This window comes from Natrarchaeobius versutus (assembly GCF_041205745.1).
GTDB lineage: Archaea > Halobacteriota > Halobacteria > Halobacteriales > Natrialbaceae > Natrarchaeobius > Natrarchaeobius versutus.
The window spans coordinates 1015059-1072729 of sequence record NZ_JBGFCC010000001.1; the positions used below are offsets into that span (position 1 = coordinate 1015059).

Sequence of the window (57671 nt, forward strand, 5' to 3'; positions counted from 1 at the left end):
GGTGTTAGTTGGGTCGTCTAGGTACAATCAGTGAGAGTCTCCCACCATACCGTTACCACGGTCGTTGTCATACCATTCGGGACGACCCTACGGGGGAGCGACCGCTCGTCGCTCAACGAGGTACCACGAACGGAGGTATCGTCACCCGTCGTCAACCAGTCGCCCGATCGACCGCGATCGATCGGGTCCGTTCGTCGCTACAGTGGTCACGTGTCGACCGATCTCAGTGCGTGACGACTGCTCCCCTTGTACGACGAGACGATTTTTCGTGGCGATCTCCCGGTACGATCGCAGGCTTCTCAGTTGTTCCAGCGACGATAGACAGTAGGCACTACGAACGATTCGCGACGGCGAACGTCGGCTCGAAAAACGAAAGAACCGTCCGCCGATCTATACTTCGACGACGGTGTTCGAAAGCGTTCCAATCTCCTCGAGACCGATCTCGATGACGTCGCCTTCCTCGAGCGTGAACCCTTCGTCGGGAACCAGCGAGGTTCCGGTGAGCAGGACGGAGACGTCGGGGACGACGTTGTGGGCGACGTAGCAGTCGACGAGTTCCTCGACGGATCGAACCATCTTGCCGGTGTTGGTCGACTCGTCGTAGCGGACCTCGCCGTCGCGGCTGATCGTCATCCACATCTCGAGGTCGTGGGGATCGTCGATCGAGTCGGCAGATCGGATGCAGGGGCCGATCGAACAACACCGGTCGTACACCTTTGCCTGGGGAAGATAGAGCGGGTTTTTCCCCTCGATGGACCGGCTACTCATGTCGTTGCCGATGGTGTAGCCGACGATCTCCTCACCCGAGAGCACGACGCCGAGTTCGGGTTCGGGAACGTCCCACTCGGAATCGGCGCGGATACCGACGCCGTCGCCGGGTCCGACCGTTCGGTCCGGCGTCGCTTTGAAGAAGACCTCGGGACGGTCGCTCTCGTAGACGTCGAGGTACATCTCCGGCATCGTACTCTCCGCTTTCCGAGCTTCCTCGCTGATGCGGTAGGTCACTCCTGCGGCCCAGACCTCTCCAAGGACCGGCGTCGATACCGAGCCGTTCTCGAGGACGTCGCTCGGAAGCGTCGGCGCCTCCTCGAGAAGGTCGTTTGCAACCGCGTCGGTCGAACTGTCGGTGATGGTAGAGGCACACAGGAGGTCGTCGAACGTCCGTAATCGGGGCGTTGTCGCAGTGAGGTCGTATACGCCTCCCGCCACTTCGACTGCGAGACGAGAGGTTCCCTCCTCACGGAGCTGATAGTAACGCATGTCGGTACCTCCACCATTAGGCTCCTGCATTATAGCTCTACTGCTCGTTTGCCAACGCGACCCGATCGGTGTGGGCACACGAAATCACAAGAATCGTATACCTGCGCCCCGTTGATTCGACCGTGACCGAACGCTACCAAAACTACGTTGACGGCGAGTGGATCGACGCCCAGACGAACGAGACGTTCGAGACGACGGATCCGGCAGCACCGGCGGAGGTCGTCGCCGAGTACCAGCAGTCGGACGAAGCGGACGCCGAGGCCGCCGTCGAGGCCGCCGCGGCCGCCCAGGACGAGTGGGCCGAGACCCCTGCGCCCCAACGCGGCGCCATCCTGCGCGAGGCGGGTTCGATCCTGGCCGACCGCAAAGACGAACTCACCGACCTACTCACCCGCGAGGAAGGAAAGACCCACGCCGAAGCCGGCGGTGAAGTTCAGCGTGCGGTCGACATCTTCTACTACTACGCGGAGAAGACCCGCGACCTCGGCGGCACGGTCAAATCCGCCAGCGGGCCACGGACGAACCTCTATACGGTCGACGAACCGGTCGGTGTCGCCGGATTGATCACCCCGTGGAACTACCCGATCGCCATCCCCGCCTGGAAGCTCGCACCCGCGCTCGCGACCGGCAACGCCGTCGTCCTCAAGCCCGCGAAGGTCGCACCCGGCGTCGCCGTTGCGCTCTTCGAGGCGCTCGACGAGGCCGGTCTACCCGACGGCGTCGCAAACGTCGTCACGGGTCCCGGAAGCACCGTCGGGAACACGCTCGTCACCCACGAGGACGTCGATGCCGTCTCCTTTACCGGCTCCGGCGAGGTCGGCCACATGGTCTACGATCAGGCCACCGACGACGGCAAGCGCGTCCAGACCGAACTCGGCGGAAAGAACCCGACCGTCGTGACCGACAGCGCCGACGTCGAGGAGGCCGCAGAGATCGTCGCCAACGGTGCCTTCGGGGTCACCGGCCAGGCCTGTACCGCCTGCTCCCGGGCGATCGTCCACACCGACGTCTACGACGAGTTCGTCGAGCGCGTCGTCGACCAGGCCGAATCGATCGAAATCGGCCCCGGCGACGAGTACGACATGGGCCCACAGGTCACCGAGAGCGAACTCGAGGGAACCCTCGACTACATCGAAGTCGCCGAACGCGAGGGTGCGACCCTCGAGACCGGCGGCGGCCAACCCGATGGCGACCGGTTCGGCGACGGCTACTACGTCGAGCCGACGGTGTTCTCGGGCGTCGATAACGACTTCCGCATCGCCCAGGAGGAGGTGTTCGGTCCCGTCCTCGCCGTGATCGAAGTCGAGGACTTCGAGGCCGGCCTCGCGGCCGCAAACGACGTCCAGTACGGTCTCTCGGCCTCCGTCGTCACGGACGATCACACCGAAGCCGAGCGGTTCGTTCGAGAGGTCGAAGCCGGCGTCGCGAAGGTCAACGCGAAGACGACCGGACTCGAACTGCACGTCCCCTTCGGCGGGTTCAAACGCTCCTCGAGTGAGACCTGGCGCGAACAGGGCGACGCGGGGATCGACTTCTACACGATCGAGAAGACGGTCTACGACGGCTTCTAACCGGCCGTCCGGACCGCCACGGCGATTTTCTCTCTCGATCCGAACCTCCGTTTCGGCGCTGACCCCAAAGAATATTAGGTGCTGATTGCGAACTGTGTGACGATGAGTTCGATCGAGTTCGATAGCGTGACGAAGGTGTACGACGGCGACATCGTCGCGGTCGAGGATTTCAACCTGACGATCGAGGGGGGCGAGTTTCTCACGTTGGTCGGGCCGAGCGGATCCGGAAAGTCGACGCTGTTGCGGATGGTCGCCGGCCTCGAAGAGATCACTGACGGGACGATCTCCATCGGCGAAGAGCGCGTCAACAAACTGCCGCCGCGCCACCGCGATATCGCGATGGTGTTCCAGAGCTACGCGCTGTATCCGCACCTCACCGTCCGCGAAAACATGGCGTTCGGTCTCAAACGCTCGACGAGCCTTCCCGACGAGGCGATCTACGATCGCGTCGAGGACGCCGCCGAACTGATGGGGATTCCGGAACTGCTCGACGACCTGCCCAAACAGCTCTCGGGCGGGCAACAACAACGCGTCGCGACCGGGCGCGCGATCGTTCGCGAACCCGCCGTCTTCCTGTTCGACGAACCGCTATCGAATCTAGACGCGAAGCTTCGAAAGCACATGCGGACCGAACTCCAGCGGATTCAACAGGAACTCGAGACCACGGCGATCTACGTCACCCACGATCAGGAGGAGGCGATGACGATGTCCGATCGCATCGCGATCTTGAACCACGGGGAACTCCAGCAGGTCGGGACGCCCCGCGAGGTGTACAACGACCCGAAGAACCTGTTCGTCGCCCAGTTCATCGGAAGCCCCTCGATGAACCTCTTCGAAGTGGGGTACGAACCGGGCGACGACGGTGGACGGCTCGTCGGCGACGTCGACATCGAGATCGGTCCCGAGCGGGCCAGACGGATCGAAGCCGTCGACGCCGAGCGGTTGAAACTGGGCATCCGACCCGAGCACGTAAGCGTCAGCCAGCGTCGCGAGGACGGTCACGTCGCGGCATCCGTCGACATCATCGAGCCACTCGGCGCTCGCGACCTGCTGTACTTCGAACTGGGCGAGGGAACGGGCGACGGGAGCCTCGTCACCGGAGACGCCGCCGCACTCGAGGACGATCAGACGGCGCCCGAGGCCGAAGTCGACGAGCGAAAGGCGTTCATCGAACCCGAGTCGATCCCCGAAGACGCCGCCGACGTCTTCTTGAACCTCGATCTCGAGCAGGCACACGTCTTCGACGCGGAGACTGGAACCAACGTGGCGTATCTCACTCGAGAGGAGACGGCGCCGGCGGCGTGAGACGGGTTACTGTCAGTCAGTTCCGGCGCACCCGCGAACTGGCGGCGGTTGCAACGGTGGACTTGCTATAGTACACGTTGAAAGTCATTGCACACCCGGTCACGAACATCGGTGGCCAGCCTCGGCTTCTTGCCGAGGCTGGCCGCTCGGCTGTGACCGGGTGTAAATCGTTTCAACGAGTACTATACACTCCTCCACCGAGACTCGTCTCACACGGTTCGACTCACCGCCGGGACATCGAGACAGGAATCCGTATGAGACGGGCGAATCCATGAGAAGAGCGCCACCTTTTTTATCGGATGGAGACAGATCCGAGTATGAGTCGTAGCGTCGATCCGGACCACCGGTCGTCGGGCTGGACGGTGCTCCGGCCGTGGCGAAAGCTACTGGGGGCGAACGATATCGACGGCGCGATCGCGGTCGTCCGCCGATACGGCTGGCTTCCGGCGCTGTTCGGACTCGCCGTTCACTCCCTCACTCGAGGCGCGTTCGAGTACGTAAGCGAGCCGTTTATCGTCGCCGAGGGGTACGTCTTCCCCGGTTGGCCGGCGGCGCTTGTCGTCAATCTCCTGTTCGGAGCGTTCGTCGTCGTCTTCTCCTGGTTTTGCTACTTCGGCCTGATCGGCGTCATTGCCGGGACGCTCTCGGACGATCACGTCATGGAGACGGACGTGTTCAAGATCGGAGGCTACCTGTTGACGGCGTTCGCCCCCGTCTTTCTCCTCGGGACGATACTGATCGCGACGGTTAGCGCCCCCGACGGCCTGCACGCGGAGGCGGTCTCCGAAAACGGAGCGGAGGCGGCCGAGTTCGCGATGACGTCGTACTCGTTCGTCTACGACACGCCACAGATGCACGCGGTTCGCATCCTCAAGGCCATCGCCTGGATCGTGATCGGATTCCTGATGTTGCCGATCGTCGGACGACTGTACGAGATCGACGAAAAGCGAAGCGTTCTGAGCGTTCTACCGGTCACGCTCGCAGGCGTCGTCTCCGCGTTTCTCTTCTAGGGTCTTCGCCCCGTCTCGGGATCGAACGGGAGCGAGGTATCGAAGATGACGGCGTCGACGGTCAGAAGCGAGTTCGCGAACTCGACGCTTCGGGCGAGGCTACTGGTCCGAACGAGCTGTGCGTCGAGGGCGTCGCCCGACGAGACGACGTCGGCGACGACCGTCCCCGTCGCGTCGATTCCCGCACGCCGCTGGCCGGCGTCGTGTCGGGCTCGCAGATCGGTCACGGCGTCGATCGGATCCTGCCCCGCGTTCCGCGCCAGCGTCCGCGGGATCGACTCGAGTACGTCGGCGAACCGGTCGACGGCGAGCTGTTCGCGCCCGTCGAATCGCGGGGCGAGTTCTCTGACTTCCCGGGCGGCGGCGACGTCGGCCGCGCCGCCGCCGGGCACTGCGATCGGCCGTTTGACCGCGGCGCGAACGGCGTTGAGTCCGACCTTGATGCGTCGCCTCGCTTCGTCGGCCGCGCGTTCGGTCCCGCCGCGAACGACCAGTCCGACGCTCCGGGGATCGACGCCGTCGGGGGCGGCGACCTCGAGCCACGTCCTGTCCTCGCCGGCCTCGCGAAGCCGGATCTTCCCCCGGCCGAACTCGTCGGCGGATGCAGGGGCAGTCGGCGTGACGGGGCCGCGAATCGAGGCGCCAGTGATTCGTGAGAGGCGGTCGACGTCGGATCGCTTGACGTTTCGGAAACAGGCGACACCTCGGTGTGCGAGTGCCGTTCCGATCGCGTCGGTGACGTCGCCGGTGACGAACACCGCCGTCGCGTTCGAGCGCGCGATGGCGTCGGCGATTCGGTCGCGCTCGCGTTCGCGCTCGTCGACGGCCGCGACGTCGTCGGCGTCGATCGTCACGGAACCGGCACGAATCTCGCGGGGCCCGAGCGAGCCTTCGACGAGGAGGACACCGCCTTCGCCGGGAAGAACGCGGTCGGCGACCATCGGCTCGTAGGCAAGGTGAGTTCCCGGGAACAACTCGGAGGAGGCGACGTCCCCGCCGGGAATCGTCTCGACGGAGACGTAGCCGAGGTGAACGCTGGCGCGCCGGGGCTCCCAGGCGTGGAGGACGGCGTCGACGACATCGTCGGCGAGGTGCTCGAGCGACCAGGCACCCGCCCGCCCGTTGGTCATCCCGCAGACGGCGATGCGTTCGAGTCGTTCCTCGTCGAATGCGTCCCGATGCCGTGGACGATCGGTGTCGGCGACCGGAATCCCCATCTCGTTCCAGACCTCGAGCGTGCGCTGGGCGCCGATCGAGAACCCCTCGACGACGGACGTCGGCGGGACGCCAGCGTCGATCAGATCGACGCCGGCCGTCAGCAGTTCACTCGCCAAGAGCGTCGTCGTGGTCGTTCCGTCGCCGACGTCGTCTTGGTGTTCCTCGGCGAGCGTAATGAACTGGTTCGCGATCGGGTTCTCCGTTTCCCCTTCGAACTCCGCTAAGATCGCGACGCCGTCGTTGCTGACGAACGTTCGAACGCTGTCGTCTTGCATTCGGCGAACGATCATCTTGTCGACGCCCATCGGCCCGAGGGTACTGCGTACGAGATCGCCCATCTGGCGAGACGCGCTTTGGATTCCGCGTCGCGTCTCCGTCGACGAGAGTCGTTCCACACTACCGACTGTACTCGAGCGTGATTCTGGCATCTTCCTGTGAGATCTCCCGTCGTGGTAGTAAACTCTTTCGCGGTGATGGGTTCCGCGGTCATCGAACGAACAATCCGGTTTCGCGGTCACCGAACGAGCAATCGATCGGCGACGATCGCGAACGCGATTAACAGAACGATGACGTACGCGAGTTCGAAGACGAGCCCCCACGCCTGCGTATAAATGTAGTAGACGCCGAGAGATGCGAGCGTTACGAAAGCGATTCCGAGTGCACCGGAGATACCGATCGTTCGGGACGAGACGTTTCCTACGACCATGCTCGTTCGAGGAATACGTCCGATCCCTAATAAGTGATCCCCCGTCGTCTCACGTTCGCGTCCCCCGTCGCCACTGGCGCCACGCCAGCGGTGGGTGGAAACCGTCGAAACGAGTCTCAGTGCTCGCACTCGAGCGGTCATACGGTTTGCTGTAACGATGTACCGGTTCGACCGCAGGATGGGTCACGGCCGCACCGGAAATGACTGACAGCAGACCGGATCAGTACTGGTCGTGCTGACCGTTGATTCGCAAGCGGGAGTGGGGTAACGTTCGACGACGACCCGTCGTACGGTGGACAGACGCCACCACAGATCGTCAGATCGGATGCCGTGCGCTTAATTCACAAAGATATAAATGGGATTATGGTCATTTACTGACTGGAACTATGTCAGGGACGAATGCGTCCGGTGCCACCAGTGCAAACAGTTCAGGACCCGACTCGCCCGCCGCGAGTTCCGAGTTCGATGCCGACGAACGGGCAGACGACGACTACTCCCGTCGGGGGTTTCTCGAGACGGCGGGCGCGATGGGTGCCGCAGGGGCGGCCGTCGGGCTATCGGGCTGTCTCGGTGAGGACGAGACCGAGACCACCAGTGAGCAGGACTTCGTCTGGTGGACGATGCGGGGGTACATCCCCGAAGAAACCGAAGCGATCGAGGAGACTGCGGCGGCGTTCGAAGACTGGACCGACGAGGAGGTCAACCTGACGACGAACGTCGTCACCTGGGACCAGGTCTTCGAGCAGTGGCAAGCCGCAATCCAGGGACAGAACGCGCCGAACGTCAGCGAGATGGCGAACGAACACGCCGTCGACTACGGCTCCTCCGGCGTCGTCCGGCCGAACACGGAGCTGTTCGAACAGTACGACGACTGGTACGATACGCCGTCGTTCTGGGGGAACTACGAGGGCGACGTCTGGGGCTTCCCGTGGTTCGTCGAGGTTCGAAACTTCTACGCGAACATGGACCTCCTCGACGATGCCGGGCACAACGACGTTCCCGAGACGTGGGAAGAGATGGTCGAGATGGCGATGGACGTCGAATCGGAGACCGACGAGACCGGGTTCACCTCCTCGGGTGCACAGGCGACGGGAACCGGCCAGGTCGTCTACGGCGCGACCGCACAATCCGGTGGATCGTTCTACGATCACGACGGCGAGGAGTGGTCCGTCGAGATCGACTCCCCGACGTCGCTGTTCGCTCACCTCTGGATGGCGAGCTTCCAAGAAGAGTGGGACATCGCACCCGGCGGCTGGGCGGGTATGGACGGCACCGACGCCGAACAGCTCTACCGGGAGGGCAACGCCGCGTTCATGATCAACAGCGGCGACGCCGCAAACGAGATGATCGACGACGGCGACGACGTCGCCGACGTGACCGAACTCTCGACGATTCCGGAGGGCCCGATGGGGACCAACTCGGCGTTCATGGGTGGAAGCTGTCTCTCCGTGTTCGACTCCGAGTACACCGAACACGACGTCGACGACGACCTCTCGCTGTCGTTCGTCGAGTACATGACCCTTCCCGACACGATGGAAGGCTACTTCCCACAGGCGACGCCGAACTTCCTGCCCGTTCGCGAAGCACAGGAGGAGATCGCTCCGTTCACCGAGAACACGACCGACATCCCCGACGAGTGGATCCAGACCCGCCTGGACCAGGCCGAACAGAGCGTCCGCTACGGCATCTCCGGTCCCGAACGGAACGCACCGTTTCTCGGCGACATGGAGTCGACGACGGACGCGTACTCGACTGCGATTTCGGGAATTCTCGGCGCCGACGAGGATCCCAAAGAGGCGGTCGTCAGCCTGGCCAATCAGGTCAGAGAGAGCGTCGACGACGAAGTTGACTACGACGTCGAGGAGAATACCGACGAACCGGAACTCGAGGACGTCCCGGACGAACTACAGGACTGGATCAGCGGCGACAACGGGACGCCCCAGATCTGGAACCCGTACGAGTAGGTGGCCGACCGATAGCTACCCGTAACCGCTGTATTTAGCACGAATGTCAACACGAATACAATCAATACGTGACACCGGACTCCCTCGAGAGTACTATCACTGGCTCTCGAAGGAAGGTTTCTGGGGGTGGCTCTTTCTCCTCCCTTCGTTACTCGTACTCGGATTAGTGAGCGTCTACCCGCTCGTCAGAGGAGTCTACCTCAGCTTCTTCGAGTACGACGGTATCGCCGACCCGCAGTGGGTCGGACTCGACCACTACGCATACATTCTCGGCTGGACCGAGTTCTGGGTCATCCTGCGTAACACGTTGGTCTGGGCGTTTGCGGCGGTCGTGATCATGGCGTTGATCGGACTCGGATTCGCGACCTTACTCAACCGGGATTTCCGTGGCCGGTCGATCGCGACGACGCTCCTGTTGCTTCCGTGGGCGATCCCGTTCATCTCGATCGCGTTGAACTGGCGATTGATGTACAACTTCGAACTCGGGCCGCTCAACGGGTTTCTTCGGATCACCGGAATCACCGAGGGACTGCCCTGGATCGCGAGCTCCCGCTATGCACTGTTCTCGGTGATGCTGGCGTGGGTCTGGCGGAACTTTCCGTTTTTCATGCTCACGTTCCTGGCGGGCATGAAGGGCATTCCCGGCGACCTCTACGAAGCCGCACACGTCGACGGCTCCTCGAGACTGGATTCGTTTCGTCACATCACGCTACCGTTTCTCCAGCCGGTCGCGATCGTGATGACGTTACTGATGAGCCTCTGGTCGCTCAACCACTTTACGCTCATCTACGTGATGACGAGTGGCGGCCCCGGCAACTCGTCGATGGTGTTGCCAGTCTACATCTACCGACGAGCGTTTCACCTGGGTGAGATGGGGCTGGCCAGCGCCATCGCCGTCGTCATGCTGATAGTGATGCTGACGTACGGACTGATCTATCTTCGGCTGTATCGAGAGGAAGTCGGAGGAAAATAACGATGGCTACTGATACACCCCCCATCACGGACGACGAATCGGGCGGTCTCCTCGCGAGATTCAGTGACCGGCAGGTCGAACTCGGGAAGACACTCGGGTTTCACGCGCTCTTGTGGTCGCTGATCGGGATCGTCCTGTTCCCGGTGCTCTGGATGGTCATCGTCTCGGTCAACCAGACTGCCTTCGAACCGCTCGTCGCCGACCCGCTCGGGTGGGCGTCGAACGCGAACCTCTCCGGGTATCGCGACGTCTGGAACGAATCGGACTTCCCGTACTGGCTTCGAAACAGCCTGATCGTCAGCGTCGGCGCGACGATTCTGAGCGTCGCGGTCTGTACCCTGGGAGCGTACAGCATCGGCCGGCTTCGATACCGGGGCCGGACCGTCATGGCCACGTTCCTGTTGGTCACGCAGATGTTCCCGGCGATACTGATCGCGATTCCGCTGTTTCTGGTCTTCCGGGACTTCGGGTTGTTCAACACGCTCACCGGACTCGTGATCGCGTACGTCGCGTTTACGCTCCCCTTCGCGATCTGGATGCTACGGGGCTTCTACGAGAACCTCCCCGAGTCGCTCGAGGAGGCCGCGATGATCGACGGAAGCACCAGGTTCGGTGCCGTCGTGCGGGTGATTTTACCGCTGTCGGCGCCGGCCATCGCGACGACGGCGATCTTCAACTGGGTGCTCGCCTGGAACGAGTTCGTCTTCGCGCTCGTATTGATCAACGACTCCGAGAAACAAACGCTCCCCCCAGGAATGGGGGAGTGGATCGGCCAACAGACGCTCAACTGGGACATGATGATGGCCGGTGCAATCGGCGCGACGATCCCGCTTCTGGTGGTCTTTCTCTTCCTCCAGAAGTACATCGTCAAGGGGCTAGCTGAAGGCGCCGTCAAGTCGTAACTCCCCTACCCCTACTTTCGCCACAACGTTCGGTCGCGTTTTCGGTCGGCTCGACTCGAGTCAATTCGTGAGCTTCCGACTCGAGGACGGTCGCTTGCCGTCGTGCGAGACGGCGACATGCCAAACGTGATATACCTGGCCGCGCATACGTCCGTCGTATGCCGAACTACCGGACCTTACGCGATCCGAACGCAGAGTATACGATGCGGGACCTCTCGGCGGAGACGATGAACCTCGACGCCGACCGCGGCCCGCGAGACGTCGAAATCACCGACGTCCAGACGACGATGGTCGACGGAAACTATCCGTGGATCCTCGTGCGCGTCTACACCGACGCCGGACTGGTCGGAACGGGCGAGTCCTACTGGGGTGGCGGTGACGACGCGATCATCGAGCGAATGACACCATTCCTCGTCGGCGAGAATCCTCTCGACATCGACCGACTCTACGAACACCTCGTCCAGAAGATGTCCGGCGAGGGCTCGATCTCCGGGAAAGTCATCTCGGCGATCTCCGGGATCGAGATCGCACTCCACGACGTCGCCGGCAAGATCCTCGACGTTCCAGCCTACCAACTCGTCGGCGGCAAGTACCGCGACGAGGTTCGCGTCTACTGTGATCTACACACCGAGGACGAAGCTAACCCTGTCGCCTGTGCCGACGAGGGCGAACGCGTCGTCGAGGAACTCGGCTACGACGCCATCAAGTTCGACCTCGACGTCCCCTCGGGCCACGAGAAAGATCGGGCGAATCGCCACCTGCGCGGCCCCGAAATCGATCACAAAGTCGAAATCGTCCGCGAAGTAACCGAACGCGTCGGCGACCGCGCCGACGTCGCCTTCGACTGTCACTGGTCGTTTTCGGCCGGCTCCGCGAAACGTCTTGCTCGCGAACTCGAGCCCTACGACGTCTGGTGGCTCGAAGACCCGGTGCCGCCGGAAAACCACGACGTCCAGCGTGAGGTGACCCAGTCGACGACGACGCCGATCACCGTCGGCGAGAACGTCTATCGGACCCACGGACAGCGCCGCTTGCTCGAGGAGCAGGCCGTCGACATCATCGCACCAGACCTGCCCCGCGTCGGTGGCATGCGCGAGACGCGGAAGGTCGCCGACCTCGCCGATCTGTACTACGTCCCGGTGGCGATGCACAACGTTGCCTCGCCGATCGGAACGATGGCGAGCGCTCAGGTCGCCGCGTCGATCCCGAACTCGCTTGCCGTCGAGTACCACTCCTACCAGCTCGAGTGGTGGGAGGATCTGGTCGAAGAGGACGGACTCATCGAGGACGGCTACATGGAGGTTCCGGAGAAACCGGGCCTCGGTCTCACGCTCGATTTCGACGCCGTCGCCGAGTACATGGTCGAGGGCGAGGAACTGTTCGACGAGGAGTAACCCGGCCGATCGACGCCCCCCTCGAGTTCGAGCTCACCGATCTCGACCCTTCTTTCGACTCGTTTCGAATCCGATGAGTGACAACCGTCGAAGTCGAGCCACCTCGAGGACGACGACGGCGAGTCGATGCGAACGCTCGAGTGCTCGCCCTACCGATTGTCGGATTCCGTTCAATTGCATCTCGAGCGAAATGGGGACATCATAAGACCCGTTCTGTTCTCTAAAAATGGATTCTATTCTCCAGAAGAAAACAACCTGTGCTATCAATTAACATTCTCGGAGTACCGACGGAATACGAGAACCGTCCAAAACCGGCTACAGGCCAAATATATGGTGGCATTACATCCATACTCTTGTAAAACCTGGTGTGTTCGGATACTGAATGGAGCTGTCCTATAGAAGAACAGTCGTTCTTCTCATTAGAAAACAGTTTTCTGCAGACCAACCAACTACGAGAACTACACCGAGTCCAACCGATATCGATGCGGTCCCGAGCGAAACAGCAGAACTTTACTGCCCACCGACGACGTACACCCATGCAGACACTCGCGAAGACGGCTCGAGCGTACGGCGAGTTAACTCTCATCGATCGCGACCGGCCGACGCCGGCGAGCGACGAGGCGTTGATCGAGGTGGAGTACGCCGGCCTCTGTGGGAGCGATGCCGGGATCTACCGGTTCAAATCGGCGTTCGAACGGATGTCGCTTCCGACCGTCATCGGCCACGAGTACGCCGGACGGGTCGTCGAAACCGGAGAGAGCGTCCGATCGGTGTCACCGGGCGACCGCGTCGTCGAGCGGCCGATTCGGGGTTGTGGAGAGTGTTATCAGTGTAAAATCGGCGAGGAGAACGTCTGTCAGGACGCCACTATCACGGGTGTCGACCACGACGGCGCGTACGCCCCCTACATCGCAGTCCCCGAGCGCGCACTCCAGCGAGTCGACGACGACATCGATCCCCGCCACGCCGCGCTCGTCGAACCGACGAGCATCGGCGCTCGAGCCGTCGTCGAAAACTCACGGATCGGTGCCGGCGATCGCGTGTTGGTGGCCGGTCCCGGTCCGATCGGCCTCCTGACGGCACAGATCGCGGACGACCAGGGCGGCGAGGTCGTCGTCGCCGGCGTCGAAAACGACGCGAGCGATCGACTGCCGCTCGCGGCCGAACTCGGGTTTCGAACGTGCAACGTCGACCGAGGCGACCTCGAGACGGCCCGTGAGGAGCTAACGAACGGGGTCGGCTACGACGTCGTCTTCGATACGACCGGCCACCCATCGGGACTGACGATGTCAGTCGAGGAGGTCCGAAAGGGCGGGCAGATCGTGCTGGTGGGCCAGACCGGCGAGACGACGATGGCGTACTCGCCGCTGGTCCGCGCCGAGATCGACCTCCAGTGTTCGTACGCCTCGACCTGGGAGGACTTCGAGCGGTCGATTCGACTCATCAGTTCCGGGGCCGTCGACCTCGAGACGATACTCGACGATCGGTTCTCGTTGCTCGAGGCCGACGAGGCCTTCGAGACGTTTCTCGCGGGCGAGACCTGCAAACCGGTGTTCGACGTAAGCGTACTCCGGGAGTAACAACTCGAACGCACTCCGTCGCGTTCAGTCGGCTCCGGTCAGGCGGCCGGCTTTGCCGGCTAGCGAACATCCTTACACGGTGGCTCGAAACGACGGCGTGTCTTCGGTGTCACGGTTCCCGAACCCCCTCGCGGCAGTCGTCCTGGCGATCGGCCTCGGCCTCGCGCGCCTCGGTGTAATCGATCGTGAGCGTGCCGTCCGCACGACCGAACTCGCGTGGCCCCGTATCGTCACCGGCCTCGCCCGGATGTCGAAAAGCGTCGTCGACGTCGCGATGGTCGGCGTCGCGGTGGGAACGTCGGCGATCGCGGGCGTCGGCTTCGCCGGCCCGTTCTGGGGGCTCGCGTTCGCACTCGGCGGTGGCGTCGCGGGGGGAACACTCGCACTCGTCTCACAACGGTACGGCGCCAACGCGGACGACCAGCTGGGGATCGCCGTTCGTGCGAGCACCGTGTTGGTCGTCGCGATCAGCGTCCCGGTGACGGTCGCGTTCTGGCTGTTCCCCGTCGAACTCGTCTCGCTGTTGAGCGATAACCGACGCGCGGTCGAATACGGCGCTACCTACCTGCAGATCGTCGGGCTCGGCATTCCGCTGGCTGGGTTGAATCTCGTCGGAAGCCGAACGCTCGTCGGCGTCGACGACGCCTACACCGCGATGCAGGTTCGGGCCGGCGGCGCGGTCGCCAACATCGGTCTGAACGCCGTGTTCATCTTCGGCCTCGAGTGGGGTGTTGCCGGCGCGGCGGTCGGGACCGTCCTCGCGAACGTCGCCGTCACCGCCGTCTTCGTCGTCGGACTCGTCTCCGGATCCGTACCGGGCATCGGCCGGTTTCCGATCCGGATAACGCCGGTCGGAACGTACGTCGACGGCGAGACGATCCGCGACCTCTGTCGCATCGGCCTGCCGATCGGCGCACGAAACCTCGTCTGGACCGTCGCCGAATTTCCCATGTTCGCCGTCCTCGACGTTTTCGGCGAGAACACCGTCGCCGCGTTCGTCATCGCGCGCCGTATCTGGGCGCTCATGAACGCTCCCGGCTGGGGGTTCGGCCTCGCGTCCTCGAGTCTCGTCGGGCAAGCGCTCGGCCAAGACGACGAGCGGACCGCGACGCTTTACGGCCGGGACATTATTCGCTTCTCGGTCGCGACGTACGTCGTCTCGGCGATTCTCGTGGCGATCTTCGCCGAACAGATCGTCGTCCTGTTCGCCGACGATCCGACCAGTCCGGAGATACCGATCGCCGTCGATCTAGTCTACGCCGCCTGCGTCGCCGTCGTCTTTCAGGGTGTCGGTGGCGCGGCCGCGGGGCCACTCGACGCGAGCGGCGATACTCGCGTCCCGTTCGCGAGCCAGTTTCTCGGCGTCTTCTTCGGTGCGATCCCGCTTGCATACCTCGGAGCCACGACGGCACTCGGTTACTGGGGGCTGTACCTCGCCTTTCTCGCGGAAGCGAGCGTTCCGGCGGCGATCAACTACTGGCGGTTCCGACTCGGAAAGTGGAAGACGATCAGCGAAGCGTATCGCCCAGAGACACCGACTGCGGACGACTGAGACGAGAAATACGACGATCGTCGTAGAAACATTTTAGTGTTCGACGATAGTATCGGCTGTATGGAGTTTGACTGCCCGCACTGTCCCGCACAGATTTCTCTTTACAACCGGTCGTTCCGGTGTCATCGCTGTGGATACACGCCGAAACACGGAGCCGACTGATTCGGATACAGACACGGTCGACGCCGGTCACTCGAGAGTTACTCAAAGATAGTATTTTAGAGAGGTTTTATAAATAATAAAAAAGTTATCATTACCGCCATACACCTCCAAGTTGAGTTGTAATTATGATTTCCAATTGCACTCCAAATTACCAGTTATAGTCCCAAGATATTGTAGTAAAGTGTTTATTCCCTCAAAAATTCCCCGGTTGCAACCGGTATCGAACCCCTTCGAGGGCTACGGCTATCTTAGTACAGTTATTCCACATAGGCATAAATCATACATTTCTACCGGTCTAAGGGCTATTCTGGTTTCCGCCGATCCCCGTTAGCCGGTCTCGGGCGAGCGGATAAACACGTATGGTTCGCGAGTGTGTCACCCCACGTATGTTCGAGAAATCGAAGTGGATACGACTGCCGCGAAACGTCGTCGTCGGCCACGGCGTTCGGTCGGCGGTCGTCGACACGGTCGACGATCTCCACCTGCAAGGGCGGCCGTTGCTCGTGACGAGTCCGACGCCGCGGGAAGTCGTGACGAACTCGATCGCCACCGACTTCGAAGCGGCGGGAACGGACCCCATAACCGTGACGGTCGAATCGGCCACGTTCGACTCCGTCGAGTCGGTAATCGAGGCCGCAGAGGGAGAGGACGTCTCGTATCTCGTCGGTGTCGGCGGCGGGAAGGCGATCGACATCGCGAAGATGGCGAGCGAACACCTCGGAATCGGGTTTCTCTCGGTTCCGACCGCGGCGAGCCACGACGGTATCGTCAGTAATCGTGGTTCCGTTCCCGACGGCAACACCCGCCACAGCGTCGCCGCCGAACCGCCCCTAGGCGTCGTCGCGGACACCGAAATCTTGGCCAACGCGCCGTGGGAGCTGACGACCGCCGGCTGTGCCGACATCATCTCGAACTACACCGCGGTGATGGACTGGCGCCTCGCGAGGCGACTCAAAGACGTCGAGTACTCCGAGTACGCCGCCGCGCTCTCGGAGATGACCGCCGAAATCCTCGTCGACAACGCCGATCTCGTCCGTCCCGGCCTCGAGGAGTCGGCCTGGATCGTCACCAAGGCGCTGGTCTCCTCGGGCGTCGCGATGAGCATCGCGGGCTCCTCGCGGCCTGCTAGCGGGGCGGAACACCTCTTTTCCCACCAACTCGATCGGCTCGCACCCGACGCCGCCTTACACGGCCACCAGGTCGGGGTCGGCTCGATCATGACTGCCTACCTTCACGGCGGCGAGCGTGGCTTCTGGCGGGACATCCGCGATGCGCTCTCGAGCATCGACGCGCCGACGACCGCCGGCGAACTCGGCATCGACGACGACACGGTGATCGAGGCCCTGACCACTTGCCACGAGATCCGGGATCGCTACACGATCCTCGGCGACGGGATGAACGAACGCGCGGCCCGAGAGGTCGCGACGAAGACCGGCGTCATCGGCTGAGACGTGCCCTCTCCTCGTCTTCGAGCGAGTTCTCTGGAGACTACCGTCAGGTTCGAACGCGCTGGGTCCCCGCGACGGACGCCGCGGCGGCTCCACAGCCGGCGATCGCGAGGTGCGTCCAGTAGGTCGTCAGCCGATAGAGAATCGCCGCGGCGGTCGCGACGCCACCGGAGACGCCCGCGGTCGCGACGAGCAGGCTCGCGAGGACGACTTCGATCCCGCCGCTCCCGCCCGGCAGGGGAACCACCCCGCCGAAGGAAGCGAGCGGCGCACAGACGAGCACCAGCGCGAGCGGGACGTCGACGCCGAGTGCGAGTAAGCTGAAGTAAAGCGGCAACGCGTTGAACACCCATCCGACGGTCGTAATCCCGAACGCCACCGCCAGCGTCCGGCGAGACGCCTGAATCGTCTCGAGCGTGGCGAAAAAGCCCTCGATCCGACCGGTGAGCGTTCCTCGCACGTCCCCGAGCCTGGGGACGCGACCGACCGCCGCTTCGAGGGTCTGGGCGACGTGTAAGGAAACGGTTCGTGCGACACCCTGGTGGAAGACGACGACGATCACGCCCGCAACGACCAGCCCGCCGCCGCCGGCGACTGCGATGCTCCGAGTGACCGGGTTCGCCGTGGCGCCGGTCATCGCCGCGTACGCGACGAAGCCGAACACGGCGACGATCAAACTTCCGAGTACGTTGAATCCCTCCGTGGCCGCGACGGCCGCGAGGTTGTCTTCGAACTCCGAGTCGGAGTTCGCCGAAAGCAAGTACGCAGTGATCGGCGTTCCCGTCGACCGACCCCAGGGGAGGGCGCTCCTCGCGAAGTATCCCGAGAGGAACGCCGATCCAAAGGCGATGCCGCGGGCGCTCCCCGAAACCGGCTCGAGCAACCGCCTGAGCAACAACCCGCGAAGCGCGAGCATCACGAATCCGGCGACGACCGCGAGCGTGAGCGCGACCGGATGGGCCGTCCGAACGTTCGCGACGACCTCGCTCCAGCCGACGCTATACATCAAGAGGGCGACGACGACCACCGCGATCGTCAGTCCTCCGACGGCTCGCCGCCAGCGCATACTGACCGGTAAGACAGTCCTCGAGTTAAACGTGTTCGTCTGAACTACACGGTCGGGAACCGTCGCGAACAGATTGCGGGGAAGGACGTTCCTCGAGGGCGTCGAGCCGTCGCTCGAGAGACGGATATTCGTAGAAGAGTTCGGTCATTCCACCGTGTCGTTTCGGAACCAGATCTAGCTCGTAGAGTCGTTCTACCGTGTTCGCCGTCTCGGTCGGGGACGTCACCGCGGCCGCGAAGGCGTCGGCCTCGAACTCGTGGTCGATGGCACGATTGCTGTTGTAGACCACGACGAGAATCGTGGCGAGAAAGAAGAGCGGAGCCCACACGCTCACACGGAGGAGTGTCGCAGTAGCGAGCGCGTATCCACTCCAGCACACCGCCGACCCCAGCGCCTGCCGGCGCAGGTGGCCGTTGTTCAGATGACCGAGTTCGTGCGCGACGATCGACTCGAGTTCGCGTTCGGAGAGGGTTTCGATGGCGGCTTCGGTGACGTAAATCGCCCGCCTGCCCGGGAGAATTCCGCTCACCATCGCGTTCGAGTTCGACACCCTGCTCATGACGCGAAATCGGACCTCGCCGAACCCCGTCTCGGCCGAAAGCGCCCGTAATCGACGCTCGAGGTCCGACGGAAGTTCCGTCGTCTCGGTCGTCCACTCGGTGAGCAACGGACCTGCGGCGTGAAAGGTGACGACACCGAGGGCGACGAGACAGACGGCGGCAAGCGGCGCGGTCCCCAGTGCGACGAGAGCGAGTGCAGCGCCACCGAACCAGACAGATCCCTGGAGCAGTACGGACCGAACCGCATCCCGCGGCGACTCGAGACCCGCATACTCGAGCAGACCAAACGCCGAGAGGACGACCACGTGAGCGGAACCGAGAACGACGCCCGCAACTGCGAGCGATCCCACGAACGCCACCGCGTGTCTCGGCCCGCTCGGAAGGGTAAAAATGCCGTACCCGAGCAACGCGACACCGGCGCCGACCCAGAGCACCGAGTAGAGGCCCGCAATTCCCTGGATGCGCTCGACGATCGTCTCACCCTCCGCGTCGCGGACGACGAACGGGAGATACCCACTCGAGAGGACGGTGACGAGTAGGAGCCACCCGAATCCGCTCGCTACGACGATCCGAACCGGCGGGTACGAGAGGTCGATCATCGGGTCGGTCCTCCCGGAGGACGGGTGTCGAGTCGGTCGCGTTCACTTCTCGCGTTTCCAGCGATGTCCATTGCGACTAAATCGCCCCCGCCACGCCATATATTAAACGTGTTCGTCGAGGAAATCAGCGATTGCGGAGTAGGCTTCGATGCGATTTTCGAGTTTCGAGAAGCCGTGGCCTTCGTCGTCGAAGATCAGCTTCCGGACGGGGACACCCTGCTCTTTTGCCTGTTCGGCGATCTGTTCTGCCTCGCCGACCGGCACCCGTGGATCGTTCTCGCCGTGGAGGACGAAAAGCGGCGCCTCGATGTTCCCGACGTTGTTCGTCGGCGAAATCTCCTCGAGGAACTCGCGGTCGTCCTCGAGCGAACCGTACTCCGCTTCACGGAGTTCCCGACGCCAGTCGCCGGTGTTCTCGAGGAACGTGACGAAGTTCGCGATGCCAACGACGTCGATTCCCGCGGCCCAGAGGTCGGGGTACTCCGTCAGCGCCGCCAGTACCATGAATCCACCGTAGGAGCCGCCTTTCGCGGCGATTCGGTCGGGGTCGACCGCGGGATGGTCCTGGAGCCACTCGACGCAGGCCTCGATATCGGCGACGGAATCCATTCGCTTCTCGACGTCGTCCAAGGAGGCGTAGTCAGCGCCGTACCCCGCGGAACCACGGACGTTCGGCTCGAAGTACGCGTACCCGCGATCGACGAAGTACTGCTTGACGGAAGAGAAAGACGGTCGGCGCTGGCTCTCGGGGCCGCCGTGGATGTCGACGATGACCGGAGCGCCGTTCTCGTGTTCGGGTTCGCCCGTTTCGGCCGCGTCGCTCGGAAGCGTGAGGAAGCCGGGAACCGCCAGCGAGTCGAAGCTCTCGACGTGAACGAGTTCGGACTGGTCGAACGTCTCCCGTGGGATACCCGCCGTTGGTGCGGCGGTCCACCGTTCGGCTTCGCCGGTCTCGGCGTCGTGTGAGCCCGTCGCACTGCCGGCGGAACGTCGTTCCTCGATGTCGACGACGAAGACGTTCGTGTTCACCGAATCGCCGCTGGTCGACACCGCGAAGCGTTCGGCGTCGGCTCCGAAGCTCACCCCGCCGGCGACGCCACCCGGCAGATCGGGTTGGGGGAACGTCTCGAACGCGGTCGGCACCTCGTCGTCGAGCTCGCCGACGGTCAACTCGGTGTATCCCTCGACGTTCTGGGAGTAGACGAATCGACCGGTTTCGTCGTCCAGCGCGATGCCGTCGACGTTCCAGCCATCGCCATCGGTAACCGTCTCGAGATTGCCGGTTGCTACGTCGAGGTAGGCGAGATAGAGGGTATCCGCGTCCCCGTGATCTGTGACGAGGTAGATACCTTCGCCGTCAGGTGCCCAGCTCGCGCTCTGGTAGCGGACGTCGCCCTCGTGGGGAGTGAGGTGGTCAAGTTCCTCGGTCTCGAGGTCGAGAATGTACAGGTCCTGATCGAAGTTCGAGTACGCCTGCGACACGAGCAGACGCGAGTCGTCCGGGCTCCAACCGGCGAGCGAGAGCCAGCCTTCTCCCTCGTAGACCAGTCGAGCGTCGTCGCCGGTTTCGTCTCGACCCTGGACGTAGACGTCGAAAACGGACTCCTCACGGCGGTTCGAGGTGAACGCGAATCGTTCGCCGTCGTGGCTGAATCCGCCCCACCGATGTTTGGCGTCGGGCATCGCCGTCAGGTTCTCGATCGCTCCGGTTTCGGCGTCGAGGCTGAACAGTTGTGCCCGTTCGTTGCCGCCTTCGTCCATCCCGAAGATCAGTTCGGGACGCTCGGGCGACCACGTCGCAAACGTCACCCGTTCGTCGTAGAACGTTCGCTGTTCGGGCCACTCTTGTGAACCCTGGAGCGTCCAGACCTGGGACGTGCCGGTCGTATCCATCAGAAACGAGAGGCGGTCGCCGTCGGGACCGAACGACGCGCCGTAGGCGCTTCGAATGTTGAGATAGCGCTCGATGTCGTACGAGACCATACCGGGAACACACGGTCCGGCTCAGTAGTCGTTTGGATTTCGACGACCCGGTACGTGGCGGGTGGACGGACTGGTAGTAACGATCAATATCACACACCCAGGAATATCGTGTCGGCTTCGGCACCAGTGAATTGGCCGTTGAACCGAGCTTACTACCTGGTTTCGAGCCCGTTCGGCCTCTCGAAACGCCACCGGTAGCTTCGAGTTACTGTTACACGACCGCCAATACGAGCTTAGACACCCCTTCGTTTCTCCCGAATAGATATGAAAGCATGCCGCACGAATCGATTACTGGTCGACCGAAAGTCATCAGCTGTCTGACGTCCATAACAAAGAGTCGAAGACGCATGTGGTCTCGCGCTGTATACGATATGAGAGACAGCAAGACACCGAGTACGAACTGGGGAACAGTACGACCGACGTCGGCGAAATCGTGGATGACGATCGTCCTCATCATCGCAGTCGTCGTCGGAATGACCGTCGCCTCGAGTGGCGCTATGGCTGGTTCGACCGATACCGACCGGAACCAGTACGACGAACTCGTCGTCACCGATCACTGCGACGAGGAGGCGAACCACCTCTCGATCGAGAACCCGAACGGCGAACCGGTCGAACTGACGCTCCACTGGTCCGGCGACCAGTCGGCGATACAGATACAGAGTGACGGATCACTCGAGACACACGTCCAGGCCGAGTCCACGAGTGATTCTGCGTCAGAATCGACCTACAGCCTCACCACGTTGGTTCCCGCGGATGAGACCGTGACGTTCGTTGGCGTCGACGACGGCACCTACGAACTCTCTGCGAGCGCCAACGGTGAGGACGTTTCCCTAGACCACACCGAAGTCACCCTCGAGTGTGGTTCGAGTGGCGACGGGACGATCTCCGTGCTGACGAGTGCCCACCTCGAGAACAGCGGCGTCGATGAGAAGGCCGGTGATGCGGTTGCATCGACCGGTCCGACCAACGACAAAGATTACGACGAAACGGTTGAGAAACCCGACGAAGACGACGACAAAGACCAAAAAGCGCAGAAAGCTGAGAAAGACGGCGATGATGAGGAAGCGCTACTTCTGGTCGACGAGGTCGACGATGAGAAGGCTGAAAAGCCCGACAAAGATCACGACGAGAAGGCTGAGAAAGACGACGATGGTGAGAAAGCGGTACTTCTGGTCGACGAGGTCGACGATGAGAAGGCTGAAAAGCCCGACAAAGATCACGACGAGAAGGCTGAGAAAGACGACGATGTCGAGAAAGCGGCTCTTCTGATCGACGAGGCCGACGACGGGAATGATAAGGAACCCGACACGGTCGAGAAAGACGACAAAGACCAGAAGGCTGAGAAACCCGATGACGACGGTGACGAGAAAGCGGCTCTTCTGATCGAGGAGACGGATGAAAAGAAGCTCGATAAAGGAGACAAGAACGACAAAGACGATAAATACCAGAATGATAAGAAGGGGGACCATTACGATGACGAAGAGGCGACTCTGCTGATCGATGAGGTTGATGACGAGAAGGCTGATAACGATCATAAAGAGAAGAAACCCGACGCCTATAATGACGAGGAAGCGGCCCTTCTGATTGACGAGACGGATGAAAAGAAGTCCGATAAGGACGACAAAGACGACAAAGACGACAAGGATCAGAAGTCCGATAAGGACGACAAAGACGACAAGGACGATAAGGACGAGAAACCGTCGAATGGTGACGAGTAATCTGGTTGATCCAGCCCTCAACAGCATCGTCGGCTCGAGGGCACATCCACGATCCGTCCGTGGATGTAACAGAGTCGGCCGGTGACCACCGATAGAAGCCACTGAATGGCTTGTACACCCGCTCACGATAATCCGCCCGAAGACCAGTCCGTTCGGTCGGTCTTCAGGCGCTGACTGTGAGCGGTGTACAAATCGATTCAGTTGTGACTATCCTCGAGTCGGTCGTGACGTGGAACCGACCGAAAGAAGTGACTTTTTATCCCATCGTTGCGTCCCGCTTGCATATGCGCGTCGCGTTCGTCTCGTTCGAGACCGTACACCACCGGGATTCCGAGGCGAACCGACGACTCCACTCGGTCCTCGAGTTACTGGACGAACGGGATCACGACGTCCACGTATTCTGTGCACGGTTCTGGGAGGCCGACGTGCCAACGTTCGAGCGCGACGACGTGACGTATCACGGCCTCTCGTCGGGACTCGAGTCGAAATGGTCGTTTCTCGCACGTCTACCCGGCGCGATCACGTCGTTCGATCCCGACGTCGTTCACGCAGGTGCGAATCCACCGGAACAGGTGGTTTCGGCCAGCCTCGGCGGTAAGCTGGCGGGTGCACCCACGTTTCTCGAGTGGCACGGAGACGGCGGCATCGAGAACACCTGGTGGAACCGCCGAGCGGGCCGGTGGGCTGACCGGATCGTGACGCCCTCCGAGATGGTGGCGACCTGGGTCCGGGAACTGGGCATCGGGAGCAAAGTTATCTCGGTCGTCCCGGACCCGGTCGATCTCGATCGAATTCGAGAGACCGAGCCGGACGACTCCGTCGACGTGGCCTACGCCCGCCGACTCGACGAGGAAGCCAACCTCGAGAGCCTGTTTCTCGGGCTCGCCGAACTCCGGGGTCGAGACTGGCGAGTAACCGTTGTCGGCGACGGCCCCGAGCGTCCGGTGTACGAACGGCTCGCGAGCGATCTCCGGATCGACGAGCGGATCACCTTCGCCGGCGACCTGCCGCTCGAAGAACGGATCGCCACCTACCGTGGCGCACACGTCTTCGCCCAGACGGCCGAACACTGCGTGTTTCCGACGGAGATGCTGTGGGCACTGGCCTCGGGCTGTATCGGCCTCGTCGAGTACCACACCGCCTCGAGCGCCCACGAACTCGTCGAAGGCTGGGACCGGGGCTTTCGGACGACCAGCGAGGAGGAACTCGCCGACGCCATCCTCGCGGCGGGAGACCTCGAGCGTCGCGACTACGACGAGACGTTCGCGGAGTACGACAGGGACGCCGTCCGTGACCGGTATCTCTCCGCCTACCGTTCGCTCCAGGACTCGTCTGGATTCCTCTAATCCCTCGACGATCGAGTCCGCTCGGCCGAACCGACGGTCCTGCCACAACGCTCATATGTCGGTTCGAGGGAAGTGTTCGGTATGGACGACGACTGTCCGTTCTGTCGAATCGCCGCCGGCGACGGGCCGGATCACGTGCTCTACGAGGACGAGCGGACCGTGGCGTTCTTCGATCGGCGGCCGGCCGCGACCGGGCACACGCTGGTCGTTCCGCGCGATCACGTAGAGGAACTCCTGGCGAGCGACGCCGAAACCGCCGACGCGGTGTTCCGAACGGTCGATGCGGTCTCGGCGGCGCTCGAGAGGGCGTTCGAGCCAGACGGGTTCAGCCTCTTTCACACCAGCGGGCCGCTGATCGGCACCGTCGACCACGCACACGTTCACCTGATTCCGAGGTTCGACGAGGACGACGTCTCGCTGTCGCTGCCGCGGGGCCGTCTCGCGGCCGACGAGGGGAACGAACTCGCTGCTCGAGTTCGAGAGTGGTTGTAAGCCCGCCTATGCCGTCGTCCGCCAGGCTGGCTATTGGGCGCGTGACCGGGATCAGAGCTCGAACTTCGTCGCCGCGGTCTCCATATCTTTGTCCCCTCGCCCAGAGAGGTTCACGAGGATGGTGTCGTGGTCGCCGTTCTCGGCCAGCTGGATCGCTCGAGCGATCCCGTGACTGGACTCGAGTGCGGGGATGATCCCCTCGGTTTCGCTTAGTTCCCGGAAGGCGGCGAGGGCCTCCTCGTCGGTGACGCCGGTGTACTCACAGCGACCGACTGCGCGGTACATGGCGTGTTCGGGGCCGACACCTGGGTAGTCGAGACCGGCCGATACCGAGTGGACCTCGACGTCGTCGTCGATGACTCGCGTCTTCATGCCGTGGATGACGTCGTCCGTTCCGCTCGCAAGCGGCGCGGCGTGGCGCTTCGACTCGGCACCTTCGCCGCCGCCTTCCGCGCCGAAAAAGTCGACGTCGTCCTCGCGAAACGCGTGAAAGAGGCCAATCGCGTTCGAGCCGCCGCCGACGCAGGCGACGGCCGCGTCGGGAAGGTCGCCCGTCCGCTCGCGGAACTGCTCGCGGGCTTCCCGGCCGATGACCGACTGGAAGTTTCTGACCATCCGCGGGAACGGGTCGGGGCCGACGACGCTTCCCACCAGATAGTGCGTGTCGTCGACGTTCTGTGCGAAGTCCTCGAGTGCGGCGTCGACGGCGTCGGCGAGCCCCTGCCCGCCACTAGTCACCTCGTTGACTTCGGCCCCCATCAGGCGCATCCTGAAGACGTTCATCTCCTGGCGCTCGACGTCTTTCTTGCCCATGTAGATCTCCGTCTCGAGACCGAGCAGGGCACCGACCATCGCAGTCGCAGTCCCGTGTTGGCCCGCGCCCGTCTCGGCGATGAGTCGGTTCCGGCCCGCCCGTTTCGCCAGCAACGCCTGCCCGAGACAGTTGTTGATCTTGTGGGCGCCGCCGTGGAGCAGATCTTCGCGCTTCAAGTAGATGTCGGCGCCGTAGCGGTCGCTCAGGTTACTCGCGTAATACAGCGGGGTCGGCCGGCCGGCGAACTCCTCCAGGTGGGTCCGGAACTCGGTCTCGAACGCGTCGGTCGTCCCGACCTCGTCGTACGCTGTTGCGAGCTCGTCGAGTGGCCCCTCGAGCGGATCTGGTACGTGTCTACCGCCGTACTCCTCGAACTCTCCGTCGGACATACGCCAGTTTGGTTTCTGGCTCACGCTAAAGTATGTTGCGTGTGAACGCTTCAGATCAGGTAGTGTGAGATCCCGGCAAGGGCCCATTACCGATCGAAGCCGTCGGTTTCGCGAAGCTTGCGACGTGTCTGGCCGTTCGGCCACGAAAATCGAAGACGTTCTGACGGCCCGAGGCGCTGGCCTGCATTTTTTCGAGACCATGGTTCGTCGTGCGCGCTCACTCACGCTCTGGATTTAACTGCTGGTTCGCCATAGGCCGCCCCGAAGGGCAGTATCGAACCGACTCGACGAGACGATCGATCGACCGACCACTCCAGACCACCATGAACGACCGAAACGAAGAGCGACGACGCGGGCGGAGTACAGAACGTCGAAGACGGGGGCGAGAGGACGACGAATTCGACCGGGAGCCCGCGACGGACCAGTACGAACGGGACCCGGAACGAGAATCCGACACCAGCAACGGTCGCCAGGAGTCGCATCGAAGTGGGTTCGAAACGGACGCTCGAGAGGTGGCGAACCTCGAGTACGGCGGCCAAGCCCGTCGAGAGCCGTCGCGCCGGGAAGGCGACGCCGGATACGCAAACCGGCGCGAGCGCCAGGAGCCCCGAAGTGACGAGTCGCGTAGACGACACCAAGGCGGTCACGACCGCCCCGAAGGGGGCCGCAACCGGGAGAACCGCGGACGGGAGCGACACGCCGACGCCCCCCAATACCGGGATCGATCCGACTGGAACCAGCAGTTCGACGCCGGCAGACGCCCCGAAGAGATCGGGCGGAGGCGCGAGGAACCGAGTGGACACCGTCGGGAGTCCGGAGAGTATCGCGAGGAATCCGGGCAGTACCGCGACGACCGAGGTGAACGGTCACGGGATGAGCGACGAGAGCACCCTCGAGGACGACGAGAACAGGGCGATCGACAGGATCGGGATCGACGCGGACGCGAAGGGGCGCAGCCGCCTCGAGAGCGCGGGAGTCGCGGTGGCGGTCAGCCCCGAAGTCGCGACCGCGGCGGAGACGAACGACGGCGAGAGGGATGGGAACAGCGTGACGAAGGGCGCGGACAGCGGGGCCAAGCCCACGACCAACAGCGGGGCGAAAGCCACGACCAACAACGAGGGCGAGGCCGCGAGGATCAGCGCGGTCGACGAGAGGGACGACGGTTCCAGAACGAATCGGACCAGCGCGGTGACGGATCCGACCGCGGCGGCGACCGATACGAACAGGAACAACCGTCGTACGGTCGCCACCAGCGCGGAGAAGGCTACCAGGAACCGGAAGGCCGAGGTCGAGAAGAGATGGGCAGACGAGACTCGGACGAACACCGGCGACGAGGACAGGACGAACACCGGCAACGAGGACAGCAACGGGACGATCGACGCGAGTACGGTCGTGGCGACGACCGTGGCGCCCGGCGGGAAGAAACGGGGAGACGCGGACAGCGCCGGCGCGAGTCGGACCGGCGCGGAGACGAGTCACAGAGACGCCGTTCTGACCCCGATCGCTTCGATCGGGATCGACGGGAATACCGGGCCGACCGCGGCGAACAGCGCGGACACAGAGCCGACCACGACGAACAGCGCGGACACAGAGCCGACCACGACGAACGCGGATCGCCCAGGTCGACTGGTCGAAACGATCCCGGTCGCCGGGACGAGCGCCCCCGTCAGCGGCGCGACGAGGCGTACACTCGAGCAGGACGCATCGAATCCGAAGACGACTCCGGTGGCGGATTCCGCCACCAGCAACGGGGTCGTCGAGCCGAACACGGCGACTGGACCGAGGGGACCGACCAGGAAGAACGCCGAACGGGCGGGAAACGACGGAGTGACGAGGAGATGAGCAATCGACGTCACGTCCACGAGCAGACGCATCCGGACGATCGGGACCGGCGAGCGGACACGGAGGGGACTCGCCGCGACCGTCGCTGACGCCCCGTTCGGATCCCCAGTCGCTGGGTCGGGATGCTCGAGTCGTGCGCCCCTCGAGCCGCCGCGAGTCGAGTAGAAAGAAGCGGCCACCAGCATAATTATCAAAACTACATCTATGACTAATTTTTGATGTTACTGTCGTTTTGCGATTCCGAACCGAGACCTCCTCGAGCCATGGAAACGCCGACGAATCACCGTGTCTGACGTCGAATCGTATTAGTACGTCCGTTTCTCGGAGATAGCCCCGCGAACGCCGCCGGTCGGGCTGTCAACGTCTCCCTCGTAGCGCGGAATGATGTACCAGTAGAGGTGGGGAATCGTCTGTCCCGCTTCCGGGCCGTTGTTCACGCCGACGGTGGTCGAATCGGGTTCGTATCGATCGTTCACGGCCTCGAGAGTCGTCTTCAAGAACTCGAACATCCCTTCGTCGGACGCGTTCTCGAGGTACTGTACGTGGTCTTTCGGAACGACGAGTGCGTGTCCCTCGTTGACCGGGTAGGCGTCGACAAAACAGAGGTGCGCCTCGGACTCGAGGAGAACGTCGGCCTCACGCTCGCCAGCGATGATCTCATAGAATACGCATTCGTCCGATTTGGCCATTCAGCCACGTTTCCTGCGGGGATCGATAGCGACCGTGTAGAACAGTTCAAAATCAGACAGCTACCGGTGTTGGACAATGTACGGACACATCAATATGACGTTTAGTTCATCCGCAGAACACGGCGAGTCCGACGATCGTCAAACGCCGGATCGAAGGTAACCGTCGGCCTCAGACGGTCTGTTGTAAATCGTTGCAGTTCGTCTCAGTCGTCGCTCGCCGCGAAGTTCGTCGACTCGGCCTCGAGTTCCGCTTCTGCCGAGCCGGGGAGTTCGCCCCGAACGTCGTCGGATCCCTGTTCGGTGATCGCCTCGTAGTAGGCGTCGGGCATGACCTTCACGAAGGCCTCGAGCGCCCGTTCCCAGTTCTCGAGGAGACGCTGACCGCGGTCGGATCCGGTGTAGGCGACGTGGTTCTCGACGAGACGCCGAAGCATCTGCTCGTCTTTTTCCTCTAACTCGTCGTGGAGCGAGACCATCTCGGCGTTGGCACGCGCTTCGAACTCGTCTTCGGGGTCGTAGACGTACGCGACGCCGCCGCTCATTCCTGCGGCGAAGTTCTTGCCCGTTTCCCCGAGGACGGCGACGACGCCGCCGGTCATGTACTCACAGCCGTGATCGCCGACGCCTTCGACGACGGCTTTCGCGCCGGAGTTTCGGACCGCAAATCGCTCGCCAGCGACGCCGTTGACGTACAGTTGTCCGCCGGTCGCGCCGTAGAGGGCGACGTTTCCGATGGCAATGTTCTCGGTCGGATCGTACGTCGCGGCCTCGGGCGTCCGGATCGTGAGTTTGCCCCCTGAGAGTCCCTTACCGACGTAGTCGTTCGCGCTCCCGTCTAAGTGCATCGAGACGCCGCTTGCGAGGAACGCACCGAAGCTCTGTCCGGCGGTTCCCTCGAGGTCGACAGCGATCGTGTCTTCGGGCAGTCCCGGCTCGCCGTACCGGCTGGTGATCTGGTTCGAGAGCATCGCGCCGACGGTTCGGTCGACGTTCGTCACGTCGGCCGAGAGCGCGACCGGCTCCTGGCGCTCGATAGCGTCAGCCGCCGCCTCGATCAGGTCCCGATCGAGTTGGTCCTCGAGTTCGTGGTCCTGTTCGCGGATCTTCCGGCGGACCTCGCTTCCGGGGTCTGCAAGCACATCCGAGAGGTCGACGGTTCGCGCCTTCGGATGGTCGACGTCGTCTCGTTGTGCCAGGACGTCGACGCGACCGACCATCTCGTCGACCGTCTCGAAGCCGAGTTCGGCCATGATCTCGCGCAGTTCCTGTGCGATGAACGTCATGTAGTTGATGACGTGTTCGGGCTCGCCGGGGAATCGCTTCCGGAGATCCTCGCGCTGGGTGGCGACGCCGACCGGACAGGTATTCTTGTGACACTGACGGGCCATCACACAGCCTTCGGCGACGAGGCTCGCGGTTCCGAAGATGTACTCCTCGGCGCCGAGCAACGCGGCGACGGCGACGTCGCGACCGGTCTTCATCCCGCCGTCGGTCGAGACGCGGATGCGGTCGCGTAGACCGGTCTGACAGAGCATCTGGTTGGCCTCGGCGAGGCCGAGTTCCCAGGGAAGCCCCGCGCTCTTGATCGACGTCCGGGGCGAAGCGCCGGTGCCGCCGGAGTGACCCGAGATGTGGACGACGTCGGCGTTTGCCTTCGCGACGCCCGCCGCGATCGTGCCGATCCCCGCCTCGGAGACGAGTTTGACGTTGATGTCTGCTTCCTCGTTCGCGGCTTTGAGGTCGAAGATCAGCTGTTTTAAGTCCTCGATCGAGTAGATGTCGTGGAGCGGCGGTGGGGAGATGAGACCGACGCCGGGCGTCGACTTCCGGACGTGGGCGATCATCTCGTTGACCTTCGAGCCGGGGAGGTGGCCGCCCTCGCCGGGCTTCGAGCCCTGAGCCATCTTGATCTGGAGTTCGTCCGCACTCGAGAGATACGTCGAGGTGACGCCGAATCGGCCGGATGCGACCTGTTTGACGTTACACTCCCTCTCGGTGCCGAAGCGCTCGGGTGGCTCGCCACCTTCGCCCGAGTTCGACTTCCCCCCGATGCGGTTCATCGCGACCGAGTTGTTCTCGTGGGCTTCGGGCGAGAGCGAGCCAAGCGACATCGCCGCCGTCGAGAATCGCCGAACGATTTCCTCGATCGGCTCGACGTCCGCTACCGGGATCGACTCGCGCTCGGAGTCGAACTCGAGCAGGCCGCGAAGGGTCTGGAGGTTCTGTTGTTGTTCGTTGATCTGTTCGGCGAACTCGCCGTAGCGTTCGTAGTCGTTCGACCGGACCGCCTGCTGAAGCGCGCCGACCGTCGCCGGGTTCCACTGATGGTGGATGCCGTCGGAGCGGTGTTCGAACTCGCCGTATCGCTCGAGATCCGGTTCGTCGTCGCCGAAGGCGCTCTCGTGGCGCTCGCGGACGTCCGCCTCGATTTCGGCGAGGCCGATCCCCTCGGTTCGGTTCTCGGTTCCCTCGAAGTACTCCGCGACGAGATCGGAGTCGAGCCCGACCGCCTCGAAGATCTGGGCGCCCTGGTAGCTCTCGACCGTCGAGATACCCATCTTGGCCATGATCTTCAACAGACCGTCCTCGAGGGCGCCGACGTAGGCGTCGATGGCGACCTCGGTGTCGGCACCGTCGGGACCGGCCGTGATGTCCTCGATCGTCTGGTAGGCGAGATACGGGTTGACCGCACCGGCACCGTAGCCGACCAACGTCGCGAAGTGGTGGACGGTACGCGGGTCCGCGGATTCGACGACCAGGCCGACGTGGTTGCGCAGGCCGTTGCGCACGAGGTGGTGGTGGACGCCGCCGGTCGCGAGCAGGCTCGGGATCGCGACGCGGCTCTCGTCGACGTCGCGATCGGAGAGGACGATGACGTCGTGACCATCGTCTTCGATCGCGGAAACGACGTCCTCGCGGACGCGTTCGAGTGCGGTTTCGAGGTTCGGACCCGGCTCGTCGCTCGTCGGCTCGTAGGTGATGTCGATCGTCGCGGCCGTGATACCGTTTTCCGAGCAGTCCCGAACCGCCTCGAGTTGGGCGTCGGTCAGGATGGGCGACTCGAGGACGAGCTGGCGGGCGTGTTCGGGCGATTCGTCGAGGAGGTTGCGCTGGTGGCCGAGCCGGGACTCCATCGAGGTGACGAGCTCCTCGCGGATGTAGTCCAGCGGCGGGTTGGTAACCTGGGCGAACAGCTGTTTGAAGTACGAAAATAGCGGGCGGTTGAACTCGGTCAGGACCGAAAGCGGCGTGTCGTCGCCCATCGAGCCGACCGGGTCCTTGCCCTTCTGGGTCATCGGTTCGATCAGGTTCTCGAGTTCGTCGTGGGTGTAACCGAACGAGGTCTGCTGATCGCGAAGCCCGGAGACGGGCCGTCGAGGCGCGCTCTCATCGGTCGTCATCACGTCCTCGAGTCGAACCTGCTCCTCGGCGACCCACTCGCCGTAGCGGTCGTCGGTGAGGTCGTCGAAGACCTCGTCGTCCGGGATGACGCGACCCTCGTTCGGATCGGCGAGAAACAGCTGACCAGGCTGGAGGCGACCGCGCTCGTCGATCTCCTCGGGCGGCGTCTCGAGCGCGCCGGCCTCGCTGGCCATGACGAGTTGGTTGTCGGTGGTCACGTCGTACCGGCAGGGGCGCAGACCGTTGCGGTCGAGTACCGCGCCGACGCGCTCGCCGTCGGTCGCCGCGACGAGTGCGGGACCGTCCCACGGCTCGACGAGCGACGCGTGGAAGTCATACCAGTCCTTGCGGTCGGGATCCATCGCGTCGTCCCCGCGCCACGCCTCGGGAACGAGCATCCGCAGGGCGTGTTCTAAGTCGCGGCCGTCCTGCATCAGGAGCTCGAGGGCGTTGTCGACGCTCGCGGTGTCTGACTGTTCGGGATCGTTGATGACCGGCTTGACGGCGTTGACGTCTTCTAAAACGTCGCTCTCGAGGTCCGTCTCGCGGGCACGCATCCAGTTGATGTTACCCTGGATGGTGTTGAACTCGCCGTTGTGGATGATGTTCCGGTAGGGGTGTGCGAGGTGCCAGGCGCCCAGCGTGTTCGTCGAGAACCGCTCGTGGACCATCACGAAGTTCGAGTCGATCCGTTCGTCGGTCAGATCCGGGTAGTAAGAGGGCACCTGAACGCCCTTGAGCAGTCCCTTGTAGACGACGGTTTCCGAATCGAGCGAGACGACGTAGAAGCGCTCCGCGCCGTCGACGCTCTCCGTATCGGAGTCGCTTCGAGCGCGTTTCTCGACGGCGTTCTCGAGCGCTCGACGGGCAACGTAGAGTCGGCGGTCGAACGCGTCTCCTTCGACGTCGTCGACGGGCGCGACGAACGCCTGGTGAACGTCGGGTTCGGAGTCGACAGCCGTCTCGCCCAAATCGTCGTTGTTCGTCGGGACCGATCGCCACGCGAGCACCTCGAGATCGTAGCGCTCGAGCGTCTCTTCGACGACGGCGACGAGCTCCTCGCGAGCGTCGTCGTCCTGTGGGAAGAAGAGAGAACCGACCGCGTACGTCTCGGGGAGATCAGTCTCGAGAGTCTCTCGGAAGAACTCATCCGGAATCTGAAGCAAAATCCCTGCGCCGTCGCCGGTGTCTTTCTCCGCGCCGGTCGTTCCGCGATGCTCGAGATTTTCGAGTAACTCGAGACCGTCGGCGACGACGTCGTGGCTCGTCTCTCCGTCGAGGTCCATGACGACGCCGACACCGCAGTTCGATCGAGAGTCCGTCGGGTCCGCAAGTCCCTGCTGGCGCTCGGCGGATAGCGAGCAGTGTGGCTGTGACATACACACCGGTAGCGAGAACACCTATAAGAGACTACTCCATAATCACTAAATGTATTATAGACACATATAATCCGATTTAAGGTGTACTGTTTCCCTCGAATGTACCGGGACGAACGTGATGAATCGATCAGTTCGCGCCGCCGAATCGAGTGTGTACACCGTCGGAATCCGCTCGCCTCCACGCGATCGACGGAACTGTCTCATACGGATTACTGTAACGATTTGCCGGCGTAACCGCCGCCCCGGTCGCGGTTGCGCCGGAAATGACTGACAGTAAACCGTATCAGTCGTCGAAATGATCTACTTGCTGAAGTCCACCCTCGAGTAACGACGAGAGGGCCGAATCGACCGTTTTGGCGGTCCCCTCACTCGGGCCGGATTGGCCCAGCGAGGGTCAGAAGTGTCAGAGGCACGTAGTGTTCACGGCGAGGTGAACACCACAGATTATATTCTCGAAGGGGTGGCAAGGAATCTTTGGTTAAAGGGTTAGGTTTGGGTGTCGACCACACGCACGCTCTCGAGGCCGAAACGGACCGTCTCGAGTGGTCGACCAACCGAGCGAATCGAACGATCGTCGGGGGCGAAAACGAAGTTCGTGACGGTTCCGAGCGTGAACCGAGACCGAGCGAGCCGGCGTGAACCGAAACTAAAACCGAGTCCGAGTGGGCCCGAAACCGAGAGCGAGTGGGCCGGCGCGGGCTCCGTCAGTAGCTCTTGGCGAAGTACGCGAGTTGGTCGGCGGGCTCTCCACAGACCGCACACGTTGCGTCCTCGTCGTCGGGTGCTTTCGGGACTCCCGCGGTCGTTCCACCCTGGTCTTCGAGCGGTTGCATCACGATTTCGGCGGAGACTTTCTCCTTGATCGCCTCCTCACAGGCCGGGTCGCCACACCACGGCACCTTGACGTAGCCGCCGTGTTTGCCGATCGTTCCCATGATCTCCTCGGGGCTTTCGGCCTCGCGGATATTGGACGCTAAGTTCTCGGCCGCCGTCTCGTAGAGTTTGTCGTAGATCGTCTCGAGGTGGGTATCGACGGCGTCGACGATTTCCTCGCGTTTTTCGACCGACTCCTCGTTGTCAGGCCGGTGGACGAGCGTGACCTCCTCGTCTTCGACCTCGTAGGGGCCGATCTCGAGGCGAAGCGGCACGCCGTTGAGTTCGTGTTCGTTGAACTTGAAGCCGGGATTGCGCTCGTCGCGGTCGTCGAGTTCGACGCGAACGCCGGCCGTCTCGAGTTCGTCGGCGATAGACCGGGAGTACTCGAGGACCTCGTCTTTGGTGTCTTCTTGCCAGATGGGGACGATGACGACCTGCGTGGGAGCGATCGTCGGCGGGAGCACGAGCCCCTGATCGTCGGAGTGAGTCATGACGAGCGCGCCGAGTGCGCGCCAAGAGAGCCCCCAGGAGGTGGTGTACGCGGTCCGGTCTCGTTCGTCCTCGTCGACGAACGTGATGTCGAACGCCTCGGCGAAGCTCTGGCCGAGGTGGTGGCTCGTCCCGCCCTGGACGGACTTGCCGTCGGGCATCAACGCCTCGACTGTGGTCGTCGTGTCCGCGCCGGGGAACTTGTCGTGGTCGGGTTTCTTCCCGCGCAAGACGGGAATCGCGAGTACCTCCTCGTAGACGCGTTCGTACTGCGAGAGGCGCGTCCAGACCTCCTCCCAGGCGCTCTCGTCGGTCGCGTGGGCGGTGTGGCCTTCCTGCCACATGAACTCTTTCGTCCGGAAGAACGGCTTCGTCTCGGTGGCCTCCCAGCGTACCACGGAACACCACTGGTTGAGTCGCAAGGGGAGGTCCCGGTGGCTCCGCGTCCAGTCGGCCATGAAGGGTGCGATGATCGATTCGCTGGTCGGGCGCACGGCGAGGCGCTCTTCCAGTTCGTCGTGGCCGCCCTGGGTGACCCACGCGACCTCGGGGTCGAACCCTTCGACGATGTCCTTCTCGCGCTCCAAGAACGATTCCGGGATAAACATCGGGAAGTAGACGTTGTCGACGCCGGTCTGTTTGAACCAGCCGTCGAGTGACTCCTGGATGCGCTCCCAGAGGGCGTACCCTCGAGGCTTCGTGACGATGAAGCCGCCCATCGGCGCGTAGTCCGCGAGGCCGGCCTTCTGGACGACTTCGGCGTACCACTCGCCGGGCTTGTGCGATTTCGACTCGGTGATTCCGAGTTCCTGGCTCTCGTCGCTCATTGTCTCGACAGTCAGTCAGCGCAGTCTTAAACCATGCGAACGACGGACGACGGCGCGTTCCCGCAGTGACCGGCGAACCCGTCTTCGCGTACTCACTCACAGCACTTCTCCCCCCGCGACGACCGTCGTCCCCGGCCGATCGCCGACTTTTATGCCGATCGGTAACGCCCGTCGTCGTATGCGAGCCATCGAAGTTCAGGCCTACGGCGACAGCGATCGACTCGAGGCCGTCGACGCGCCGGTTCCGGAACCGGACGCTGACGAGGTTCGAATCGACGTCGAGGCGGCCGGCATCAACTTCGCGGACGTCATGCAACGGCGCGGGCAGTATCCAGGCGGTCCCGAACCGCCGTACGTTCCGGGGATGGAAATCGCAGGGACGGTCGACGTGATCGGGGAGAGCGCGAACGGCGCGAGCGGCGATGAGTCGCAAGCTGGCACCGACCTTGAGGAGGGCGACCGGGTCGTCGCGATGGTCGACCGCGGCGGCTACGCGGAGTACGCGACCGCGAACGTCCAATCACTGTTCCCGATCCCCGAAGGGGTGGCGTTTACGGAAGCCGCCGGTTTCCCCATCCAGTTTCTGACGGCACACTCCTGTCTGTTCGGGTGGGTCGACCTCGAGGCCGACGAAACGGTGTTGATCCAGGCCGCGGCGGGCGGCGTCGGGACGGCCGCCGTTCAACTCGCGTCGAACGCCGACGCGGAGGTGTTCGGAACCGCGAGCGCCGCGGAAAAACTCGACCTCGCCGCCGACCTCGGCTGTGATCACCCAATCAACTACGAGGAGGCGGACTTTCGCGAGATCGTCGAGGAAGAGACGGGCGGCGACGGCGTCGATCTCGTCTTGGAGAGCGTCGGCGGCGACGTCTTCGATCGAAGCCTCGACGCGATGGCCCACTTCGGCCGGATGGTCACCTACGGCATCGCGAGCGGCGACCCGGCCGCGGCCGAGAACCGCCGACTCCTCTTCGAGAACAAGACCGTCACGGGCTTTCACCTCGGCCAGGCGGTCGCTCGCGATCCCGGGCGGATCATGGAGGCAGTGCCCGAACTGACGGCGGGACTGACGAACGGAGACCTCGAGGTCATCGTGGGAGAGACGTTCGCGCTCGAGGACGCCACCGACGCCCACCAGTACGTCGAGTCCCGGGAGAGTTCGGGGAAAGTCGTCCTGCGGGCGTAGCCGTCGGCCCCGGGTCCGACCCGTCCGGAGATTCGTGTCGGTACACGTTTCGATCAGCAAGCGGTACGCTCGACCCGTTCGAACCTCGGTTTCCGTCGACCATCACCGATCGAGGACACAGTTACGAAAGCTCGTAAAAAGTGTGATGAATTATTACGTAGTATCTTTTCTAGTCAGTTGCCATGGGAGACAACCACAGGCTCGATAGGACGGACGTACTCGATCGACGAAGCTTCGTGAAAGCAAGCGCGGCCCTCGGCGCAGTTGTCGCCACCGGGGCAAGCATTTCGAGCCCCGTCGGCGCACTCGAGTGCGAGGCCGACGTCGACGGTGAACCGGTCATCTATCAGTACTTTCACACCGAGTGGACCGAGGTCGAGGCGAGCGTCGACCTGCTCGATGAAGCGGGCGTCACCGCGGTCTGGCTCCCCCAGCCCGCACTCGGCAAACTCGACTGGGACGATCTCGCGTCCGACGGTGAGTATGGATTCTACGACGACGAACGCTCGCCGTTCGGGTGGCGTGATCCCCACCCGCCGATCGGCTACCAGCCCGTCGACCTTCGCGAGTTCGACTCGGCGCTCGGTACCGAGGCTGAACTCGAGTCGCTGATCGAGACGCTTCACGACCGCGGGATCGACGTCGTCCTCGATACGGTCTTGAATCACGTGGCCAACCCCGATGCGCCCGAAGAGCCGTGGGGCGGCGAACTCGAGTGGCCCCAATTCGAGACGGAAGAACACTTCACCGTCGTCCCCTACCACGATTACCGCGGCGAGATCAGGGATCCCCAGTACGACGAACCCCTGCTTTCGTTGCCGAACCTCGATACGCTCCACCCCGAGGTCCAGGCGGCCCACGTCGATTACCTGACGAAGATCGCCGATCTCGGCGCGGACGGCGTCAGGTTCGACGCCGCCGCCCACGTCTGGCCCGAGTACTTCGAGGAGATCATCAATCCGCTCTGTGACGACCTTGGCCTCTGGCGGGTCGGCGAGGTCTGGGACGAGAGCGATCCGGGATCGCTCCTCGAGTACGTCGACACCGGCATGGACGTCTACGACTTCCCGCTGTACGCGACGCTTTCGGACGCGATCGAGAGCGGCGATCTCAGCGGACTTCACGCCGACAGCGGTGCCGGCGTCGTCCACGAGGATCCGGACGCCGCCGTCACGTTCGTCCAGAACCACGACACCGTCGGCCCCGGCGTCGAACCGGACCAACCCGAGGGCCACGAAGTCGATCTCGCGAACGCGTTCGTCCTCTCCTACCCCGGCACGCCACACCTCTATCGCTCCGGCGTTCGTGGCGACGGTCCGACCGACCTCGAGGACGCCGACCTGCAGACGCTCGTCTGGGTCAAGACGAACCTCGCCTCGGGTGCGTTGATCGACCGCTACGCCGGCACCGAGACGTACGTCTACGAACGCGAGGAGAATCTGCTCGCGGGCATCTCCGTCGCCGACTCGGATCGAACCCTCGAGGTCGAGACGTCCTGGAGCGACGTCGTCCTCACCGACCATACCGACCACGGCGACGACCTCGAGGTCGGCGAGGACAGAACGGTCGAACTGACGGTGCCGGCAGAGGGGTGGGTGATGTACGCGCCGGACGACGGCGCGACCCCGCCGGAGCCCGAACCGTCGATCGGATTCGCCGACCCCACCGTCTCCGTCGCGGAAGGTGAGACCGTCGACGCCGACGTTACGGCGAGTGCGGGCGAGGAGGCGCTCTCGAGTGACGTCGAACTCAGCCTCGAGGGCGAGCCAGAGGCGTCGGTACACGTCGATCTCGAACCAGAGGAGTCGACGACGGTTTCACTTCCGGTCGAGTCCGCCGACCTCGCCGTCGGCGAGTACGACCTCGCGGTGACGTTCGCCGGTCAAGAGGACGAGGCGACGCTCGTCGTCGAAGACGACTCCGCCCTCGAGGGGACGTACGTCATCGAAAACGCTCTGAGCGGCAAGGTCCTCGACGTCGAGGGGATCGAGAACGAAGACGACGGCGCGAACGTCCAACAGTGGACGGACGCAGGCGGCGACGACCAGCGGTGGGAAATCACCGAGGACGGCGACGCGTTCGTCGTCGAGAACGGGGCAACCGGAAAGGTCCTCGAGGTCGCCGACTTCGGAACCGAGGACGGCGAGAACGTACAGCAGTGGGAAGACGCCGGCGAGGACAGCCAACGCTGGCAGATCAGCGAGCATGGAGAGTCCTACGTCCTCACGAACGTCCTGAGCGGGAACGTCCTCGAGGTCGCCGACTTCGGGACCCACGACGGCGCGAACGTACGGCAGTGGGAAGACGTCGGCGAGGACAGCCAGCGCTGGTACCTAAACGACACCTGAGACGGACTGCTATCCCGTGAAAATCCACAATCGACCGTCATCCCCCATCCACGGCGTCCTCGAGCGGGACGTCCCACTCGAGGTCGTGGTCGACGAAGTCGGCTTCGTCGAGGGGTTCGCCGCCCTCGAACGCGAACTCGCCGACGACCGTCCGCCCCTCGAGGACGCCGGGGAGCCAGAGCCGGTCGTCCTCCCACATCCGGTCGTAGGGCACGTCCTCGAGCGGGACCCACTCGGGGCGGGCCTCCGGCGATGGCCTCGGCTCGCCGGCGAACGACTCGGTGCAGTAGACGTGACAGAACGTGTGGCCCTCGCCGTCGAGGGAGAACGTCAACTCGGCCGCCTTCTCGAGGGCTGTGGGATCGATCTCGAGGCCGACCTCCTCGCGGGTCTCCCGGACGGCACACTCACGCGGCGTCTCGCCGTCCTCGAGTTTGCCGCCGGGTCCGTTGTACCACCCCTCGCCGAGTCCGCGTCGTTTCTCGATCAGGAGCACCTCTCGCCGTCGGCCCCCCGTCGCCCCGTCCGCAACGACTTCGCCCGAACCGCTCCCGTTCGCGCCGTCGACCCACCGAAGCGGGAAACAGAGCGTCGCTTCGATCATAGCGATCGGTTAGTCTCGACCCGGATAAAGCCCTCCGGAGTCGCGAATCGACGACGGGCGTCGACGGCTCAGTCGTCGTCGGCGACCGCGGGCGCGTACTCCTCGGGTCCACACCCAAGCGAGCGGTGCGGACAGTACCGACAGTGCACACCGGGGGACGTCTCCGCGTAAGACGGGTCGTCGACCGACTCGAGGGAGCCCCGGACGGTGGACCACGACGGCAACTCCGCCGGCTCGTAGAGATCGACGGCGGGCCCCGAGTCGCCGACGTAGACGTAGCCGACCGCCGTGATCGACTCCTCGCTCCATCGCTCGCAGGCTCGAGCGTACAGCGTCAACTGTGTCGCGTCCGCGGGATCGATCCGGTCGGCGGTGGCCTTGTAGTCGAGAACGACGAGATCGCCGGGAGCGCCGTCGATCGGCACGTTGCCGGCGTCGGCCGGCGGGAGCCGCCGGATCGAGTCGACGTAGCCGACGACCTCGCCCTCGAGGCCGGGGACGTCCGCGAGCGAGAAGGGGCGCTCGGCGGCGAGTTGTTCCCAGTCGGCGACCGGTCGGTCGAACCCGGGCGCAGTCGCCCGGAAGTACCGGTCGATACAGTCAACCACCGGCTCGCGATAGGCGGTGAGACCGCGAGCGGTGAGCTGGCGGATCGCCGCCTCGTGCCACTCCTCGCGAGTATCCAACCCACGATAGAACGCCTCCTCCGCGACGTCGTGGAAGACCGTTCCAACGAGACGAGAACTCGAGGTCGGCAAGCCGGTCTGATTCGACGCCGTCACGGTCGTCCCCTCGAGCGGATCGTCGATCGCACGGACGACGTGATCGAGGTAGTGTTTCCGGGGACAGGTATCGTGGGTCTCCATCGCTGTGTAGCTGTGGCGCATGGCGACCGGCAACTCCGAGGTGTTCGAGAGCGAGTCGATCGGGAACCGCGTGGTCTCGGCGGTCAGTGCCGAGAGCTGTCGGCCACTCGGTACTCGAATGGGGGGATCGGAGGACGGACCGATCCGTCCGAGGACGTCCGCGGCGTCGGCCGCGGGTAACAGCGACCCGTCGCGAAGCAACCGCCCCAGTCGGTGGACCGTTTCGATCGCCTCGCCGGTCTCGAGGGGTTCGACGGCTCGATCGCCGTACCCGGCGTAGTAGGTGATCGTCCCCGGACTCGAGTCCGCCGAGCGCGCGATCGCATCGGTTCGATCCGCGACGGTATCGGGATAGCTCTCGCGAACCCGCTCGAAGCTCTCGATCAGCGACGACCACAGCGCCATGCGCTCGCCGGCGACCGACCACTCGATCTCCGCGTGGAGACAGGCTTCTGCGGTCGAGACGCCGAGATCGTCCGCTCCACCGTCGTAGTCGTACGGCGAGCCGAAGACGAACAGGTGATTCTCGGCGCGGGTGAGCGCGACGTGAAGCACCCGCCACTCCTCGGCGACGGTCTCGGCCGCGAGATCGGTGAACAACGGCGAACCGGCGCCGTCGTCGAGCGTCGCCGCGAGCAGTCGATACCGGGCGCGTTCGGCGTAATCGTTCTCGACACACCACTCTTCGTCGGAGAGGTAGGGGACGAGCACCGTATCGAACTCGAGGCCCTTGGCCTGGTGGACCGTCATGACGTCGATCCGGTCGTCCGATCGCGTGCCGCGAGTGCGCTCGCGCTCGCTCCCGCGGAGGGTCCGTTCGAGGCCGTCGACGAACCCCGTCGAGAGCGACCGGATCGCCGCGTCGGACTCGTAGGCCTCGACGAAGCGCTCGAGTCGGTCGAGATCGGTTCGTTCCTCGGCCGTCAGGAACCACTCGAGGCGGGTCAGTTCGCGAAACCGGCGGACGAACCCCGGCAACGGGTAGACGTCGCGCATCGTCTCCAGTTCGGCGAGGTGGTCACGCGCCCGCTCGAGGCGTTCCGGACGCTCGAGAGTCACGGCATCGACGTCGAAGACGGCGTCGTACAGCGATCCGTCCCGACGCTGGAGCCCCTCGAGGTCGTTCTCGGGGAGTCGATATCGGTACAGCAACACGCGCCGGAGGTGGGCGTCCGCGCCGGGATCGACGAGCACCCGGAAGTACGACAGCACCGTCTGCACGCCGGGTGCGATCTCCCCGCGCGGCGAGCGCGAAATCTCGTAGGGAATCCGACGTTCCTGGAGCGCGTCGGCGATAGCCTGTGCGTGGCGGTTCGTCCGGACGATGACGGCGATGTCGGCGAGCGACCGTCGGGGAACGTTCTCCGACTCGCCGTTCAACAGCCTCGAGACCGCCGTCGATACCTGTTCGGGCGTCGAGAGCCCGAGTTCGTCGCTCTCGACTTTGACGACGCGATCCGGACGGGGATTCGGATCACCGCCAGTCGCCGGGTCGGCGTCGCCGTCCGTCCGCTCGCTTTCCCCCATCGGCGGTTCGCCGTACGTCCCGGGCTCGCGGTCGACCTCTCGCAACGTCTTCGATGACTGTGTGCCGTACTCGCAGTAATTTGCGAGATCCAGGATCTCCTGGCGCGATCGGAAGTTGAGCCCGAGTTCGATCGATTCGTGGTCGTCGTAGGCGTCGGCGAGCCTGTCGAGTCCCTCGCGGTCGGTGCCACGCCAGCCGTAGATCGCCTGGTCCTTGTCGCCGATCGCGAGCAGGTCGGGCCGGTCAAGGCCGCTGGTGAGCGCCGTAATCAGCGCAAACTGCGTCTCGTCGGTGTCCTGGAACTCGTCGCAGTAGACGTGCTCCCACCGAGTCGCGATCTCGTCGGCGATCGATTCTTCCGTGGGAGACTCGTTCGCTCCGCCTCCAGCGATTCGTCCCACCTCACCATCACCGCGGACCAGCCCCGTCGCCGTCCGCACCAGTTCGTCGAAGTCAAGCGCACGTTCCTCGCCGAGGTGCTCGTGATAATCCGCGTAGACGTCCGCGTAGTGACGAGCCAGTCGGAGGAACTCGACGTAGTGTTTCAGCCGCCCGAACGGGCTCTGCTCGAGCCGGTCGGTTCGTCTCCCCCAAATTTCGTTGCCGAATAGCGCGCGCGGAAGCTGTTTGGTCGTCGGCTCGTCGAGCGAGAGCGCCTCGATCGTGTTCGTCACGCACTGCTGGAGTAGACGGAGGTAACGGTCGACGTCACGAACCACCTCGTCGTCGCGAAACTCCGCCGGTGCCTCGGCGATCTTCTCCCGACAGAACGAGATGAGCGTGCCGTACTCGACCAGTGATTCGCGGCCCGCCTCGAGGTGTTCCTCCCGATTAAAGAACCTGAACGCCTCGTTGTCGAACGATAGCTCCTCGCTCGCCTGGCGCTCGAGCCAGAGCACGAACTCGGTCAACAACTCGAGGGTCCGGACGTCGGGAAGGGTCGCCCGTAGCGTCTCCGGCGTGACGTCCTCGCGGCTCATCGTGCGGACGAATCGATCGACGGCGTCGACGAGGTCGACCGCCGAGCCGTCGCCGCCCGACGCGGCCGCGAACTCGTACTCGTTCTCGGCGAGTAAGCGACCGACGATCCGGCGACGCTTGCGTTCGGTGACCACCTCGAACTCCGGGGAGTAGCCCACCGCGTAGGCGTACTCCCGGACCAGTCGATAACAGAACGAGTGGTAGGTATGGACGTCGATCGCCGCCGCGGTCTCCGGGTCGAGGCGGTCGGCGACAGCGTCGCGGATGCTCGCCGCCGCCTCGTTGGCGAACGTCAACACCAGCACCTCGTCGGGGTCGATCTCGCCGCGTTCGATCGCACGCTCGAGGCGGGCAAGCATCGTCGTCGTCTTACCGGTGCCCGCGCCGGCGTCGACGGAGAGACACGCGACGCGGCTCTCGATGACGGCTCGCTGGTTGCCCCTCGGCTCGAGCCCGTCGTCTTCACCCATCGAACTGCACCTCCGAGGCGATACGGTCCTGACAGCAGACCGCGTAGCCACAGTCGGGACAGGCCGCCCGCTGGACCTGTTCCCACCGATCGGTGGGGTCGAACTTCCCGGCACGTATGCGGCCGACGATCGCGGCGAGGCGACCGTCGACCGTCTCGTTTCGGTGTTCGTGGGTCATGGCGTAGGCGTGCTGGTCGACGTAGACATCCGTGAGATCCGTGATCTTGACGCTCGTCTCGACGGATCCGCGGACCCAGTTGACCGACGTTCTCGAGCGGTCCGCAAGCGGGACCCGAACGTATCGACACGTCTTCCCACCGAGGCCGAGTCGATCCCGGAGGCTTCGGAGACCGCCGAGGACGACCGCCGTCTCGAACAGCGCGCCAACGGCCTCGGGGTCGTAGACGTCGCTCTCGCGGTCGAAGTGGTCGACGAAGTGGCCGGCGACGTCGCCCTTCCACCGGGATCGATACCGGAGGAGTCCGAGCGACGCGAGCGTCGGCACGAACCGGGCCGCGACGAGCGACGAGCCGTCGCGGAAGACGTAATCGACGTCGGCCTCGATCTCGATCGGGGACGGATCGTCACCAGGTTCCGAACCGGCGGATTCCGCGGTTTTCGACGGGGACACCGTTCGCGAAAGCGTGAGGCCAGGGCCGACGAGGTCGGCACACGTCACGTCGGCGCCGACACACTGCTCGAGCCCGGCGGCGTGGTCCGTTCCGACCGCCTCGACGTACGCCCGGAGCGTCGCCTCGAGCACCGTCCGCTCGTGTCGGCGTTGGGTCCGGGAGTGAAACCGTTCGTCGTGGTCTCCCCACAGCTCGGCCAGTCTCGTCAGACCGGCCTCGAGGAGCGCGCCGTGGGTGGTCTTCCCGGTCCGCAACGCCGCACAGATCGCTCGTCGGAGCAAATCGACGCGGTCGGAACCGTCGCTCTCGTCAGCGGATTCGAGGCCGTGGACGCGGGCGAACTCGTATTGGCGCGGACACCGGAGATAGGTCCCGATCCCGTCGATCGAGAGCGGTTCTTCGGGACGGTTCCAGGGGCGTTCGTCGCCGGGACCAGCGGGCCGCTCGTCGCTCGAACCGTCGTTGTGTGTTCCGTCCGAACCGCCACCATGTGTTCTACCCGCCCCGTCGTTGCGCGTTTCGCTCGAGCCGCTGTCACTCATCAGAAATCACCTCGCCCGCGGCGAACTCGAACTGTGAGCGAATCGCCGCCGCGAGGTCGGGATCGACGTCGTCCTCGAGGACGAGCGCGATTTCACAGAACAGCGCCTCCGTCGCGCCGAGATCCGCCTCACCCCCGGTACTCGCCTCGCGAAGCACCCGCTCGAGTTCGCCACGGGGTTGTGCTAAGATCGTCTCGACGGCGGTCGACGCGCCGCGGACCGCCGCAGTCGCGTCGTCGGTGACGTCCTCGAGTTCGATTCCGGACGTCGAGTCGATCAGTGTGAGATAGCGCGATTCGTCGTACGTTCGACGGAGGCCGCCGGAGCCTCGTTCGTACGAACAACAGTAGAGGACGCTTCGGGCCGCCCGCGATCCGAGTGCGAGCCGACGACGCGAGCGCTGGGCGTGGTATCGTTCGAATGGGGTCCCGACGCCGTCGTCACCCGACGCCGGCGCGAACGTCGATTCGACGTCGGCTGGTGAGAGGTCGGTGACGGCCGGGTAGGTCGACATCTCGTGAAGCCAGGCCGTCGGAAATAACTGGGTGAGAAACTGCTCTCCCGGGTAGGTCTCGTCGATCAGATCGAGGACGAAGACGGCCGCCCGAGAGTCGTACTTCAGGTCCTCGATCGGCCGAACCGCCACGCCGCCAGTCGGCGATCGGGCTTCGACCGTGTGGACGTACGGTGCATCGTATCGGATCGTTCGCCGGAGCATCCGCCGCAGTCCCTGCCAGTCCGGGCCCACGAGATCGGTCTCCTCGACGAAGCGAGCAATCTCGAGCACCCGTCGGACCCCCTCGTACTGTTCGCGAGCGTCGACCCACTCCTCGGTTGCGCCGATCCGTCCCTTCAGATCGGTCTCGAGTATCCACCGCGCGAGCGACCGCGAGACGCCGGCGCCCGAACACGCCTCGAGTAAGGCGGGCGAGAAATCGTCGACGCGCGCTCGGAGGCGCTCGAGTGCGGCGTCGTGGTCGTCGTCCCGGTGGCGCTCGCGTCGATCGGCTTCCGCGCCGCCACGGTCACGATCACACTGGACCGTCACGAACGCGAACAGCTCGTTGACCGCCGGGTCTTCGGCCAGCGACGGCGTCCCGATCGTCGCCGTCGGGACGCCCGCTTCGCGAAGCGATCGCCGCGTCTCGGGAACCCGCTCGATTCGCGGGACGGCGACCGCGAACTGGTCGTATCGCCAGCCGTGGCGCTCGCGCAACGACCGAATCTCGGTCGCCACGGCCCGGAACTGATCGCGTGCGGTCCGCGTCCGGATTCGTTTCGCCCGACCCGACCGTCCCGCGGGCGATTCGCCGGTCGCGAGAAATCGCGTTAGTGCGTCGTGTGGAGCCTGATCCTCGGATCGACTACCCTCGGCCGTCTCCTCGAGCGTCTGGATCTCGAGGCCGGCGCCGACGACGTCCCCGATCCGGCCCCTCTCGACGCGAGTCCGGTCGACGCTGGCGTGGCGTTCGCCGAGACAGACGAGGTCCGCGTCGGCGGAAAGCGCAGCGAGATACCGACGATCCAGCCGGCGGTACTCCTCGAACTCGACGGCGAGGACGGCGTCGATCGAATCGGTCACGCGCGCCCGGAGCCCGTCTGCATCGGCCTCGAGTAACTCGACCGCGCGGGGGATCACGTCCGCCCGCTCGACGTAGTCGCGGCTCGCGATCTCCTCGTGAAACCGGTCGTTGATCGCGTAGAGGAACGCGAGACAGTCGTGTGGCGTCTCGTCCGCACGCTCGAGGTCGTCGAGGCGGATCCCCTGTCGGGTCGCCTCGAGCAACAGCTGGCCGACGTCGCGGACGAAGCTCTCGTGGGCCGACGCCCGCTCTATGTACGCCGGGACGTCTCGACTCGTGCCGTCGATTACGAGCGAGATGAGTTCGATCCGCTCTTCGTACTCGAGGCGGTCGAGCGTCGGGTCGAACTCCTCGACGACCTTGGAGGCGTGTTCGGGCACCGATTCGATCCGGGGCGAACGCGGCGAACTCGTCGCCGCGACGTCGGCGAGTGCTTCCTCGATGCGCTCGAGCCCGGCGGGGTGGCGTTTCAACACGAGCACGTTTCGGGGCCCGTACTCGTCGGCCAGGGTGGCGTACTCGGCGGCGATCGAATCGACGGGATCGCCGCTCGGCCCCGATCGGAGTTTGCACGTCCCCTCGAGCGGAAAGTCGGCGGACATCTCTGGTACGTCACCGAGTATGTTCGAATTCCTATTTAAAGGTAGGCTGAGCGTCCGGTGGAGTGATCAGTGGCGCAATCCGCCGATTCGACAATCCTTATACTGTGTAAGCAGAATAATACAGTATGCAAGACATTTTCGTCGCGCGAGTCATGTCGACGTCGCTTCGGACGGTAACGCCCGATACGCTCGTCGAGGACGCGGGTCAGGTGATGCTCGAGAACGACATCGGGTCCGTAATCGTCGTCGACGACGACGGCCACCTCGAGGGAATCCTGACGACGACCGACTTCGTCGATATCGTCGCACAGAGCCACCCGAAGGCGGATACGACGGTCTCGCGGTACATGAGCACCGACGTCGTGACGGCCTCCGCCCAGGACAGCATCCGCGACGTCGCGGATCTGATGGTCGAACGCGGGTTCAAACACGTCCCCGTCGTCGACGAGGAAGCGGGTGCGATCGGAATCGTCACCACGACGGATCTCGCCTCGTACCTCTCGCGACTCCACTCGCCCAGCCCCGAGGAGTAGCCAGGGACGTCCGGTCGACGCTGCCGTTCGATCGGCGTGAATATCTGTTCAGACGGGCTCCCGTTCGTCGATACTGACCTGATCTCCGACGAAATCGTCCCGTCACCCGACGCCAGACGAAGCCATATCGTTACCCGACGCCAGACGAGATCGTACCGTCGTTCGTGACACCACCGCTCAGAGAGACTGTTGGAAATCGTTCTAGCGGTCCCGATCAGTCGCGGGTTAGAGCCGATCGTCAGCCGAGCTATCAGTTTCGGCCTCGGTTTCGCCCATCCATCGAATCGTCTCGTCGAGGAGATCCCGAAGCGCCCGGCCCTCCTCGAGCGTCAGTGTTACGTCCGCGTGGCCGGTTCCGTGATCGCCGGCCATCGCGTCGACGCTCAGCAAGATCAATCCGTCACCGTCCGTATCCGGCCGCACGGAGAGGTCGCCTCGGTCCGGATACTCTCGGGGAGGGCCGATCTCGAGGTCGTACTCCCCGCGCGTGACGCCAACCCTAACTCGGTCGGAGTACTCGAGGTCGAACGAATCCGTCGGAACGTCCCGACCATCGTGGCTGTCGTTCACCATACACGGAACGTGTCGCTCCGAGGACTTGGCTGTACGGACGACGCAGTACGTGTCGTCGGTTTCCGAACGCGCTCCTCAGAGTGGACAGGGGCGCCCGTATCAATCCTGTCGTGGTACACGCCAGTCGTAATGGAGGTTCCGCTACGAGCCTCTACCCGAGTATGTCCAACACGCCGCCGTCGCCTTCCATCACGTCCCCGTCGCCGAACGAACTCGATCGCGACGACCACGTCGTCGCGACCACCCCACAGCTCGTCGCGAGCATCGAATCGTCGACCGGCCACCGATTCGACGAGACGGCCCTCGAAGAACTGTTGCTCGAACTCGATCGAGCCGGCTATCTCGAGTGGGTGACGGTGACGCGAACCGGTGACTACGTCTGGGATCTCACCGACACGCCGGATCGGATCGCCACCGTCGTCGCCGAGGCCGTCGTCGAACGACTGTGTTCGTGGGTCGTGGCATCAGGACACGAAGCGTCAGAGCCGTAGGTCGATCGTTGACGATCCCGGATCGGACTGCCAATCCCAGATCGTACGGACCACCGGACGTTCGACACTACCGACAATCGGAAATCGAACGGTGAAGACTCCCAGTGAGTCCACGACTGAACGAGCGAAGCGACGTGAAAAAGTGGACTCGCCGGGATGCACGTTCGGTCACTATACTGGTGGTTTTGGTTGAATATCTCATATTTATGACAAGTTCTTCTTCCGCACTTCCATCTTTTCGCGCTCGGTGCGTGCATCGTAGTGCTCATACAGGACCTCGAGCGAGACGTCCATCCGCTCGCTCACGACCTCGGGAGTCGTGTCCTGATTCAAGTGATGCGTGATTGCTCCCCGCCGGACCGCGTGAGGCGATCGTGCTGACGGGCACTTCGAGAGACTCGCACTCTGTCCTCGAGCTTCGCAAGAACTGGGTGTCCGGTCGTGTGGACACTCGCCGTAGGTACACGGGTGCAACGCTCGAGTGACCCACTTGTAGATCGTGTCGCCTTGAGGCCGGGTCCCGAGCCGTGTCGTGAAAAGCGGCTCACGACCGTACTCGTCGACAACTTCCGTCCGATCCGGGTTGTCACGGTAGGCCTCGAGAACGGCGAACCACTTCGGCCCGAGGTAGACCCAGCGGTTCCCACTCTCGCCGTTCTTGAGTTTCGTCCCCTCGTCGATTCGGTGCTCAACCCGAACCGCGTGCTGGTCCGGCTCCAGGTCGTCGACGTCGATCGAGCGTGCCGCACTCCGGCGCATTCCGGTCCGCCAGAGAAGCGCCAACAGAGCGTGGTCTCGAGAGCCGTAGTGGTGCCGGTCGAAGTACTCGAGGGCCATCTTCGCCCGGTCAGGTGCGAGGAAGACGTCTTTCGACTCGGCACCGTCCGGTAGCTCCGGCGCGTGCAGTTTCTCGGCGAGCCCATCGGTGACGGCCTCGATGTCGGCCCACCACCGAAGCGCCTGCCGAACGCTACTGAGTTGTTTCTGAAGCGTGATCGGCGCGACGTCGACCCGTCGCCAGTCGACGAAATCGGACAGTTGGCGGCCGTCGAGGTCGTTCAAATTGTCAACGTCCCGTTCGTCGCACCACTCGAGAAACACCGAGAGACGGTGCTTCGCGTTGCGGTACGACGACTCCCGCACTCCCGGCCGGTGGTGGCGAAGGAATCGGCTCACACCTTCGTCGGGGGAGAGCGGTTGCAGATCGTCGCTCACTCCGACCCCTCCTCGAGCGCGTCGGCGACTCGCTCCAAATCGGCGGCGATAGCCTCGAGCCGTTCGGCCATCACGATCTCCGGCGGATCCTCCGGGGTGTGGAACTCGTATCGTCTCACGCTTGACCGCCACCAGCTTCGAGATCGCGCTCGCGAACCTGTTCGTACTCGGCGGTGATCTTCGCCGCGCAGGATTCGCAGACGTAGCCCTCGGGAGTGATCGTCTCGGCGTCGCCAGAACAGGTCGGTGTATCGCAACCGCCGACACGGGCGGACTCAGAACTCATCGACCCACCTCGCGGCTGTCAGCGGGTTGATTGTAAGCGGTACTCTTACTGTATCGAAGCGTGCATTCGTGCATGGTCTCAGTGATTTGGGACCGCGGACTCACCGCACGCGTCGGTTGGTGGAACATCAGACGCGTGCGGTCGCTGTCCGTCGGTGCTTTGGTACGTCTCTGTGCTACCCTCTTAGCTACTGCCGTGCGGTTTCCGATTTTCCGATAGAATAGCGACTGCCGAATTACAGGCTCACTAACCTGTTTTCGAGCGTGTCGGTGATTTCCGATACTGTTTCCGATTCTTCTCGAGTCGGCCGTGGGCTGTGGGCCGCGGTCGATACTGTGCGGTCGATCGGGGGCTTTTTCCCCCGTTGCATCGTGCGATTGCATGCTTCCGTAGCTTGGATACGGAGGCCAGCGGGCCGGTGGCCCTAACACCGGGTCCGCGTTCTCTCGAAGACCCGGCCGGGTAGTGGCGGGTCCGTCTGACTTCCGTTACCTCTACCAGGAACGTGTGGGTATTAAATCTAATCCTATATGGTATCAGTCTCGATCCCAAATAGTATTGATCACGGGTGTGTCACCTGCAGTTATGATGACGAAGTGTGACACCCAAGTGAATGCGCCCGCTGGTACCGTGGATGACTAAATCCGATCCCGCGATTCTCGAGTTCTTCGAGGAAGTGGGGATTGCAATGCCACCAGCAGTCGTCTCGTATAATCTTGATGGAGTATCCCACCCAACAGTGAAACGCCGACTTCCGATTCTGGTTGATCATGGTCTTCTCGAGAAAGTCGACACGAATCGAGGATATTACGAGATCACTGATAGGGGGCGATCCTACCTCGAGGGAGAACTCGAGGCGACGGACTTGGAGCGAGACGAGTAATCCGACGGCCTCAGCGAACTGTCCCGAGAGCGCGCGAAGCGTCGGCAGAAATAATGATGTCGTGCTTTTTCAACCTCACTCCCCCGCCAGCGACGTCGTTGATTAGGTCTGAGAGTGCAGATAGGTAGGTTCGGTTTCGGTCTTCTCTGATGGTGAGCGTCCGTTTTTCGTCGTGTTCTATCGCCCGATTCTCGAGATACGCGTAAACGAACGTCTCGCGGACGTGTTCAGGACCCTCATCGAGATACGCTGGCAACTCGAGGCGCTGTTTTGACTTTGGGCCGACAGGTGCGCCGAGGATTGCGAGCGTCCGGCCGAGAATAGTACCGTCTTCGACCGGACGAACCTCATCACCCCGATTCGCACGATCGTCGATGACCTCGTACTCGACGCCAGCTAACTCGAGAGCGTCGAAGACGTGTGAGTCTTCGCCACGGTGATTGAGCGCAAAACTCGGCCGGTAGTACTCCTCCGCAATCGAGCCGCCGGAGAAGACGTTCGCGACGAGTGCGTTCAATCCGGTGAAAACGGGATCGTCAAACGAACACTCGAGCCAGCCGTAATCGAGAGCGACGTCGATCGCTCGAGCGGCATCGGGCATTCCGTCGCCGTCGACCCACGTTCGAATCCGACTCCGAGAGAGATCCAGTGCACTTGCGGTTGCGCTCGAGCCGACGTCGTGTTTGCTCGCATACCGAGTTGCCTCGCGGTACTCTTGGACGGCCATCGAGGCATCCTCATAGGAGCCGCCATCGTACGTCGCGGCGAGGTCTCGGGGTGTCACCAATGGTTCTTGCCTGCTCATAGCACCACTTGACACCCCACTTCAATAAGGGATAACGGTTGTGCGCCACCGTACGGATAATCGCAAGACGGCGTTGGTTCAATGGGGTGCTGTAACCCCTCTGGAAGGTCTTGATTATCAGTTCTGAAACCGATGTCGGACGGTTATTTTCCGGCCGAAATATACTAACGACTAATTATATATACTCGGGATTCACTCGTTGCTATCAGCACCAAATCGACGGCAGGAAGGAAGCGCCGGGTGGATTATGCTTACCCCCAATCCCCGGGCGCAAGCCGATGGTTCCACGTCGGCGCGCATAGGCTTTCCGGCTGTCGTGGGGTGCAATGGAAACAAAATTACACGATAACCATGGACGCAACAAAAATCCGCGACAAGTTGGTTGGTAGCAAAGACGAACGGGCAGTCTCGCCTGTCATTGGAGTGATCCTCATGGTGGCCATTACCGTCATTCTGGCCGCCGTGATCGCCGCATTCGTGCTCGACCTCGGTGGGAGCGTCGGGCAGGAAGCGCAGGCCGGTGTGACGATCGAAGTGGATGAATCGGCAGAAGAGGTCCAAGTTGAGGTAACCTCGCTTGGAAACGCCGACCACGTCAATCTGAGCGGAGATGTTGACGATGATAATCTCTTTGACGGAGAGGGTCTGAACATGACCGTCGGGGATACAACAACACTCACAGAGGGAGAGGACAACCTCTCGGCCAGTTCCGGGACCGTGACAGCGGTTGCTGTCATTGAGGAATCTGAGACCGAAACGCAAGTAAACAGCGAAGACTACGACTTCAGTTAACTCTTCCTCCCTCCTGTTTTATTCACCCATGATTAGGCAACAGTATCGGCACTATGACCAAGGAGTTTCACCGGTGGTCGGGGTAATCCTCGTTGTCGCTGTCACTGTGATCCTCGCGGCCGTTGTAGCGGGGCTCGTGCTCGATATCGGCGGTGACATCGAAGAGGAAGTCCAAGCGGGCGTCTCGATTACCGTTCACCACGACCCGCAGTACATCGACGTCCAGGTGACAACGCTCGGGAACGCCGACCGCATTAACGTTACCGGCGATCCCGCCGAGCACCTCGCATCGAGCGGGCCGAACGACCTTGACGAGGATGACCTCACCGAACTTGGGACGGGCGACAGCCTCCGGATCGCGGAGGGAGACCTCGAGAACCCGGACGGTCAACGCGGCACGATCGTCGCGGTCGGCGTGGCTGGCGAGCAAGAGACCCTGATCACGAGCGAAGACTACGACTTTCGCTAATCCTCATCTTCGTTCTATCTTTTCGAAACTGTACTGAGAGTCGCGTTATCGCCACTTGCTAACGACTGAGGTCCGATACCGAAGCCCGACAACGGACGTGTTGAATCGCTGGATCGTTTCAGGGTCCATCTCGCCTCGAGCGTCGTCGAGATTTCGCTCGTGTTCGATCAGATTCTCTAACGCCGCGTCGATCACAACGGACATCGGTGGGTCGTCGTACTCGTCGGCGGCGACGATCTCGCTGGCGCGCTCGAGCTTCCGCTGTCGTTCGTCGGTCAACTTGAGGCTGGTTCGCTTGGTCATGCGTCGACCTCCGTTCGATACCGGTAGACGATCGCAACCGCAAGAATGAGAATCGGCGCAACGATTCCGGTCGTCGCGTAGACGGCCGTCGCGATCCACAGTACCGCCCACACAATTGACGGAATAGCGGATCGGATTCGCCGAATCGCCTGTTTCTCGAGTGCCGTACGCGTTTCAGTGTCGATTGCTGGTGTCTCAGTCGTGGTTTCGTAGCTCATGGTTTAAGCGAGTGTATGCACGGGGGGTTGATTCGCGCCGCTCGCGGGTGAGTGACCGGTCGATTCTTTAAGTAAGGGGGGTCGCGGTCCGTGGCGATCGGCGCGGAGGCCCGCCGGATCGGCTCCGATTTGATGCACCTCGAACCGCAACCCAAGCCTCGAAGGTGCATACATCGAGGATTGTGTATACATTCTCGAGCAACCCCACGGGGTCGGGCTCGAGGACCGGGTTCCACAGAGTTCGCTCACGCCTCGATCTCCTCGACGCGCTCGAGCGTCCATTCGCCGTCGTCGACGTGACGGATGTGCAGGTGATGTTCGTCTCTGAGTTCACCGTTTTCGTCGAGTAGCCCCTCAATGCGGAGGTCGTCTTTCGGGAGCGTGATACCGTACGAATTTCGGTCCAATCGGCGTATCTTGTTCAGCGCCATATCCGGCGGGCAACCCGCCTTGGTATAAAGGTTGCTGACAATCTGTTTTACCAAGGTTTCGCCACGGTTTTACTCAGCTTTTCGACGGGATGGGTTCGACGGCTGGGCGTAATGGCTCTCAGCCTACCAACGAGCTGGGTCCCGAACGGACTCAGACGAGAAGACGGTGTAGACCTCACAGACAGCTTTCTCGCTCCGGTGTTCGTCGCCGCGACGATCGCCATGTCCCAGTTGTTCGTCTTCGAGACGGGCACCCTTCCGTGGGACTGGTCGTTCAACGACGTTCTCTGGGCGGCACACGGCACCGAAATCACCTGGGCGTTCGTCGTCTCCATGGTCGTCATCTTCACGGCCTGGGTCACTAACGGCCAGACAACCAGAGAGGACCTGACCGACCTCGAGTTCGTGATCGTCCTGCTGATGGTGATCTTGAATATCCTCTCGGCGCTCGTCCCGGCGGTCCAGGAGACGATGATCTCGATGTGGTACGTCGGGGTATTCATGGTGTTGCTGAACGGGGCCGGTTTCTGGATTATCGCCTACAAGTAACATGAGAGAAACATCGATATTCGACGGGAAGACGGCCGAGTGGTACAGTTCTGTGATCTCCGGATACATCGTCACCGCGTCGGCCGTCTCGATCGGCCTGACTGCTGTGATGGCCGCGGGGGTGGTCTGAATGCTGGTTGACCGACTCTCGAGGGAAACGTACGACATACTCGCGGCGCTCGGCGCGGTGACGGCGATCGTCGGTGGCGGGTACGTCGCGCTGATCCTCGCGACGGCCTGGGGGGTGATCTGAGTGCGGCCCACGCCCATCGCCCACCGCCTCGGGACCATCCTGCTCGTCGTTCTGCTGGTCGGCTCGCTCGTCGCTCCGGCGGCGATGGCGACGCCAGCGGCGGCCGACGACGGGAGCGTTGCCGAAGACACCGCACGAGAGGTCTGCGACTCTCCGGCCCGATTCCTCTACGGCTACCCGTGTGGTGTCGCGAACTTCGAGGACATCGACGATTCGCAAGGTGAGGATCGGATTGAGGCAGACATCTACGTCAACGTCCAGAGCACCCAGGAATCGTGGGATTCGACGAACATCCTACTCGGGAACTATCTCGAGGACACACCGGCGATCGCCTCGCTCGAGGCACGCGACGCGATCGCGACCTCGTGGGAAGACGGCGATACGACAACTGAAGCGGACATTGCCGCCAAGCAGGCCATCAACGACTACTACAGCCGGTTGCAGATTCAGGTGCTCGAAGAAACCTCGGCTCGCCACGCTGAACTCGCGTATCAGAACACGCAATCCCGTGAAATCGAGGGTGTCGAAGACGAGATGTTGCACACGACGGCCTCTCCCGGCAGTGGCTGGAGTACCGACGACCATTATTTCACCGGCAACGAGACGGAAGTGAGCTACGAACTCCGCAACGGGACCGTCCACAACTACACGATGCAGGAGAAGCACCTCGAAATCGAGGAAGACATCAGTGGGTCGGTCTACGACCGCTACCACACGCCTGCACTCGGCGAGGATTTCGGAGAGCCCAACGTCGGTTACGATAACACCAATGTCAACTGGGACGGCCGGTACATGTTGCTCAACCAGCCCGAGTACAACCTCGATAGTCAGGAAGCGTACAACTTGAGTGAACCTGAGCAACGTCTCGAAGAGATCGACGTCCAGGCGCAAACAGCGGTCAACAACTACGACGAGAACTTTACGGATGACCTCTACACCGGGCTTGACGAGGGAGATATCGATCCCGAAGACGTGCGTGGCGCGGAAGGGATCGTCCGCTACATGTCCGGCGATTCGGAGGTAACTGAAGAACGGTTCCGCATCGCACTCTCGTCCGTTCTCGGCCTGGATCACGGCGACCTCGACAGCACGATGGTTGTCTCGTACGACGGCTACACGGAGATCGACTACGAGTGGAACGAATCCGCCGAAACGCGGGAACCGACCTACTCCGAAGACGTCTCCGAGACGTACGAGGGTCTGCTGTTCGCCGGTGACGTCCCTGAAGACGGCTTCGAGGTGGACGAAACCTACCACACCGACGACCTCAACGGCACCGTCATGATGGCGACCGACAACGAGTCGATCTACTTCGAACACGGAGAGTTCGTCATCGAGGAGATGTACGACGCCGACGGTGATTCGGTCACCAACGTCACGTGGGATCGCCCCGACTACGAGACCTACAACGCCAGCGAGTACGTCGAACTGCTCGAGGAGATCGAAGAGCTACACGAGGAACTCGACGAGCGTGATGACGGAAGCAGTGGCGGCGTCGCACTGCCAGGAATCGGCGACATCGAAGATGCCCTCGGCGACCACGGCGGGGCGATCGTCGGCCTTCTCATTCTCGTCGGGGCCGTCGTAGTCATCGTCATCGTCGTTATCAGGCCCTAACCACCATGAACCGGATTTTTCACGTTGCGATGGCCGTAGCCGTCGCGCTCGCGATGGGCATGGGCGGTATGGGCACGGCGGCGGCGATCGCCGACGACAGCACCGAGACGAACGAAACCGACGCCGGAGTCATCGATGAGATCCGCGGCCTGCTCGAGGACACCGACCAGGCGGACAGCGACGAACCCGACGGCGAAGACGCAACAGAGGCAGACGACTCGAGCAACCTGCATTCGATTCTCGAGCGGACCGACGCCGAGAATGCGTCGTACCAGCAGGTCGAGACGGTCGACAACTGGGCGACCGACGAGCAACGCGAGGAACTCTCCGACGATGAACGAGAAGAACTCGAGGCGTGGTTAGCGGCCGCGCCCGATCCCGACGACCGGATTCCCGACGACTACGTGCGTGAGATCGACTCCGAGACGTACATCACCGGTTGGGAATTCACCGACGGCCAGTTCGTCGTTCACATCTTCGCCTTGGAGTCGACGACGGTAACGATGGCCGAAAGCGCCGACTGGGAGGAAGGCAGTGGCGAGTATCGAACGATCGTCGAAGAGATCGACGACGGAGAGAACACGGTGTACGTCGACACGTTCGCCGGTGAGAACGATGGCGTAGCGCTGTCGTTCGCTACCCAACTCTCGATGGAAGAACAGCGCGGACCGTACATCAGCACCGGCACACAGGGCGAGCAAGACCCGTTCCGGCACTTCGGCGGAACGAGCGGACTGTTCTCCGGTGTCGTAATGACGACCGGGTTAGCCGCGCTGGGCGCGGTGATCGTCGTTCGGAGTGAAGAAAGCGGGGTGGTCAAGGCATGAACGACCGACTCAGCGGCACGTTCGGTTCGTGGTCTGACCGACTGACGTACATCGCCGCCGAAGGCCAGCTCGTCGTTCTCGGCGTGCTCGTCTCACTCGGCGCGGCGCTCATCTGGTTCCGTCCATCGGTGCCGGGGATTCCGCCGATCGTCTTCGGCTGGATGGCGGCGCTCTTGCTCCTGGGGCCGCCACTGCTCGCGCTGTTCGTCACCGGCGCTCGCTGGCTCCGCAACCGGGACATGGTGCCCGTACACCACATCAACGGCGTCACCGACGTTCGTGAGAAGTACTACGTCGAGCCGGAAGCGTGGGAAAACAAGACCGTCGAAGGACCGTCGCCGTACTGGTGTGACGAGAGCGAAGTCTGGGAAGTTCGCGAGTTCGAGTGGTACGAAGACACTGAAACGCTGGTCGTCACGGGTTGCTACTTCAGCCAACTCGCGGACTCGAAACTCGTCACGGTCAAGGCCATGCTCGAGGACATCCACGGCGACCTGATTCGGACGGCGATCGCCTACAACCGGCTTCGAGCGCGAATCTCGAAGATGGGCGTCGAGATCGAACGCGA

General features: G+C 63.2%; 48 protein-coding genes (1 of these 48 only partly in view). 26 read left to right on the forward strand and 22 right to left on the reverse strand.

The features are described from left to right. Window positions 1–390: 390 nt before the first annotated feature. The gene (locus AB7C87_RS04905; protein ID WP_369728278.1) at window positions 391–1260 is read right to left on the reverse strand and encodes a fumarylacetoacetate hydrolase family protein; all 870 of its coding nucleotides are present in this window, start codon (window positions 1258–1260) and stop codon (window positions 391–393) included. Between the two features lie 122 nt (window positions 1261–1382). On the opposite strand from AB7C87_RS04905, the gene xacF reads away from it, so the two are divergent. From xacF to AB7C87_RS04920, 3 genes are all read left to right on the forward strand, one after another. Beyond that, a complete protein-coding gene (xacF, locus tag AB7C87_RS04910; RefSeq protein ID WP_369728279.1) occupies window positions 1383–2831 on the forward strand; it encodes a 2,5-dioxovalerate dehydrogenase in 1449 nt (482 codons plus the stop codon). 102 nt (window positions 2832–2933) lie between these two features. Beyond that, window positions 2934–4136: an ABC transporter ATP-binding protein gene (locus AB7C87_RS04915; protein WP_369728280.1), complete on the forward strand. Its 1203-nt coding sequence runs from the start codon at window positions 2934–2936 to the stop codon at window positions 4134–4136. 317 nt (window positions 4137–4453) lie between these two features. Further along, window positions 4454–5146, forward strand: a complete 693-nt coding sequence (locus AB7C87_RS04920; RefSeq protein WP_369728281.1) for a hypothetical protein — start codon at window positions 4454–4456, stop codon at window positions 5144–5146. On the opposite strand, the gene AB7C87_RS04925 is transcribed toward AB7C87_RS04920, so the two are convergent. Together AB7C87_RS04925 and AB7C87_RS04930 are read right to left on the reverse strand one after the other, a co-directional pair. Continuing rightward, a complete protein-coding gene (locus AB7C87_RS04925; protein WP_369728282.1) occupies window positions 5143–6792 on the reverse strand; it encodes a TCP-1/cpn60 chaperonin family protein in 1650 nt (549 codons plus the stop codon). The two genes, AB7C87_RS04920 and AB7C87_RS04925, sit on opposite strands and share 4 nt — an antisense overlap. Before the next feature lie 86 nt (window positions 6793–6878). Continuing rightward, the gene (locus tag AB7C87_RS04930; RefSeq protein WP_369728283.1) at window positions 6879–7070 is read right to left on the reverse strand and encodes a hypothetical protein; all 192 of its coding nucleotides are present in this window, start codon (window positions 7068–7070) and stop codon (window positions 6879–6881) included. 386 nt (window positions 7071–7456) lie between these two features. On the opposite strand from AB7C87_RS04930, the gene AB7C87_RS04935 reads away from it, so the two are divergent. From AB7C87_RS04935 to AB7C87_RS04965, 7 genes are all read left to right on the forward strand, one after another. Then, a complete protein-coding gene (locus AB7C87_RS04935; RefSeq protein ID WP_369728284.1) occupies window positions 7457–9034 on the forward strand; it encodes a sugar ABC transporter substrate-binding protein in 1578 nt (525 codons plus the stop codon). A 43-nt stretch (window positions 9035–9077) separates the two neighbouring features. Then, a complete protein-coding gene (locus AB7C87_RS04940; RefSeq protein ID WP_369728285.1) occupies window positions 9078–10007 on the forward strand; it encodes a carbohydrate ABC transporter permease in 930 nt (309 codons plus the stop codon). Beyond that, complete coding sequence (locus AB7C87_RS04945) at window positions 10004–10909, forward strand: carbohydrate ABC transporter permease (protein ID WP_369728385.1); 906 nt, start codon at window positions 10004–10006, stop codon at window positions 10907–10909. Before AB7C87_RS04940 ends, AB7C87_RS04945 begins: the two co-directional genes overlap by 4 nt. Before the next feature lie 158 nt (window positions 10910–11067). Then, window positions 11068–12303, forward strand: coding sequence for a mandelate racemase/muconate lactonizing enzyme family protein (locus AB7C87_RS04950; protein WP_369728286.1), 1236 nt, complete (start codon window positions 11068–11070; stop codon window positions 12301–12303). Between the two features lie 536 nt (window positions 12304–12839). Next, window positions 12840–13883 carry a zinc-dependent alcohol dehydrogenase gene (locus tag AB7C87_RS04955; protein WP_369728287.1) on the forward strand — a complete coding sequence of 348 codons (1044 nt, stop codon included), beginning with the start codon at window positions 12840–12842 and terminating at the stop codon, window positions 13881–13883. Between the two features lie 106 nt (window positions 13884–13989). After that, entirely contained in the window at window positions 13990–15435 is a 1446-nt protein-coding gene (locus tag AB7C87_RS04960; RefSeq protein WP_369728288.1) for an MATE family efflux transporter, read from the forward strand. A 548-nt stretch (window positions 15436–15983) separates the two neighbouring features. Continuing rightward, the gene (locus tag AB7C87_RS04965) at window positions 15984–17045 is read left to right on the forward strand and encodes an NAD(P)-dependent glycerol-1-phosphate dehydrogenase (protein ID WP_369728289.1); all 1062 of its coding nucleotides are present in this window, start codon (window positions 15984–15986) and stop codon (window positions 17043–17045) included. A gap of 46 nt (window positions 17046–17091) precedes the next feature. Here AB7C87_RS04965 and AB7C87_RS04970 read toward each other — a convergent pair whose 3' ends face one another. From AB7C87_RS04970 to AB7C87_RS04980, 3 genes are all read right to left on the reverse strand, one after another. Then, window positions 17092–18111, reverse strand: a complete 1020-nt coding sequence (locus AB7C87_RS04970) for a lysylphosphatidylglycerol synthase transmembrane domain-containing protein (protein WP_369728290.1) — start codon at window positions 18109–18111, stop codon at window positions 17092–17094. A gap of 25 nt (window positions 18112–18136) precedes the next feature. Beyond that, window positions 18137–19270 carry a M48 family metallopeptidase gene (locus AB7C87_RS04975; protein WP_369728291.1) on the reverse strand — a complete coding sequence of 378 codons (1134 nt, stop codon included), beginning with the start codon at window positions 19268–19270 and terminating at the stop codon, window positions 18137–18139. Between the two features lie 102 nt (window positions 19271–19372). Then, window positions 19373–21253 (reverse strand): S9 family peptidase, encoded by a 1881-nt coding sequence (locus tag AB7C87_RS04980; protein ID WP_369728292.1) that lies wholly within the window; start codon window positions 21251–21253, stop codon window positions 19373–19375. 437 nt (window positions 21254–21690) lie between these two features. Between AB7C87_RS04980 and AB7C87_RS04985 the strand changes: the two genes are divergently transcribed. The 3 genes from AB7C87_RS04985 to AB7C87_RS04995 all read left to right on the forward strand — a co-directional run bounded on the left by AB7C87_RS04985 (window position 21691) and on the right by AB7C87_RS04995 (window position 24809). Then, window positions 21691–22971 carry a hypothetical protein gene (locus AB7C87_RS04985; protein WP_369728293.1) on the forward strand — a complete coding sequence of 427 codons (1281 nt, stop codon included), beginning with the start codon at window positions 21691–21693 and terminating at the stop codon, window positions 22969–22971. 284 nt (window positions 22972–23255) lie between these two features. Further along, entirely contained in the window at window positions 23256–24317 is a 1062-nt protein-coding gene (locus tag AB7C87_RS04990; RefSeq protein ID WP_369728294.1) for a glycosyltransferase family 4 protein, read from the forward strand. A gap of 81 nt (window positions 24318–24398) precedes the next feature. Next, a complete protein-coding gene (locus AB7C87_RS04995; RefSeq protein WP_369728295.1) occupies window positions 24399–24809 on the forward strand; it encodes an HIT family protein in 411 nt (136 codons plus the stop codon). Between the two features lie 51 nt (window positions 24810–24860). On the opposite strand, the gene trpB is transcribed toward AB7C87_RS04995, so the two are convergent. After that, window positions 24861–26012, reverse strand: a complete 1152-nt coding sequence (gene trpB / locus AB7C87_RS05000; protein ID WP_369728296.1) for a tryptophan synthase subunit beta — start codon at window positions 26010–26012, stop codon at window positions 24861–24863. A gap of 486 nt (window positions 26013–26498) precedes the next feature. Here trpB and AB7C87_RS05005 point away from each other — a divergent pair, with 486 nt between their 5' ends. Beyond that, entirely contained in the window at window positions 26499–27854 is a 1356-nt protein-coding gene (locus tag AB7C87_RS05005; RefSeq protein WP_369728297.1) for a hypothetical protein, read from the forward strand. Between the two features lie 305 nt (window positions 27855–28159). Here AB7C87_RS05005 and AB7C87_RS05010 read toward each other — a convergent pair whose 3' ends face one another. The 3 genes from AB7C87_RS05010 to proS form a co-directional block, all read right to left on the reverse strand. Further along, window positions 28160–28543: an HIT family protein gene (locus AB7C87_RS05010; protein WP_369728298.1), complete on the reverse strand. Its 384-nt coding sequence runs from the start codon at window positions 28541–28543 to the stop codon at window positions 28160–28162. 203 nt (window positions 28544–28746) lie between these two features. Then, window positions 28747–33324 carry a glutamate synthase large subunit gene (gene gltB, locus AB7C87_RS05015; protein WP_369728299.1) on the reverse strand — a complete coding sequence of 1526 codons (4578 nt, stop codon included), beginning with the start codon at window positions 33322–33324 and terminating at the stop codon, window positions 28747–28749. 704 nt (window positions 33325–34028) lie between these two features. Next, a complete protein-coding gene (proS, locus tag AB7C87_RS05020) occupies window positions 34029–35516 on the reverse strand; it encodes a proline--tRNA ligase (RefSeq protein WP_369728300.1) in 1488 nt (495 codons plus the stop codon). Window positions 35517–35694: 178 nt separating this feature from the next. On the opposite strand from proS, the gene AB7C87_RS05025 reads away from it, so the two are divergent. Next, window positions 35695–36702: a quinone oxidoreductase family protein gene (locus tag AB7C87_RS05025; RefSeq protein ID WP_369728301.1), complete on the forward strand. Its 1008-nt coding sequence runs from the start codon at window positions 35695–35697 to the stop codon at window positions 36700–36702. A 182-nt stretch (window positions 36703–36884) separates the two neighbouring features. Then, window positions 36885–39050 (forward strand): RICIN domain-containing protein, encoded by a 2166-nt coding sequence (locus AB7C87_RS05030; protein WP_369728302.1) that lies wholly within the window; start codon window positions 36885–36887, stop codon window positions 39048–39050. A gap of 37 nt (window positions 39051–39087) precedes the next feature. On the opposite strand, the gene AB7C87_RS05035 is transcribed toward AB7C87_RS05030, so the two are convergent. From AB7C87_RS05035 to AB7C87_RS05050, 4 genes are all read right to left on the reverse strand, one after another. Continuing rightward, window positions 39088–39654, reverse strand: a complete 567-nt coding sequence (locus AB7C87_RS05035) for an 8-oxo-dGTP diphosphatase (protein ID WP_369728303.1) — start codon at window positions 39652–39654, stop codon at window positions 39088–39090. A gap of 68 nt (window positions 39655–39722) precedes the next feature. Further along, window positions 39723–43499 carry a UvrD-helicase domain-containing protein gene (locus tag AB7C87_RS05040; protein WP_369728304.1) on the reverse strand — a complete coding sequence of 1259 codons (3777 nt, stop codon included), beginning with the start codon at window positions 43497–43499 and terminating at the stop codon, window positions 39723–39725. Then, window positions 43492–44673 carry a PD-(D/E)XK nuclease family protein gene (locus AB7C87_RS05045; RefSeq protein WP_369728305.1) on the reverse strand — a complete coding sequence of 394 codons (1182 nt, stop codon included), beginning with the start codon at window positions 44671–44673 and terminating at the stop codon, window positions 43492–43494. The genes AB7C87_RS05040 and AB7C87_RS05045 overlap by 8 nt, the downstream gene beginning before the upstream one ends. Then, the gene (locus AB7C87_RS05050) at window positions 44666–46858 is read right to left on the reverse strand and encodes a PD-(D/E)XK nuclease family protein (RefSeq protein ID WP_369728306.1); all 2193 of its coding nucleotides are present in this window, start codon (window positions 46856–46858) and stop codon (window positions 44666–44668) included. The genes AB7C87_RS05045 and AB7C87_RS05050 overlap by 8 nt, the downstream gene beginning before the upstream one ends. Before the next feature lie 125 nt (window positions 46859–46983). Here AB7C87_RS05050 and AB7C87_RS05055 point away from each other — a divergent pair, with 125 nt between their 5' ends. After that, entirely contained in the window at window positions 46984–47391 is a 408-nt protein-coding gene (locus AB7C87_RS05055; protein WP_369728307.1) for a CBS domain-containing protein, read from the forward strand. A gap of 225 nt (window positions 47392–47616) precedes the next feature. Here the strand turns inward: AB7C87_RS05055 and AB7C87_RS05060 are convergent, their stop codons facing one another. Further along, window positions 47617–47964, reverse strand: coding sequence for a hypothetical protein (locus AB7C87_RS05060; RefSeq protein ID WP_369728308.1), 348 nt, complete (start codon window positions 47962–47964; stop codon window positions 47617–47619). Window positions 47965–48125: 161 nt separating this feature from the next. On the opposite strand from AB7C87_RS05060, the gene AB7C87_RS05065 reads away from it, so the two are divergent. Continuing rightward, window positions 48126–48455 carry a hypothetical protein gene (locus tag AB7C87_RS05065; RefSeq protein WP_369728309.1) on the forward strand — a complete coding sequence of 110 codons (330 nt, stop codon included), beginning with the start codon at window positions 48126–48128 and terminating at the stop codon, window positions 48453–48455. A 204-nt stretch (window positions 48456–48659) separates the two neighbouring features. Here the strand turns inward: AB7C87_RS05065 and AB7C87_RS05070 are convergent, their stop codons facing one another. From AB7C87_RS05070 to AB7C87_RS05080, 3 genes are read right to left on the reverse strand one after another with little or no spacing between them, the layout of a single operon-like run. Beyond that, on the reverse strand, window positions 48660–49670 hold the full coding sequence (locus AB7C87_RS05070; protein ID WP_369728310.1) for a tyrosine-type recombinase/integrase: 1011 nt from the start codon (window positions 49668–49670) through the stop codon (window positions 48660–48662). Further along, the gene (locus tag AB7C87_RS05075) at window positions 49667–49789 is read right to left on the reverse strand and encodes a hypothetical protein (RefSeq protein WP_369728311.1); all 123 of its coding nucleotides are present in this window, start codon (window positions 49787–49789) and stop codon (window positions 49667–49669) included. The genes AB7C87_RS05070 and AB7C87_RS05075 overlap by 4 nt, the downstream gene beginning before the upstream one ends. Beyond that, window positions 49786–49956 (reverse strand): hypothetical protein, encoded by a 171-nt coding sequence (locus tag AB7C87_RS05080; protein ID WP_369728312.1) that lies wholly within the window; start codon window positions 49954–49956, stop codon window positions 49786–49788. The genes AB7C87_RS05075 and AB7C87_RS05080 overlap by 4 nt, the downstream gene beginning before the upstream one ends. 613 nt (window positions 49957–50569) lie before the next feature. On the opposite strand from AB7C87_RS05080, the gene AB7C87_RS05085 reads away from it, so the two are divergent. Further along, entirely contained in the window at window positions 50570–50839 is a 270-nt protein-coding gene (locus tag AB7C87_RS05085) for a winged helix-turn-helix domain-containing protein (protein WP_369728313.1), read from the forward strand. Window positions 50840–50849: 10 nt separating this feature from the next. On the opposite strand, the gene AB7C87_RS05090 is transcribed toward AB7C87_RS05085, so the two are convergent. Then, window positions 50850–51644, reverse strand: a complete 795-nt coding sequence (locus AB7C87_RS05090) for a hypothetical protein (protein WP_369728314.1) — start codon at window positions 51642–51644, stop codon at window positions 50850–50852. A gap of 351 nt (window positions 51645–51995) precedes the next feature. Here AB7C87_RS05090 and AB7C87_RS05095 point away from each other — a divergent pair, with 351 nt between their 5' ends. Then, complete coding sequence (locus AB7C87_RS05095) at window positions 51996–52436, forward strand: type IV pilin domain-containing protein (protein WP_369728315.1); 441 nt, start codon at window positions 51996–51998, stop codon at window positions 52434–52436. A gap of 28 nt (window positions 52437–52464) precedes the next feature. Next, window positions 52465–52905: a type IV pilin domain-containing protein gene (locus AB7C87_RS05100; protein WP_369728316.1), complete on the forward strand. Its 441-nt coding sequence runs from the start codon at window positions 52465–52467 to the stop codon at window positions 52903–52905. A 45-nt stretch (window positions 52906–52950) separates the two neighbouring features. Here the strand turns inward: AB7C87_RS05100 and AB7C87_RS05105 are convergent, their stop codons facing one another. The 3 genes from AB7C87_RS05105 to AB7C87_RS05115 all read right to left on the reverse strand — a co-directional run bounded on the left by AB7C87_RS05105 (window position 52951) and on the right by AB7C87_RS05115 (window position 53857). After that, on the reverse strand, window positions 52951–53208 hold the full coding sequence (locus tag AB7C87_RS05105; RefSeq protein WP_369728317.1) for a DUF7386 family protein: 258 nt from the start codon (window positions 53206–53208) through the stop codon (window positions 52951–52953). Continuing rightward, window positions 53205–53426 (reverse strand): hypothetical protein, encoded by a 222-nt coding sequence (locus AB7C87_RS05110; RefSeq protein ID WP_369728318.1) that lies wholly within the window; start codon window positions 53424–53426, stop codon window positions 53205–53207. Before AB7C87_RS05110 ends, AB7C87_RS05105 begins: the two co-directional genes overlap by 4 nt. Window positions 53427–53671: 245 nt before the next feature. Beyond that, window positions 53672–53857 carry a DUF8053 family protein gene (locus tag AB7C87_RS05115; protein WP_369728319.1) on the reverse strand — a complete coding sequence of 62 codons (186 nt, stop codon included), beginning with the start codon at window positions 53855–53857 and terminating at the stop codon, window positions 53672–53674. Between the two features lie 111 nt (window positions 53858–53968). Between AB7C87_RS05115 and AB7C87_RS05120 the strand changes: the two genes are divergently transcribed. From AB7C87_RS05120 to AB7C87_RS05140, 5 genes are all read left to right on the forward strand, one after another. Beyond that, window positions 53969–54406 carry a DUF8023 family protein gene (locus AB7C87_RS05120; protein WP_369728320.1) on the forward strand — a complete coding sequence of 146 codons (438 nt, stop codon included), beginning with the start codon at window positions 53969–53971 and terminating at the stop codon, window positions 54404–54406. A 130-nt stretch (window positions 54407–54536) separates the two neighbouring features. Next, window positions 54537–54659: a hypothetical protein gene (locus tag AB7C87_RS05125; protein WP_369728321.1), complete on the forward strand. Its 123-nt coding sequence runs from the start codon at window positions 54537–54539 to the stop codon at window positions 54657–54659. Next, a complete protein-coding gene (locus tag AB7C87_RS05130) occupies window positions 54660–56276 on the forward strand; it encodes an Env/VP5 family phage fusion protein (RefSeq protein ID WP_369728322.1) in 1617 nt (538 codons plus the stop codon). It begins immediately after the preceding gene. 29 nt (window positions 56277–56305) lie between these two features. Beyond that, window positions 56306–57103 carry a DUF8063 family protein gene (locus AB7C87_RS05135; RefSeq protein ID WP_369728323.1) on the forward strand — a complete coding sequence of 266 codons (798 nt, stop codon included), beginning with the start codon at window positions 56306–56308 and terminating at the stop codon, window positions 57101–57103. Next, on the forward strand, window positions 57100–57671 hold the 5' portion of the coding sequence (locus AB7C87_RS05140) for a hypothetical protein (protein WP_369728324.1). It continues 226 nt past the right edge of the window; only the first 572 of its 798 coding nucleotides appear in the window; the start codon lies at window positions 57100–57102; the stop codon falls past the right edge of the window. Before AB7C87_RS05135 ends, AB7C87_RS05140 begins: the two co-directional genes overlap by 4 nt.

What these genes read in the sequence shown, in the direction of transcription:
- AB7C87_RS04905 (WP_369728278.1), bottom strand. Translation starts at nt 1,260, where the DNA reads ATGCGTTACTATCAGCTCCGTGAGGAGGGAACCTCTCGTCTCGCAGTC.
- AB7C87_RS04915 (WP_369728280.1), top strand. Translation starts at nt 2,934, where the DNA reads ATGAGTTCGATCGAGTTCGATAGCGTGACGAAGGTGTACGACGGCGAC.
- AB7C87_RS04920 (WP_369728281.1), top strand. Translation starts at nt 4,454, where the DNA reads ATGAGTCGTAGCGTCGATCCGGACCACCGGTCGTCGGGCTGGACGGTG.
- AB7C87_RS04925 (WP_369728282.1), bottom strand. Translation starts at nt 6,792, where the DNA reads ATGCCAGAATCACGCTCGAGTACAGTCGGTAGTGTGGAACGACTCTCG.
- AB7C87_RS04930 (WP_369728283.1), bottom strand. Translation starts at nt 7,070, where the DNA reads ATGGTCGTAGGAAACGTCTCGTCCCGAACGATCGGTATCTCCGGTGCA.
- AB7C87_RS04935 (WP_369728284.1), top strand. Translation starts at nt 7,457, where the DNA reads ATGTCAGGGACGAATGCGTCCGGTGCCACCAGTGCAAACAGTTCAGGA.
- AB7C87_RS04940 (WP_369728285.1), top strand. Translation starts at nt 9,078, where the DNA reads ATGTCAACACGAATACAATCAATACGTGACACCGGACTCCCTCGAGAG.
- AB7C87_RS04950 (WP_369728286.1), top strand. Translation starts at nt 11,068, where the DNA reads ATGCCGAACTACCGGACCTTACGCGATCCGAACGCAGAGTATACGATG.
- AB7C87_RS04955 (WP_369728287.1), top strand. Translation starts at nt 12,840, where the DNA reads ATGCAGACACTCGCGAAGACGGCTCGAGCGTACGGCGAGTTAACTCTC.
- AB7C87_RS04965 (WP_369728289.1), top strand. Translation starts at nt 15,984, where the DNA reads ATGTTCGAGAAATCGAAGTGGATACGACTGCCGCGAAACGTCGTCGTC.
- AB7C87_RS04970 (WP_369728290.1), bottom strand. Translation starts at nt 18,111, where the DNA reads ATGCGCTGGCGGCGAGCCGTCGGAGGACTGACGATCGCGGTGGTCGTC.
- AB7C87_RS04975 (WP_369728291.1), bottom strand. Translation starts at nt 19,270, where the DNA reads ATGATCGACCTCTCGTACCCGCCGGTTCGGATCGTCGTAGCGAGCGGA.
- AB7C87_RS04980 (WP_369728292.1), bottom strand. Translation starts at nt 21,253, where the DNA reads ATGGTCTCGTACGACATCGAGCGCTATCTCAACATTCGAAGCGCCTAC.
- AB7C87_RS04985 (WP_369728293.1), top strand. Translation starts at nt 21,691, where the DNA reads ATGACGATCGTCCTCATCATCGCAGTCGTCGTCGGAATGACCGTCGCC.
- AB7C87_RS04990 (WP_369728294.1), top strand. Translation starts at nt 23,256, where the DNA reads ATGCGCGTCGCGTTCGTCTCGTTCGAGACCGTACACCACCGGGATTCC.
- AB7C87_RS04995 (WP_369728295.1), top strand. Translation starts at nt 24,399, where the DNA reads ATGGACGACGACTGTCCGTTCTGTCGAATCGCCGCCGGCGACGGGCCG.
- trpB (WP_369728296.1), bottom strand. Translation starts at nt 26,012, where the DNA reads ATGTCCGACGGAGAGTTCGAGGAGTACGGCGGTAGACACGTACCAGAT.
- AB7C87_RS05010 (WP_369728298.1), bottom strand. Translation starts at nt 28,543, where the DNA reads ATGGCCAAATCGGACGAATGCGTATTCTATGAGATCATCGCTGGCGAG.
- gltB (WP_369728299.1), bottom strand. Translation starts at nt 33,324, where the DNA reads ATGTCACAGCCACACTGCTCGCTATCCGCCGAGCGCCAGCAGGGACTT.
- proS (WP_369728300.1), bottom strand. Translation starts at nt 35,516, where the DNA reads ATGAGCGACGAGAGCCAGGAACTCGGAATCACCGAGTCGAAATCGCAC.
- AB7C87_RS05025 (WP_369728301.1), top strand. Translation starts at nt 35,695, where the DNA reads ATGCGAGCCATCGAAGTTCAGGCCTACGGCGACAGCGATCGACTCGAG.
- AB7C87_RS05030 (WP_369728302.1), top strand. Translation starts at nt 36,885, where the DNA reads ATGGGAGACAACCACAGGCTCGATAGGACGGACGTACTCGATCGACGA.
- AB7C87_RS05035 (WP_369728303.1), bottom strand. Translation starts at nt 39,654, where the DNA reads ATGATCGAAGCGACGCTCTGTTTCCCGCTTCGGTGGGTCGACGGCGCG.
- AB7C87_RS05040 (WP_369728304.1), bottom strand. Translation starts at nt 43,499, where the DNA reads ATGGGTGAAGACGACGGGCTCGAGCCGAGGGGCAACCAGCGAGCCGTC.
- AB7C87_RS05045 (WP_369728305.1), bottom strand. Translation starts at nt 44,673, where the DNA reads ATGAGTGACAGCGGCTCGAGCGAAACGCGCAACGACGGGGCGGGTAGA.
- AB7C87_RS05050 (WP_369728306.1), bottom strand. Translation starts at nt 46,858, where the DNA reads ATGTCCGCCGACTTTCCGCTCGAGGGGACGTGCAAACTCCGATCGGGG.
- AB7C87_RS05055 (WP_369728307.1), top strand. Translation starts at nt 46,984, where the DNA reads ATGCAAGACATTTTCGTCGCGCGAGTCATGTCGACGTCGCTTCGGACG.
- AB7C87_RS05060 (WP_369728308.1), bottom strand. Translation starts at nt 47,964, where the DNA reads ATGGTGAACGACAGCCACGATGGTCGGGACGTTCCGACGGATTCGTTC.
- AB7C87_RS05065 (WP_369728309.1), top strand. Translation starts at nt 48,126, where the DNA reads ATGTCCAACACGCCGCCGTCGCCTTCCATCACGTCCCCGTCGCCGAAC.
- AB7C87_RS05080 (WP_369728312.1), bottom strand. Translation starts at nt 49,956, where the DNA reads ATGAGTTCTGAGTCCGCCCGTGTCGGCGGTTGCGATACACCGACCTGT.
- AB7C87_RS05085 (WP_369728313.1), top strand. Translation starts at nt 50,570, where the DNA reads ATGCGCCCGCTGGTACCGTGGATGACTAAATCCGATCCCGCGATTCTC.
- AB7C87_RS05090 (WP_369728314.1), bottom strand. Translation starts at nt 51,644, where the DNA reads ATGAGCAGGCAAGAACCATTGGTGACACCCCGAGACCTCGCCGCGACG.
- AB7C87_RS05095 (WP_369728315.1), top strand. Translation starts at nt 51,996, where the DNA reads ATGGACGCAACAAAAATCCGCGACAAGTTGGTTGGTAGCAAAGACGAA.
- AB7C87_RS05100 (WP_369728316.1), top strand. Translation starts at nt 52,465, where the DNA reads ATGATTAGGCAACAGTATCGGCACTATGACCAAGGAGTTTCACCGGTG.
- AB7C87_RS05105 (WP_369728317.1), bottom strand. Translation starts at nt 53,208, where the DNA reads ATGACCAAGCGAACCAGCCTCAAGTTGACCGACGAACGACAGCGGAAG.
- AB7C87_RS05110 (WP_369728318.1), bottom strand. Translation starts at nt 53,426, where the DNA reads ATGAGCTACGAAACCACGACTGAGACACCAGCAATCGACACTGAAACG.
- AB7C87_RS05115 (WP_369728319.1), bottom strand. Translation starts at nt 53,857, where the DNA reads ATGGCGCTGAACAAGATACGCCGATTGGACCGAAATTCGTACGGTATC.
- AB7C87_RS05120 (WP_369728320.1), top strand. Translation starts at nt 53,969, where the DNA reads ATGGCTCTCAGCCTACCAACGAGCTGGGTCCCGAACGGACTCAGACGA.
- AB7C87_RS05125 (WP_369728321.1), top strand. Translation starts at nt 54,537, where the DNA reads ATGCTGGTTGACCGACTCTCGAGGGAAACGTACGACATACTCGCGGCG.
- AB7C87_RS05135 (WP_369728323.1), top strand. Translation starts at nt 56,306, where the DNA reads ATGGCCGTAGCCGTCGCGCTCGCGATGGGCATGGGCGGTATGGGCACG.